Source organism: Geodermatophilus bullaregiensis, from assembly GCF_016907675.1.
In the GTDB taxonomy this organism is placed as follows: domain Bacteria; phylum Actinomycetota; class Actinomycetes; order Mycobacteriales; family Geodermatophilaceae; genus Geodermatophilus; species Geodermatophilus bullaregiensis.
This window is the reverse complement of sequence record NZ_JAFBCJ010000001.1, coordinates 1,089,269-1,146,224: the sequence shown is the minus strand read 5'-3', so window position 1 is coordinate 1,146,224 and position 56,956 is coordinate 1,089,269. Positions and strand designations below refer to the sequence as shown.

50 protein-coding genes and 2 pseudogenes (2 of these 52 cut by a window edge) are annotated in these 56,956 nt (G+C 74.8%); 28 read left to right on the top strand and 24 right to left on the bottom strand.

Features of this window, described 5'->3' with window-relative positions:
- The 3 genes from JOD57_RS05285 to JOD57_RS05275 form a co-directional block, all read left to right on the top strand.
- Positions 1 to 541: the 3' portion of a carbon-nitrogen hydrolase family protein gene (locus JOD57_RS05285; protein WP_204690932.1), read on the top strand. 257 nt of this gene lie to the left of the window's left edge; only the last 541 of its 798 coding nucleotides appear in the window; its start codon lies beyond the left edge, outside the window; the stop codon is at positions 539 to 541.
- Complete coding sequence (locus tag JOD57_RS05280) at positions 538 to 2,238, top strand: flavin monoamine oxidase family protein (protein ID WP_204690931.1); 1,701 nt, start codon at positions 538 to 540, stop codon at positions 2,236 to 2,238. The genes JOD57_RS05285 and JOD57_RS05280 overlap by 4 nt, the downstream gene beginning before the upstream one ends.
- A 616-nt stretch (positions 2,239 to 2,854) precedes the next feature.
- On the top strand, positions 2,855 to 3,469 hold the full coding sequence (locus JOD57_RS05275) for an MBL fold metallo-hydrolase (RefSeq protein ID WP_204690930.1): 615 nt from the start codon (positions 2,855 to 2,857) through the stop codon (positions 3,467 to 3,469).
- A gap of 18 nt (positions 3,470 to 3,487) precedes the next feature.
- Here JOD57_RS05275 and JOD57_RS05270 read toward each other — a convergent pair.
- A pseudogene (locus JOD57_RS05270) lies at positions 3,488 to 3,595 on the bottom strand (IS5/IS1182 family transposase); the annotation flags it as partial.
- 1,096 nt (positions 3,596 to 4,691) lie between these two features.
- Complete coding sequence (locus tag JOD57_RS05265; protein ID WP_239568175.1) at positions 4,692 to 5,063, bottom strand: VOC family protein; 372 nt, start codon at positions 5,061 to 5,063, stop codon at positions 4,692 to 4,694.
- 288 nt (positions 5,064 to 5,351) lie between these two features.
- On the opposite strand from JOD57_RS05265, the gene JOD57_RS05260 reads away from it, so the two are divergent.
- On the top strand, positions 5,352 to 5,873 hold the full coding sequence (locus JOD57_RS05260; protein WP_204690928.1) for a pyridoxamine 5'-phosphate oxidase family protein: 522 nt from the start codon (positions 5,352 to 5,354) through the stop codon (positions 5,871 to 5,873).
- Between the two features lie 131 nt (positions 5,874 to 6,004).
- On the opposite strand, the gene JOD57_RS05255 is transcribed toward JOD57_RS05260, so the two are convergent.
- Entirely contained in the window at positions 6,005 to 6,877 is an 873-nt protein-coding gene (locus JOD57_RS05255; RefSeq protein WP_239568172.1) for a phosphotransferase, read from the bottom strand.
- A gap of 370 nt (positions 6,878 to 7,247) precedes the next feature.
- Here JOD57_RS05255 and JOD57_RS05250 point away from each other — a divergent pair, with 370 nt between their 5' ends.
- The gene (locus JOD57_RS05250; protein WP_204690927.1) at positions 7,248 to 7,478 is read left to right on the top strand and encodes a hypothetical protein; all 231 of its coding nucleotides are present in this window, start codon (positions 7,248 to 7,250) and stop codon (positions 7,476 to 7,478) included.
- Between the two features lie 515 nt (positions 7,479 to 7,993).
- Here JOD57_RS05250 and JOD57_RS05245 read toward each other — a convergent pair.
- Together JOD57_RS05245 and JOD57_RS05240 are read right to left on the bottom strand one after the other, a co-directional pair.
- The gene (locus JOD57_RS05245) at positions 7,994 to 8,686 is read right to left on the bottom strand and encodes an NADPH-dependent F420 reductase (RefSeq protein WP_204690926.1); all 693 of its coding nucleotides are present in this window, start codon (positions 8,684 to 8,686) and stop codon (positions 7,994 to 7,996) included.
- A 217-nt stretch (positions 8,687 to 8,903) separates the two neighbouring features.
- The gene (locus JOD57_RS05240) at positions 8,904 to 9,317 is read right to left on the bottom strand and encodes a hypothetical protein (RefSeq protein ID WP_204690925.1); all 414 of its coding nucleotides are present in this window, start codon (positions 9,315 to 9,317) and stop codon (positions 8,904 to 8,906) included.
- A 327-nt stretch (positions 9,318 to 9,644) separates the two neighbouring features.
- Between JOD57_RS05240 and JOD57_RS05235 the strand changes: the two genes are divergently transcribed.
- Entirely contained in the window at positions 9,645 to 9,884 is a 240-nt protein-coding gene (locus JOD57_RS05235; RefSeq protein ID WP_204690924.1) for a hypothetical protein, read from the top strand.
- Positions 9,885 to 9,963: 79 nt separating this feature from the next.
- Here JOD57_RS05235 and JOD57_RS05230 read toward each other — a convergent pair whose 3' ends face one another.
- From JOD57_RS05230 to speB, 3 genes are read right to left on the bottom strand one after another with little or no spacing between them, the layout of a single operon-like run.
- A complete protein-coding gene (locus tag JOD57_RS05230; RefSeq protein WP_204690923.1) occupies positions 9,964 to 10,359 on the bottom strand; it encodes a hypothetical protein in 396 nt (131 codons plus the stop codon).
- Positions 10,356 to 12,302, bottom strand: coding sequence for a primary-amine oxidase (locus JOD57_RS05225; RefSeq protein ID WP_204690922.1), 1,947 nt, complete (start codon positions 12,300 to 12,302; stop codon positions 10,356 to 10,358). Before JOD57_RS05225 ends, JOD57_RS05230 begins: the two co-directional genes overlap by 4 nt.
- Positions 12,299 to 13,339 (bottom strand): agmatinase, encoded by a 1,041-nt coding sequence (gene speB / locus JOD57_RS05220; protein WP_204690921.1) that lies wholly within the window; start codon positions 13,337 to 13,339, stop codon positions 12,299 to 12,301. Before speB ends, JOD57_RS05225 begins: the two co-directional genes overlap by 4 nt.
- Before the next feature lie 459 nt (positions 13,340 to 13,798).
- Between speB and JOD57_RS05215 the strand changes: the two genes are divergently transcribed.
- From JOD57_RS05215 to JOD57_RS05185, 7 genes are all read left to right on the top strand, one after another.
- Positions 13,799 to 15,331, top strand: a complete 1,533-nt coding sequence (locus JOD57_RS05215) for an APC family permease (protein ID WP_204690920.1) — start codon at positions 13,799 to 13,801, stop codon at positions 15,329 to 15,331.
- A 327-nt stretch (positions 15,332 to 15,658) separates the two neighbouring features.
- Positions 15,659 to 16,987, top strand: a complete 1,329-nt coding sequence (gene glyA / locus JOD57_RS05210; RefSeq protein WP_204690919.1) for a serine hydroxymethyltransferase — start codon at positions 15,659 to 15,661, stop codon at positions 16,985 to 16,987.
- The gene (locus JOD57_RS05205; RefSeq protein WP_204690918.1) at positions 16,984 to 18,216 is read left to right on the top strand and encodes a sarcosine oxidase subunit beta family protein; all 1,233 of its coding nucleotides are present in this window, start codon (positions 16,984 to 16,986) and stop codon (positions 18,214 to 18,216) included. The genes glyA and JOD57_RS05205 overlap by 4 nt, the downstream gene beginning before the upstream one ends.
- 13 nt (positions 18,217 to 18,229) lie before the next feature.
- Positions 18,230 to 18,508 carry a sarcosine oxidase subunit delta gene (locus tag JOD57_RS05200; RefSeq protein WP_204690917.1) on the top strand — a complete coding sequence of 93 codons (279 nt, stop codon included), beginning with the start codon at positions 18,230 to 18,232 and terminating at the stop codon, positions 18,506 to 18,508.
- Positions 18,505 to 21,366: a 2Fe-2S iron-sulfur cluster-binding protein gene (locus tag JOD57_RS05195; protein WP_204690916.1), complete on the top strand. Its 2,862-nt coding sequence runs from the start codon at positions 18,505 to 18,507 to the stop codon at positions 21,364 to 21,366. The genes JOD57_RS05200 and JOD57_RS05195 overlap by 4 nt, the downstream gene beginning before the upstream one ends.
- Complete coding sequence (locus JOD57_RS05190; RefSeq protein WP_204690915.1) at positions 21,359 to 21,937, top strand: sarcosine oxidase subunit gamma; 579 nt, start codon at positions 21,359 to 21,361, stop codon at positions 21,935 to 21,937. The genes JOD57_RS05195 and JOD57_RS05190 overlap by 8 nt, the downstream gene beginning before the upstream one ends.
- An 11-nt stretch (positions 21,938 to 21,948) precedes the next feature.
- Positions 21,949 to 24,408, top strand: coding sequence for a GcvT family protein (locus JOD57_RS05185; protein WP_204690914.1), 2,460 nt, complete (start codon positions 21,949 to 21,951; stop codon positions 24,406 to 24,408).
- Between the two features lie 48 nt (positions 24,409 to 24,456).
- Here the strand turns inward: JOD57_RS05185 and JOD57_RS05180 are convergent, their stop codons facing one another.
- Positions 24,457 to 25,131, bottom strand: coding sequence for a GntR family transcriptional regulator (locus JOD57_RS05180; protein ID WP_204690913.1), 675 nt, complete (start codon positions 25,129 to 25,131; stop codon positions 24,457 to 24,459).
- Positions 25,132 to 25,268: 137 nt separating this feature from the next.
- Here JOD57_RS05180 and JOD57_RS05175 point away from each other — a divergent pair, with 137 nt between their 5' ends.
- The 6 genes from JOD57_RS05175 (at position 25,269) to JOD57_RS05150 (ending at position 33,371) form a co-directional block, all read left to right on the top strand.
- Positions 25,269 to 26,696, top strand: coding sequence for an L-serine ammonia-lyase (locus JOD57_RS05175; RefSeq protein ID WP_204690912.1), 1,428 nt, complete (start codon positions 25,269 to 25,271; stop codon positions 26,694 to 26,696).
- A gap of 10 nt (positions 26,697 to 26,706) precedes the next feature.
- Positions 26,707 to 27,555 carry a formyltetrahydrofolate deformylase gene (gene purU, locus JOD57_RS05170; protein WP_204690911.1) on the top strand — a complete coding sequence of 283 codons (849 nt, stop codon included), beginning with the start codon at positions 26,707 to 26,709 and terminating at the stop codon, positions 27,553 to 27,555.
- Between the two features lie 106 nt (positions 27,556 to 27,661).
- Positions 27,662 to 29,134, top strand: a complete 1,473-nt coding sequence (locus JOD57_RS05165) for an aldehyde dehydrogenase family protein (RefSeq protein ID WP_204690910.1) — start codon at positions 27,662 to 27,664, stop codon at positions 29,132 to 29,134.
- A 34-nt stretch (positions 29,135 to 29,168) separates the two neighbouring features.
- Complete coding sequence (locus JOD57_RS05160) at positions 29,169 to 30,794, top strand: APC family permease (protein WP_204690909.1); 1,626 nt, start codon at positions 29,169 to 29,171, stop codon at positions 30,792 to 30,794.
- Positions 30,795 to 30,864: 70 nt separating this feature from the next.
- Entirely contained in the window at positions 30,865 to 32,700 is a 1,836-nt protein-coding gene (locus tag JOD57_RS05155; RefSeq protein WP_204690908.1) for a putative nucleotidyltransferase substrate binding domain-containing protein, read from the top strand.
- Positions 32,697 to 33,371 carry a 3'-5' exonuclease gene (locus tag JOD57_RS05150; RefSeq protein WP_204690907.1) on the top strand — a complete coding sequence of 225 codons (675 nt, stop codon included), beginning with the start codon at positions 32,697 to 32,699 and terminating at the stop codon, positions 33,369 to 33,371. The genes JOD57_RS05155 and JOD57_RS05150 overlap by 4 nt, the downstream gene beginning before the upstream one ends.
- Before the next feature lie 17 nt (positions 33,372 to 33,388).
- Here the strand turns inward: JOD57_RS05150 and betA are convergent, their stop codons facing one another.
- From betA to JOD57_RS05135, 3 genes are all read right to left on the bottom strand, one after another.
- Entirely contained in the window at positions 33,389 to 35,092 is a 1,704-nt protein-coding gene (betA, locus tag JOD57_RS05145; RefSeq protein ID WP_204690906.1) for a choline dehydrogenase, read from the bottom strand.
- A gap of 74 nt (positions 35,093 to 35,166) precedes the next feature.
- Positions 35,167 to 36,339 carry an NAD(P)/FAD-dependent oxidoreductase gene (locus tag JOD57_RS05140; protein WP_204690905.1) on the bottom strand — a complete coding sequence of 391 codons (1,173 nt, stop codon included), beginning with the start codon at positions 36,337 to 36,339 and terminating at the stop codon, positions 35,167 to 35,169.
- Complete coding sequence (locus tag JOD57_RS05135) at positions 36,336 to 36,668, bottom strand: bifunctional 3-phenylpropionate/cinnamic acid dioxygenase ferredoxin subunit (RefSeq protein ID WP_204690904.1); 333 nt, start codon at positions 36,666 to 36,668, stop codon at positions 36,336 to 36,338. The genes JOD57_RS05140 and JOD57_RS05135 overlap by 4 nt, the downstream gene beginning before the upstream one ends.
- Positions 36,669 to 36,781: 113 nt before the next feature.
- On the opposite strand from JOD57_RS05135, the gene JOD57_RS05130 reads away from it, so the two are divergent.
- A complete protein-coding gene (locus JOD57_RS05130) occupies positions 36,782 to 37,570 on the top strand; it encodes an IclR family transcriptional regulator (protein WP_204690903.1) in 789 nt (262 codons plus the stop codon).
- Positions 37,571 to 37,738: 168 nt separating this feature from the next.
- Entirely contained in the window at positions 37,739 to 38,860 is a 1,122-nt protein-coding gene (locus JOD57_RS05125) for an aromatic ring-hydroxylating oxygenase subunit alpha (RefSeq protein WP_204690902.1), read from the top strand.
- Positions 38,861 to 38,931: 71 nt separating this feature from the next.
- On the opposite strand, the gene JOD57_RS05120 is transcribed toward JOD57_RS05125, so the two are convergent.
- The 3 genes from JOD57_RS05120 to JOD57_RS05110 all read right to left on the bottom strand — a co-directional run bounded on the left by JOD57_RS05120 (position 38,932) and on the right by JOD57_RS05110 (position 41,413).
- A complete protein-coding gene (locus JOD57_RS05120) occupies positions 38,932 to 39,327 on the bottom strand; it encodes a hypothetical protein (protein ID WP_204690901.1) in 396 nt (131 codons plus the stop codon).
- A 155-nt stretch (positions 39,328 to 39,482) separates the two neighbouring features.
- Positions 39,483 to 40,364 carry a polysaccharide deacetylase family protein gene (locus JOD57_RS05115; RefSeq protein ID WP_204690900.1) on the bottom strand — a complete coding sequence of 294 codons (882 nt, stop codon included), beginning with the start codon at positions 40,362 to 40,364 and terminating at the stop codon, positions 39,483 to 39,485.
- Between the two features lie 68 nt (positions 40,365 to 40,432).
- Entirely contained in the window at positions 40,433 to 41,413 is a 981-nt protein-coding gene (locus tag JOD57_RS05110) for an asparaginase (protein ID WP_204690899.1), read from the bottom strand.
- A gap of 165 nt (positions 41,414 to 41,578) precedes the next feature.
- Here JOD57_RS05110 and JOD57_RS05105 point away from each other — a divergent pair, with 165 nt between their 5' ends.
- Positions 41,579 to 42,412, top strand: a complete 834-nt coding sequence (locus JOD57_RS05105) for an HpcH/HpaI aldolase/citrate lyase family protein (protein ID WP_204690898.1) — start codon at positions 41,579 to 41,581, stop codon at positions 42,410 to 42,412.
- A 70-nt stretch (positions 42,413 to 42,482) separates the two neighbouring features.
- A pseudogene (locus JOD57_RS26705) lies at positions 42,483 to 43,502 on the top strand (GGDEF domain-containing protein); the annotation flags it as partial.
- Positions 43,503 to 43,532: 30 nt separating this feature from the next.
- Here JOD57_RS26705 and JOD57_RS05095 read toward each other — a convergent pair.
- Entirely contained in the window at positions 43,533 to 44,240 is a 708-nt protein-coding gene (locus JOD57_RS05095; RefSeq protein WP_204690897.1) for a class I SAM-dependent methyltransferase, read from the bottom strand.
- Positions 44,241 to 44,465: 225 nt separating this feature from the next.
- Between JOD57_RS05095 and JOD57_RS05090 the strand changes: the two genes are divergently transcribed.
- The gene (locus JOD57_RS05090) at positions 44,466 to 45,407 is read left to right on the top strand and encodes an AAA family ATPase (RefSeq protein WP_204690896.1); all 942 of its coding nucleotides are present in this window, start codon (positions 44,466 to 44,468) and stop codon (positions 45,405 to 45,407) included.
- Between the two features lie 228 nt (positions 45,408 to 45,635).
- Positions 45,636 to 46,394, top strand: coding sequence for a vWA domain-containing protein (locus JOD57_RS05085; RefSeq protein WP_307824477.1), 759 nt, complete (start codon positions 45,636 to 45,638; stop codon positions 46,392 to 46,394).
- A gap of 60 nt (positions 46,395 to 46,454) precedes the next feature.
- On the opposite strand, the gene JOD57_RS05080 is transcribed toward JOD57_RS05085, so the two are convergent.
- From JOD57_RS05080 to JOD57_RS05070, 3 genes are all read right to left on the bottom strand, one after another.
- Positions 46,455 to 47,441, bottom strand: coding sequence for an alpha/beta hydrolase (locus tag JOD57_RS05080; RefSeq protein WP_204690895.1), 987 nt, complete (start codon positions 47,439 to 47,441; stop codon positions 46,455 to 46,457).
- Between the two features lie 82 nt (positions 47,442 to 47,523).
- Positions 47,524 to 49,527 (bottom strand): alpha-amylase family protein, encoded by a 2,004-nt coding sequence (locus tag JOD57_RS05075; protein WP_204690894.1) that lies wholly within the window; start codon positions 49,525 to 49,527, stop codon positions 47,524 to 47,526.
- A 76-nt stretch (positions 49,528 to 49,603) separates the two neighbouring features.
- Positions 49,604 to 50,179, bottom strand: a complete 576-nt coding sequence (locus JOD57_RS05070) for a TetR family transcriptional regulator (protein WP_204690893.1) — start codon at positions 50,177 to 50,179, stop codon at positions 49,604 to 49,606.
- A gap of 82 nt (positions 50,180 to 50,261) precedes the next feature.
- Here JOD57_RS05070 and JOD57_RS05065 point away from each other — a divergent pair, with 82 nt between their 5' ends.
- Positions 50,262 to 51,077 carry a mycofactocin-coupled SDR family oxidoreductase gene (locus JOD57_RS05065; RefSeq protein ID WP_204690892.1) on the top strand — a complete coding sequence of 272 codons (816 nt, stop codon included), beginning with the start codon at positions 50,262 to 50,264 and terminating at the stop codon, positions 51,075 to 51,077.
- Positions 51,078 to 51,126: 49 nt separating this feature from the next.
- Here JOD57_RS05065 and JOD57_RS05060 read toward each other — a convergent pair whose 3' ends face one another.
- Positions 51,127 to 52,431 carry a PP2C family protein-serine/threonine phosphatase gene (locus JOD57_RS05060; protein WP_307824476.1) on the bottom strand — a complete coding sequence of 435 codons (1,305 nt, stop codon included), beginning with the start codon at positions 52,429 to 52,431 and terminating at the stop codon, positions 51,127 to 51,129.
- Between the two features lie 249 nt (positions 52,432 to 52,680).
- Here JOD57_RS05060 and JOD57_RS05055 point away from each other — a divergent pair, with 249 nt between their 5' ends.
- Positions 52,681 to 53,001: an ArsR/SmtB family transcription factor gene (locus tag JOD57_RS05055; protein ID WP_204690891.1), complete on the top strand. Its 321-nt coding sequence runs from the start codon at positions 52,681 to 52,683 to the stop codon at positions 52,999 to 53,001.
- Positions 52,998 to 53,489, top strand: a complete 492-nt coding sequence (locus tag JOD57_RS05050) for an SRPBCC family protein (RefSeq protein ID WP_204690890.1) — start codon at positions 52,998 to 53,000, stop codon at positions 53,487 to 53,489. The genes JOD57_RS05055 and JOD57_RS05050 overlap by 4 nt, the downstream gene beginning before the upstream one ends.
- Before the next feature lie 9 nt (positions 53,490 to 53,498).
- On the opposite strand, the gene JOD57_RS05045 is transcribed toward JOD57_RS05050, so the two are convergent.
- The 4 genes from JOD57_RS05045 to JOD57_RS05030 all read right to left on the bottom strand — a co-directional run.
- Positions 53,499 to 53,951: a DUF5313 family protein gene (locus tag JOD57_RS05045; RefSeq protein ID WP_307824474.1), complete on the bottom strand. Its 453-nt coding sequence runs from the start codon at positions 53,949 to 53,951 to the stop codon at positions 53,499 to 53,501.
- A 51-nt stretch (positions 53,952 to 54,002) separates the two neighbouring features.
- Positions 54,003 to 54,494, bottom strand: coding sequence for a MarR family winged helix-turn-helix transcriptional regulator (locus JOD57_RS05040; protein ID WP_204690889.1), 492 nt, complete (start codon positions 54,492 to 54,494; stop codon positions 54,003 to 54,005).
- A gap of 68 nt (positions 54,495 to 54,562) precedes the next feature.
- Positions 54,563 to 55,357 (bottom strand): hypothetical protein, encoded by a 795-nt coding sequence (locus JOD57_RS05035; protein WP_204690888.1) that lies wholly within the window; start codon positions 55,355 to 55,357, stop codon positions 54,563 to 54,565.
- Between the two features lie 3 nt (positions 55,358 to 55,360).
- Positions 55,361 to 56,956, bottom strand: the 3' portion of a protein-coding gene (locus tag JOD57_RS05030; RefSeq protein WP_307824472.1) for a bifunctional sugar phosphate isomerase/epimerase/4-hydroxyphenylpyruvate dioxygenase family protein. 345 nt of this gene lie beyond the right edge of the window; 1,596 of the gene's 1,941 nt are visible here — the last part of the coding sequence; the start codon falls outside the window, past its right edge; it ends in the stop codon at positions 55,361 to 55,363.

The following is a 56,956-nucleotide window of genomic DNA, read 5'->3' as shown; positions in this document are numbered from 1 at the left end:
GCGCACCCCGGCCGGCGTGGCCAACACCGTCGTGGTCGTCGACCGGGACGGCGCCTTGCTGGCCGGCTACGCCAAGACCCACCTCTACGGCGACGTCGACCGCGACGCCTTCGTGCCCGGCGACGTCGGCGTCGTGCAGTTCCGGCTCGACGACCTGCAGGTGGGCCTGCTGGTCTGCTACGACGTCGAGTTCCCCGAGGCGGTGCGCGCGCACGCCCTGGCCGGCACCGAGCTGCTCGTCGTCCCCACCGGGCTGATGGACCCCTACGGCCACGTCGGCACGGTGCTCGTGCCGGCCCGCGCCTACGAGAGCCAGCTGTTCGTCGCCTACGCCAACCGCACCGGTGAGGAGGGGGAGTTCGTGTACTGCGGCGCCAGCTGCGTCATCGCCCCCGACGGCACCGAGCTGGCCCGGGCCGGCCGCGGCGAGGAGCTCCTGCTCGCCGACGTCGACCCCGCCGTCCTCACCGCCTCCCGCCGGGTGAACACCCACCTGACCGACCGCCGCCCCGAGCTCTACCCCACGGAGAACCGCGCATGACCTCCGCCATCCCCGTCGCCGCCCACGAGCCGGGCGAGGAGCGGCCGGCCCGGCCGCTGACGATGTTCGGCCCGGACTTCCCCTTCGCCTACGACGACTGGCTGGCCCACCCGGCCGGGCTCGGCGAGGTCCCCGAGGCCGCGCGCGGGACCGAGGTGGCCGTCATCGGCGGCGGCCTGTCGGGCATCGTCACCGCCTACGAGCTGATGCGGCTCGGGCTCAGGCCGGTCGTCTACGAGGCGCACGAGATCGGTGGCCGGCTGCGCTCGGTCGGCTTCGAGGGACACCCCGGCGTGGTGGCCGAGATGGGCGCGATGCGCTTCCCGCCGTCGTCGACGTCCTTCTTCTCCTACGTGCGGCGCCTGGGCCTGCGGACGCAGCGCTTCCCGAACCCGCTCGACGTCGCCACGCCCAGCACCGTGGTCGACCTCAAGGGCGAGACGCACTACGCGCGCACCCTCGACGACCTGCCGCCGCTCTACCGCGAGGTCGCCGACGCCTGGCACGAGACGCTGGCCGGCCGCGCGCACCTGCAGGCCATGCAGGCGGCGATCCGCGACCGCGACGTCAAGGCGATCAAGGTGCTGTGGGACGAGCTGGTCGAGCAGCTCGACGACACGACGTTCTACGGGTTCCTCGCCGCCTCGCCGGCGTTCCGCTCCTTCCGGCACCGGGAGGTGTTCGGGCAGGTCGGGTTCGGCACCGGCGGCTGGGACACCGACTACCCGAACTCGATGCTGGAGATCCTGCGGGTGGTCTACACCGCCGCCGACGACGACCACCTGTCGATCGTGGGCGGCTCCCAGCAGGTGCCGGTCGGGCTGTGGCGCGCCGCGGTGGAGGCGCCGGTGCACTGGCCGGCCGGCACCAGCGTGGCCTCGCTGCACCCCGGCGGGCGGCCGCTGTCCGCCGTCACCCGGCTGCACCGCACCGCGCCGAACTGCCTCACCGTGACCGACGCCGCGGGTGGTATCCGCACGTACCGGGCGGCGGTGTTCACCGCGCAGAGCTGGAACCTGCTCTCGCGGATCGTCTGCGACGAGTCGCTGTTCCCGATCGACCACTGGACGGCGATCGAGCGCACCCACTACATGGGCTCGACCAAGCTGTTCTGCCTGGTCGACCGGCCGTTCTGGAAGGACGTCGACCCGCAGACCGGCCGGCACCGGATGAGCATGACGCTGTCGGACCGGATGACCCGCGGCACCTACCTGCTCGACCAGGGGGAGGGGCAGCCGGGACTGATCTGCCTGAGCTACACCTGGGCCGACGACTCGCTGAAGTGGCTGCCGCTGTCGGCGACCGAGCGCATGGAGGTCATGCTGGCCTCGCTGCGCGAGATCTACCCCGACGTGGACCTGCGCCGGCACGTGATCGCCTCGCCGGTGACGGTGTCGTGGGAGTCCGAGCGCGACTACATGGGCGCGTTCAAGGCCAACCTGCCCGGCCACTACCGCTACCAGCGGCGGCTGTTCACGCACTTCAAGCAGGACGACCTGCCCGAGGAGTACCGCGGCCTGTTCCTCGCCGGCGACGACGTCTCCTGGACCGCCGGCTGGGCCGAGGGCGCGGTGCAGACGGCGCTCAACGCGGTGTGGGGCGTCGTCCACCACCTCGGCGGGCGCACCCACCCGGACAACCCGGGCCCCGGTGACCTGTTCGACGAGCTCGCGCCGGTGCGGCTGCCCGAGGACTGATCCCTCGGCGCCGCCCCGGGTGCGGCCCCGTCCCGTCGTCGCCGAGGTGCCGCGGACACGGCGGGACCGGTCCGGTGGGGACCTCGACGGGCCGCACCTGCTCGGTGCTGACGTCTGCGACGGCCGGGGCTGTCGGCAGTGACCCCGGCTCGCCGCACGAGTCGGGCGGCGACGGGTGGCTCGAGATCCCGGACGGGCGAGGCGGCTGCGGCACCCGCTGATCCGCGGGCGCTCACCCGGCCCGCGAGCGCCTTGGAGGCGGCTGCAGGGACACGGAGGTCCGGCCGTCGCCGGCCTCTGACCGCGGTGGCGGTCCGGCTCGGCCGCACTCCTCGCGCGGGCCGAGCAGATCCCACAGTCGTTGACTGCTGAAGTGGTCAGGCGCCGTCAAGGGGCCGGCCCGGCCGGGCCCGGGAACTGGTCCACTCGTCGCGAGAGTCCTCATCGGGCGCACCGATGAGTCACGACAGCTCGCACCGTCTACGCATGAGCGTGACCCCAGCAGCCATCGGCTGGTCGACTACCGACCTCTCCAGTGGGCTGCGCGCCAGCCAGGAGAGGTGAAGGAGCTCGTCATGACTCTCATCTCGACCACCACCGCGGCGGTCGCCGCACGATGAACGCCCCCACCATCACGCCGGTCTGCGTTGCCGACCTGCTCGCCGAGGGCGAGCGGATCCCGGTCTCCGTGCACGTCATCGACCATCCCGAGGGGCGGGTGCTGGTCGACACCGGCCTGACGGAGCTCCACCCAGCGGTGGCCGACATGGATCCCCGGCTTCGGCCACTGAGCGAGCAGGACTTCGATCTGGCCGCCATCGACATCGTCGTCAACACCCATCTGCACTTCGACCACTGCGGCGGCAACCACCTCTTCGCCGGCAGGCCGACCTACGTCCAGCGTCGGGAGCTCGACGACGCGCGCAGCCAGGACGACTACACCATCCGCGAGTGGGTCGACGCGCCCGGCGTGCGGTACGTGCCGGTCGACGGCGAGCTCGAGCTGCTCCCCGGGCTCCGACTCGTCCCGGCACCGGGCCACACACGCGGAACGCAGGTGGTCGTCGTCGAGAACGGTGGGCGTCCGGTCGTCGTCGCAGGCGACGTGGCGGTTTGGTCCGGCGAGCTCGACGAGCCGAGCACCGACGGCCAGTTGCTGGTGCGTGCGCTCGACCCCGAGCTGGTGTGGCTCGCGCACGAGCACGAGCCATGGCGACCGCGCACCGTCTGAGAAGACGTTGCACCAGATGCTCGGTGGGCGGCGGGCACAGATGAGGGTGGCGGCCAGGCGGGCCAGCGCAGTGGTCGTTGTGGCGGTGCGGTCATGGCGCAGGGCGAGGCGTGTGTAGGACAGCAGCCCGCTCGGGGCCACCGCCGACCGCTCGCCCCAACAGCGGCCCCAGGGACGTCGCCGCTGGTCGGGACCGATGGAGACAGCACGAGGCTCAGCCGGTGCCCGGCGGCGACGAAACGGCGGTAGGCCGGCGCACGTGGCCGTCGGCTGACCAAGTCGTGGCCCTCGTGGTGACCGCCATCGCCATCGTCTCGGCCAGTCGGGGACTCTGGATCGCCGCTGTGGTGACGTGGCTCGTTGGCGTGATCGTCGCGGCCGTTGTCCTGACGCGACGCGAGAGAACCAGCCGAGAGGGATGCCCCCGGAATGTCTGAGGTGTCCTTTGGTGGGCGGCGCGCTCAGGCGGTCGTCGCACCGGGGGCGTCACCGGAGGTCTTCGCGGATTGCTGGGAGATCTTTCGCACGATGACGAACCGCCCCGGACCGGAGGTCGCGGGCGGTTCGTTGTCGAGCGGGATCAGTCCGCCGGACGTCGCCGGGTCGAAGAGGACACGCGACGCTCGAGCTCCGCACGCCGGGCCGGTCGCGAAGTCGCATCCGGCGGTGAGGCGACCTCGGCGTCAGAGGTCGTATCAGAAGCCACTGACGCCTCCACCGCACTACCGAGAACGTCACCCGGGGAAGACCCACGGCGCGTTCCCGAACGGGGCGCCCGTGCGCTTCCCGCACCGCCGGCAGATCTTGTCGTCCGGACTCGAGGGCTGCTCGCCGTCAGGGTGTCGCTGGACGTAGGAGTGGAACCCGAACCGGCACCGCAGTGGCTTCCGAGTCATGGGCCGACGCTAGGAGTCGCCGATCCCGCCGGGAAGGGGAGTACCGCCCGGCCCGCCAGGTCCTCCTCTCCCGAATCCCTGGAGTGGCCCGCTCTGGGACACCCACGCCGGCGGCCGTGACGGCGGCTCGGAGGACAGGTCTTGAAGGGAAGACCTCCTTGTCGGGCGCCGTCCAGTCGGAGTCGCCGTCCGGCCCGACGGTGTGGCCGTCGAGTGAGACGCCCATCGAGCAGGTCACGCGGCGCACCGGGAGTCTCCCTCGGAGACGGGTCCGACTCGAGCCGAGGAGCACGTGCCCGCGTCGGCAGGGGCGCTCTCGGCGCGACTCAGTCGGCGGCGATCACCGAGAGGACGTTGCCCGAGGGGTCGGTGAACCAGGCGATGTCCGGGCCCTCCCCACGCATGACCCCGTGCTCGTCCTGGGGGATCCCGTCGTAGCGCTGGAAGCGCACGCCACGCGCGGTCAGCTCGCCGACGACGGTTCCGACGTCGTCCACCTCGAAGTTCAGGACGGTGTAGCTGGCCGGAGTGGCGGTGGGCTGCTCGTAGACGAAGGTGTCCCGGCCGCCGGCCAGGTGCAGCCACAGGTTGCCGTGGTCCTCGGACGTGCGCAGCCCCAGCACCTCGCCGTAGAACTGCCGAGCCGCCGCCAGGTCGCGGACGGCGATGCCGCTGTAGGCCCTCGTGTCGGTCAACATCGGTGTGGTCTCCTCTCCTCGGCGCTCACGGGGTGGACGGCGTGAGCCGCGTGAACTCATCGCTCCGGCGCGACTCGCGACCCTCCGCGCCGACCGCCTCGTCCGGGCGGTCCGTGCCGGACGCCTCCGGACCAGGCGGTCGCGACGCCGACGCGCGTCTTCGCGGCCGGTCCCGGAGGGTGGATCCACGGGCAGTCGCGGGCCCTCGTCGCCGCTGTCGCCGTCGTCCCGCCGGCACCGTCTCGGCACCGGCGATGAGTCGCCGTCGTCGATCGAGTCGTATGGGGCATGGCGACTGGAGTCATCGATCCCAGGTACGGCGACCCGTCGGCGACCCCACCACCGTGGGCTGCCATCGAGCGCTTCCTGACGGAGGCGCAGCTCTACTGGATCATCACCGTCCGTGCGGACGGTCGTCCGCACGCGGTGCCGCTGGTGGGTGTCTGGCAGGACGGCGCCTTCGCGTTCTGCACGGGCCCCGACGAGCAGAAGCAGCGCAACCTCGACGTCAACGCGCACGTCGCGGTGACGACCGGGAGCACCGGGGCGAACGGCTGGAACAGCGGGAAGGACGTCGTGGTCGAGGGCACGGCGGTGCGCGTGACGGATGCCGAGGCGCTGCGGGCGCTGGCAACGGCGTGGTTCGCCAAGTACGGCGACGACTGGAGGTTCGACGTCCGCGGCCAGGAGTTCGTGGAGCTGAGCGACTCCGGCGCGGGCACCGCGGGCGGCGCATGGGTGTACCGGGTCGCCCCGGACAAGGTCATCGCCTTCGGTGACGGGCACGGCCAGACGACGTACCGCTTCTGAGTCCGCGGCGGGCGGACCGGTTGCGGCGGCTCCGGGAGTCGGGTGTCCCGACGTGGGCCGCTGAGGGACCGAGACAGCCAAGGCAGCCGCGACTGCAGACTCGGCGCAGCAGGAGCCTCGGGCAGGGGCGGTCACTCACCCGGTCCCCCTGCTCCTCCCCGAGCTGACGCCTGCTGGCGAGGTCCGGGGTCCGCCGCGGGTCGCCGCCAGAAGGACCCAGGGAGCTCGTCGACCTGCTGCGCGGATCGGTCCAGGTCGGCGGCCTGGCCCCGGAGCGCCTGGAACACCGGGTCGCCGCCGTCGGCCAGCCGACGGGTCACCTCGGCGTTCCTCCTGGCGCGCGCGGGCACGGCCTCCTGCAGCGCGGAGCGGTCGTCGCCGTACCCGTACGCGTCCAGCAGCAGGTGCAGACGCCGGTACCGCTCCTCCAGGGGGCGGGACGCCATCGGCCACGCCGACCCGGGGGCGAGCAGGGGCACCCACATCAGAGCCGAGTACGCCAGGTCGAACTCCCGCGAGGACGGCCCCGCGACGTCCCAGTCCACGAACCCGACCAGCCGTCCCTGCCGCCAGACCGCGTTGTACGGCGCCGCGTCGTGGTGCCCGATGACCAGACCCGGTCGCCAGTGCTGGCCGGCGAACCACACCGCGTCCTCCGGCGGCACGAAGTCGACCGTCGCATCGTGCAGCCGCCGCAACCAGGAGCCGACCTGCGTCAGGGCCTCGTCCGAGGACACCCAGGCCGGCCAGGGCGCCTCACCGGCCGTCTCCCCCGCCAGGTAGGTGAGCACCTCCCGTCCCGCGTCGTCGAACCCCAGCACCCGGGGCGCCTCCGCGAAGCCCGCCTGTTCCAGGTGCCGCAGCACCGCGTGCACCGTCGTCGTCCACCGGCGGACCGGGCGGTGCACCGCCTCCCCGATGCGGACGACCCCGGGCGAGGTCCTGCCCCCGGCGAGCGGTTCCTCGGCCGTACCAGCGACGATCGGCGCAGCGTCCTCGACCATGACCAGCCTCGTCCCTCGGTGGTGTCCCGGGCGGCCAGACTGTCGGGATCGCGGCCCCGGTGGCTACGGCTTTTCGGCGAAGCGCCCGCCGACGAGGACCGGGACCCCGCGGTCGCTGCCCCGGACCGGCGGTGGGCGTGCTGCTCGCTGCGGCGCCGCCTCGACGTGGGGACCTCGCGCCGCCCGGGAAGCCCGGCCGGCCCGAAGGCGCAGAGGTGGCACCTGATCCCGACCCCCATGGTTTCGTCCTATGCCGTTCCGCTGACACACAGCGATGACGCGCCCAGGGACGGTTGCCACCTCCCTCCCGGCCCCGTTGTCTGCTGGGATCGGTGCCGAGAGGCGGTGCCGGGAACAGGGGGAGCGCGGGATGCCGATCTGGACGGTGCAGAGCACTGACGGCGGGGACGAGAAGATCGAGGCCGGGCTGCTCGCGACGGAGAGCGGAGCCCTGGTCGCGCTGTCGGAGGACGGTCTGCTGACGCGTGCCTGGGCACCGGGCCAGTGGCGGACGGTCCGGCAGGTCACCGGCGTGGACACCCACCCGGCGCGCCAGACGAACGAAGCGGACGAGCTCCTGATCGGGCTGCCTCGCCGCTGACGCGCCCCCCGGGCGACCCCGGGGACACCTCGGACGTCGGCGCACGGTCGCCGGGGTCGACACGGGGACCTCGTCCCGTGTCCACCGGCGCGTGCCCGAGCAGGGCTCCACGCCCTGACAGCGAGCCCGTTCCCGGATCCCTCGACCTCTGCCATCCCGTCTCCCGGCGAGCCCCCTCGACCGGATCAGCCGTCCTGGCAGCAGGCACCACCCCCTGCCGTGGCGCGTCGGGTTCGTCGCCCTGGCGGTGACGGGCGCCGGCATCCTCGTGTACCGGCTGCTGTGGCTGCTCGTGCCGGCCGCGCCCAGTCTCACAGCGGTGTGCCGATCGGTTGGCGGCCGTGGCCTCCGACGCCGGCGGCGATGTGCGCTGAGGGCTCATCCTGCAGACCGACGTGCGCCGTAGGCGCACACTGCTGCAGGTCAGGCCTCGCACCGTGGTCAGCCGACCGGCACCAGCTCCCGCCGGCGTGCGAGCCGGGGTCAGCACCTGGCAACCAACGCGCACACCGCTGTCACACGTCCCGGTAGCGCACGGCTGCGTCCAGCTGCTCCTCCAGCACCTCCGCCGTGACCTGACGTCCGGGCCACGAGGGGTACTCGGTCCCAGGGACCGCGTAGGGCCGGACGTAGGCGGCGGTGTCACGCTGGAAGCGCCAGCCCTCGGCGAGCGGGCCGACGTCGTAGGCGTCGTACCCGATCGAGTCGAGGAACTCGGTCACCGTCTGCTTGGCCGCCGCGTCGTCGCCGGCGATCGCGAGCACGGAGCGCTCGGGGTGCCCCGCCGGACGCTGCAGGCTGCCGAGGTGGCTGACGTAGACGTTGTTGAACGCCTTCACGACGCGCGACTCCGGGAGGTGCGCCTGCAGCAGCTCGCTGGTCGTCGTGGACTCGTCGTCGAGCTCGGCGATGTGCCCGTCGCGCTCGGGGTAGTAGTTGTTGGTGTCGATGACCACCGTGCCGCGCAGCGGCTCCACCGGCACCTCGCGGTAGGCCTTCAGCGGGACGGTCACCACGACGATGTCGCCGGCCGCGGCGGCCTCGGCCGCGGTGGCCGCTCGTGCCCGCGGACCGAGCTGGTCCACGAGGTCGGTGAGGGTCTCGGGTCCACGACTGTTGCTGAGCACCACGTCGTGGCCGGCGTCGACCGCCAGGCGGGCGACGGTGCTGCCGATGTTCCCGCTGCCGATGAGTCCGATGGTCGTCACGTACGCGGGAAGCCGAGCACCGGCCGAGCCATTCCCGGTACGGCGCCGTCGTCACGGCCCTCGGATCAGCGACGACGGCGGCCGGCTCGGTGAGCGGCCGGCGTCCGGGTCGGCGCGCCGCGGACGCGGCCGCCCGACCAGCCGCGGACCGGACGGTGACGTGCCCGTCGCAGGGGTGCGGAGGTGGTCCCGTTCGCCTGCCGGGGAGGACCTCGGGTCAGCCCCCGGCGTGGGCATCGGCGGCCGGTCGCGCGCGGACGCGCCCGGCTGCGGCAAGCGCCACGAGGACGAGCGCCAGGGTGAGGAGGGCCGCTCCCACCGCCCACCACCAGAAGAACGGGAACACGGACGCGAACAGCAGTCCCAGGCCCGTTCCCGCGCCGAAGAGCACCGTCGCCGCCGCCCAGGGCCGCAGACGGATCGTGCGCTCGAGGCCCGCACGTCTCCGCACGAGGAACACCCCGAGGGCGGACAGTCCCGCGATCAGCGGGACGACCGCCGCGAGGTCCACGAGGGACAGCCCGTGGCCGGGGCTGATGGGGACGAGGACGGGGCCCTCGAACCGGGACGGGACCGCGAACAGGACGAGTGCGATCACCGGCAACGACGCGAGGAGGACGGGCTTCCTCATCGGGCTCTTCCCCGTCAGTCGGGTGGGGTGCCACGGCGGAGCCCGGCGACGGTAGCAGTGCGCCGCCACGGGGGCACAGGGCTCGTGGCACGAGGTCGACGTGAGGATGCCGACCGTCCCCGAGGCGGCGCCCAGGTGGCCCGCGGACTCGTCGTGGGGGCCTGCCCGACGTCGCCGTCCCGGCCGGGGACGGGCGGATCGGCCGACGGCGTGCAGCGTCGTCCGAGCGATCGCGGACGCCGACGTGGAGCACCAGGCACGTACCGGTGGACGCGGCCGTCCGTCGGCGAGTAGACCGGACGCTTCACTCGAGCGAAGGAGCGGGACATGACCAGTGGTGGCGGCCAGGAGGCCGGACAGGTCACCGGCACCCGGGACAAGGACTACAACCTCATCTGGTTCACCGAGCAGTGCCTGAGCAACGCGCTCCGGCTGGAGACCTACGTCCAGGACGCCGACCGCGACGGCGACGGCGAACTCGCCGATCTCTTCCGCAAGGCGCAGGCCGACAGCCGCAAGGGCGCCGAGCAGGGGAAGAAGTTGCTCAAGTCCCGGCTCAGCGGCTGATCGGCGAGCCACACGAACGATCCCGGGGAGGGCACGCCGGTTCTCACGAGGGCGGGCCTCGCGCCCGGGTGCAGAGGTCTCAGCGGGCCCGGCGCACGGCGCCGTACCCGCGGGCCGCGGCCAGCAGCAGCGCCACGACCGCGAGCAGCCCCGCCACCGGCCCGGCCCACGCGGCCGGGCCGGTGGCGGCGTGGTGCGTGTGCGTGCCGAGCACCGGCGGGTGGGCGACGAGCATCGCCGTCGTCAGGACGACGTGCGCCGCCCACGCCGCCCGGCCCGGCCGGCGCCACAGGTGCACCGCGCAGACCAGGCAGGCCGCGGCGAGCAGCGCGGTGCCGGCCGCGCGCGGGTGTGACGAGAGAGCCAGCCCGAGCCCGTGCGCCGCGGCGCACCCCGCCGCGGCCCCCGCCGCGCTGTGCGCGAGGAACCGCGGCAGGGCACCCGCGCCGAGGGGCTGGAGGGCGACGTCGGTCATCCCGGGTGGCACTTCCCCGGGGCCGGGGGCACGTCGAGCGCGGGGTTGCGGTCGAAGAAGCCGACCGGCTTGAGCTCGAAGGAGACGACGTCGACCGGCATGACCGGCCAGTCCTCGGGCCGCGGGACGTGGTGGATGCCGAACACGTGCCACAGCACGAGGTCGGTGTCGACGAGCGGCCGGTCGGCCTCCTGCCAGGCGGGCAGTCCCGCGTCGCGGCGGCTCTGGTTGCAGAACTCCCCGGAGGGCCAGCGCTCCTCCTCGTCGAAGCGGCTGACCCACACCGGGTGGTCGATCACCTGCGCCCGCTGCCGGAACGGCGCGTCCGCGTGCGCCATCGAGGGCAGCGCCGAGTTCGGGTACAGCTTGTAGCCGGGTGCGGTCCCGAGCCGGTTGGGCTTCGTCCGGTTGACCACCTTGAAGCTGCGCTGGGTGGCGAAGTCGACGTCCAGGCGCCCCTGCGACTCGGTCTCCACCGGCCGGCTGCGGGCGACGACGGCGAGCCCGTACGGGTTGTCCTCCGACACCGGCAGCGCCTCGCTCTCGGTGACGACGACGGTGTTCTCCGGGCCGTCGACCTCCATGTCCAGCCGCGCCACGACGAAGTGCTGGTGGATCGGTGCGTAGGTGCGCTCGTCGACGACGGTGCCGTAGGCCGGCGGGGAGCCCTCGTAGGCGCTGGTCACCATGATCCCGGTGGCGCGGACCTCGCACTGGATCGTGCCGTCCTGGTAGAAGCGCCAGTAGGTCAGGTACTCGTAGTTGGCCACCGTGGCGTGGAACGACACGACCATCCGCCGCGAGCGCCGCACCTCCGACCCGGCCTGCTCGTCGACGTGCTTCCACAGCACGCCGTCGTCCTCCTCGTGCAGGCAGATCGCGTTCTCGATCGTGTACGGCTCACCGCGGGTGTCGTGCAGGACGGCGTCGACGTAGGTGATGTCGCCGAGGCAGTCGCACCCGAGCTTCAGCGACGTCGTCATGAAGCCCAGGCCCCACTCGCCGATGTCGAAGGCGGTGCGCCGGTGGTGGTCGGGGCTGGGGTCGCGGTAGGGCACGACCATCTCGGCGAACGACATCCGGTGCGCGACCGGGCGCCCGTCGTAGGCGACCCGGTGGACGACCAGGCCCTCGCGGTGGTTGAAGCCCAGCCGCATCGTCCAGTTCTGCCAGCGCAGCTCGTGGCCGTCGAGGGCGAAGGAGACGCCCTCGGGCTGGGTGATCTCCAGCGGCTTGACGTCGGTGCGCTGCTGCAGGCCCGGCACGAGGGAGGGCAGGTACTCGCCCATGACGGCGGGCTGCGCCGGTGGCGGGGTGTCCTCGACCTGCAGCAGCTCCATCGTGTTCAGGTCGACGACGAAGTGCAGGCCCATGACCGGGTTGGCGTAGGGGTTGCCGTTCGGCACCGACCGGCGCCACACGTCGGTCCAGCCGACCCGGCGGTCCTGCAGGCCCTGCGGGATCAGCGAGTGGCCGTAGGCCCAGGTGTCGATGAGGACGAGGTCGAGGTCGGTGATGCCGCGCCCGGCCAGCGCCGCGATCACGTCGGGGTGCCGGATGAGCACCTCGTGCGCCTCGTGCCACTCGTCGAGGGTCATGTTGGCCTGCTCGCCGGGCACCGCCTCCCACGAGACGACGGCGTCGTCGGTCAGGGAGACCACCGCCTTGTACGGCGTCCCCTCGTCGCGGCTCCAGACGGTCACCCGCGCCTCGCGGCGGATCGGGTCGCCGGGGGAGAACGCGCGGACGACGTCCTTGGCCGGCTCGCGCAGCTCGATGGAGGCGAACCGCCAGCGCTCGTCCACCCCGCGGTCGCGGCGCAGGATGCCGGCGGCGGCGCGGAACTCCTCGGCGCTCAACGGGTCGAGGGGGTGCGGGGTGCCGGCGGCCGCGGGCCCGGCGGTCGCGCCGGGGCTGTGGCACGACGTCGCGAGCTCGGTCATGACGGGTTCTCCTGGGTGGTGTCGGGACGGTTCGCGAGCAGGGGGAGGGCCGGGTCCCAGCGGGTGCCGTCGCGGGCGTCGCGCCGGCGGCGGGCGATGGCCGAGAGCGCCTCGAGGACGACCCGGTTGGCCAGGGCCGCGGTGATGTCGGCGTGGTCGTAGGGCGGGCTGACCTCGACGACGTCCACGCCGACCACCGGCAGCTCCAGGCACAGCCGGCGGACGGCGTCCAGCAGCTGGCGGGCGGTCAGCCCACCCGGCTCCGGGGTCCCGGTGCCGGGGGCGTGCCCGGGGTCGCAGACGTCGATGTCGACGGAGAGGAAGACGCCGTCGCACTCGTCGGTGGCGATGGCCGACGCCTCGGTGAGGCAGGCGTCCAGCCCGCGGGAGCCGATCTCGGTCATCTCGTAGGAGCGCATCCGCTGCGCCGCCATCCAGTCCAGCGTCTCCGGCGGCGGCCAGTAGCCGCGCAGGCCGACCTGCAGGAACCGGTCGCCGCGCAGCGCCCCGGACTCGATGAGCCGCCGCATCGGCTGGCCGTGGCCCCACAGCGAGCCGAACTCGATGTCGCCGGTGTCGGCGTGCGCGTCGAAGTGGACCATCGAGACGCGGCCGTGCCCGAGGACGTTGGCCACGCCCTTGGCGTCGGCGAAGGCGATCGAGTGGTCGCCCCCGAGGACGACCGGGATGGCGCCGGCGCGGGCGACGGTCTCCACCGCGGCCTCCAGCGCGCCCAGCGCGGTCTCGATGTCGCCGGAGTACATCTCGACGTCCCCGGCGTCGAGCACGCGCAGGTCGCGCAGCCCGTCGGTGCGCAGCGCCAGGCTCGGCCGCGACCCGTCGTGCGCCAGGTAGTCGGTCATCCGGATCGCCTGCGGGCCGAAGCGGGTGCCCGGGCGGTGCGAGGTGCCGCCGTCGAACGGGGCGCCGAGGACGACGACGTCGGCGTCCGCGAACGACGCCGGGTCGCCGAGGTCGCAGCGGTCGACGCCGAGGTAGGTGATGTCCGGGCCGTACTGGGCGCCGTATCGCGTCATCGGGTCGGTTCCGATCCCTCGTTCGGGTGCGTCGGTGGGTGGTCGGTGCCGGCGTCGGTCGGGGGCGGTGGTGCGCTGCCCTCACTCCGACGGACAACCGATTCCGTATATTCGGCCACGGTAGACGACGGATTCACCTGGGTCCAGTACCCGGAGCCACCGTTCCTGTCGTCGGCACGGCCCGGCGGCCGGATGGCGCCGTCCCCTGTCGCCGTCCGCGGAACGCCACGGAATCAGGCTGGACGGCGTCGTTATCCGCGCGAAACAGTCGTGCGGCATGCTCACCGCGCTCGGATCCGTGGACGACGGTCATGTCGGACTGTCGACGGGGCCCGCGCAGGGTGTACACCGTGTCCACTTCCGCCGGGAGCCCGATCCTGGCTGGCTGTCGGCCTGTGAGGCGCGGCACACCCGCCGGCTGACGCGAGCCGCTCCGGCGGCACGACGAGGGAGGACCGCATGGCGGTGGAGCAGGGGCCGGTGACCGGCCGGCAGGCCGATCTCCGGGCGAAGGGGCTGTCCACCAACTCGGTGGGCCTGCTGGCCAGCGTGGTGCTCGGTGTCTCGAGCATCGCCCCGGTGTACGCGCTGACCGCGACGCTGGGCCCGACCGTGACCGAGGTCGGCCTGCAGATGCCGGCGGTGTTCCTGGCCGGCTTCCTGCCGATGCTGCTGGTCGCGTACGCGTACCGGGAGCTCAACCGGGTCGCCCCGGACTGCGGGACGTCGTTCACCTGGACGACCAAGGCGTTCAACCCCTACGTCGGGTGGCTCTGCGGCTGGGGCGCGCTGCTGGCGACGATCATCGTGCTGTCCAACCTGGCCGGCGTCGCCGTCTCGTTCTTCTACCTGCTGCTCGGCGAGATCACCGGCTCGGAGAGCGTCGGCGCGCTGGGTGACGACACCCTGGTCAACGTCCTCACCTGCGTCGCCTTCGTGGCGCTGGCCACGTGGGTCACCTACCGCGGCGTCGAGGCCACCAAGCGGGTGCAGTACGTGCTCGTCGGCTTCCAGATGGTCGTGCTGGCGGTGTTCGCCGTCCTGGCCCTGGTCAAGGCCGGCTCCGCGCCGGGCGGGATCGCCTTCGAGCTCTCCTGGCTCGACCCGACCGCCATCACCTCCTTCAGCGCCTTCACCGCCGGCCTGTCGCTGTCGCTGTTCATCTACTGGGGCTGGGACACCTGCCTGACGGTCAACGAGGAGACCGCCGGGAGCTCGCGCACCCCGGGCCGGGCGGCGCTGCTGACCATGCTGGTGATCATCGTGACCTACGTCGGCGTCGCGATCGCCGTCCAGATGTACGCGGGCATCGGCGCCGAGGGCACCGGGCTGGGCAACCCCGACACCGGGGACAACGTGTTCGCCGCGCTGGCCGGGCCGGTGCTCGGACCGGGGCTGGCCTTCCTGCTGTTCCTCGCCGTGGTCGCCAGCTCCGCGTCCTCGCTGCAGACCACCTTCCTGCCGACGACCCGCACCATGCTGGCGATGGGCACCTACGGTGCGCTGCCCAAGCGCCTGGCCGAGGTGCACCCCCGCTTCCTGGCGCCCTCGACGGCCACCCTGGTCGCCGGTGTCGGCACGGCGGCGTTCTACGTCGGGATCACGCTGATCAGCGAGAACGTCCTCATCGACACCATCTACGCGCTCGGCCTGATGATCTGCTTCTACTACGGCCTGACCGCCTACGCCTGCGTCTGGTACTTCCGGCACGAGCTGCGCCGCAGTGCCCGCGACCTGGTGTTCAAGGGCGTCCTGCCGCTGCTGGGCGCGCTCATGCTCACCGCGGTGTTCCTGCAGACGGCGGTCGACACCCTCGACCCCGCCTACGGCAGCGGGTCCTCGGTGTTCGGCGTCGGCAGCGTCTTCGTCATCGGGATCGGCCTGCTCCTGGCCGGCGTGGTGCTCATGCTCGCCTGGCGGGCGCGGCACCCGGAGTTCTTCCGCGGGGAGACGCTGAGGGTGGACACCCCGTCGCTGGTCTTCGACGACTGAGACGGCGGCCGCCCCGCCACGCGACGATCAGGTGACCTGATCGTCGAGCGTCCTCCCTCACGTCCCACGGTGAGGGAGGACGCTCCATGATCAGGGACCCTGGTCGTCGCGCGCCCGCAGCGGGGGCTCCGTGGGCGCACCCCGGCGCGGGGGCCCGTTCGTCGACGGACGGGCGAGTGCGTCGCCCGACCACCACGGCGCGACCGCGCTGGAGCCCACCGGCGACCGGCCGGGGGACACCCGGGGTCCTTGACCGCCGATCGATGGCCGCCTAGTGTGCTGGTAACTGATATACCAGTGTGGCGATCAAGCTCCGCGGAGGAATGCATGACCGTGCTCGCCGACCGGACCGCGGAGGCGCCGGCCGTCCCCGACCCGGTGCTGGGCCGCCCGCTCGCCGACGCCGACCCCGAGGTGGCCGCGGCCGTCGCCGCCGAGCTGCACCGCCAGCAGACGACGCTGGAGATGATCGCCAGCGAGAACTCCGCGCCCGTCGCCGTCATGCAGGCCCAGGGCTCGGTGCTGACGAACAAGTACGCCGAGGGCTACCCGGGCCGGCGGTACTACGGCGGCTGCGAGCACGTCGACGTGATCGAGCAGCTGGCGATCGACCGGTTGAGGGCGCTGTTCGGTGCCGAGTACGCCAACGTGCAGCCGCACTCGGGTGCCCAGGCCAACGCCGCGGTCATGTCCGCGCTGCTGCAGCCCGGCGACACCATCCTGGGTCTGGACCTGGCGCACGGCGGGCACCTGACCCACGGCATGCGGCTGAACTTCTCCGGCAAGCTCTACGACGTCGCCGCCTACCACGTGCGGGCCGACGACCACCTCGTGGACATGGCCGAGGTCGAGCGGCTGGCGCACGAGCGGCGACCGAAGCTGGTCATCGCCGGCTGGTCGGCCTACCCCCGCCACCTGGACTTCGCCGCGTTCCGCCGCATCGCCGACGAGGTCGGCGCCTACCTCGTGGTCGACATGGCGCACTTCGCCGGGCTGGTCGCCGCCGGGCTGCACCCCTCCCCGGTGCCGCACGCACACGTGGTCACCTCGACCACCCACAAGACCCTCGGCGGCCCCCGCGGCGGGGTCGTCCTCGCCACCGCCGACCTGGGCAAGAAGCTCAACTCCTCGGTGTTCCCGGGTCAGCAGGGCGGCCCGCTCGAGCACGTCATCGCGGCCAAGGCGGTGGCGTTCAAGCTGGCCGGTGAGCCGGCCTTCCGCGAGCGCCAGGAGCGCACCCTCGCCGGCGCCCGGATCCTGGCCGACCGGCTGCTGCAGGCCGACTGCCGCGAGGCCGGGGTCGGCGTGGTGAGCGGCGGCACCGACGTCCACCTGGTCCTGGCCGACCTGCGCGACTCGCCGCTGGACGGCCGGCAGGCCGAGGACCGGCTGCACGCCGTCGGCATCACGGTCAACCGCAACGCGGTGCCCTTCGACCCCCGGCCGCCGATGGTCAGCTCCGGCGTCCGCATCGGCACCCCCGCCCTGGCCGCCCGCGGCTTCGACGTCGAGGACTTCACCGAGGTCGCCGACGTCGTCGCGCAGGCGCTGCGGCCGACCGTGGGGGAGAGCCGCCTCGCCCGGCTGCGCGAGCGGGTCACCCGCCTCGCCGGCCGCCACCCCCTCTACCCCGAGCTGACGGAGACCGGCCGATGAGCCCGCGACCCCCCGGCGCCGACCTGCCGGAGCACCCCGACCTCCTCTGGCGCGACGTCGAGCCGAAGGCCTCCTACGACGTGGTGGTCGTCGGCGGCGGCGGGCACGGCCTGGCCACCGCGCACTACCTGGCGAAGAACCACGGCATCACGAACGTCGCGGTGCTGGAGAAGGGCTGGCTGGGCGGCGGGAACATGGCCCGCAACACCACGCTGATCCGCTCGAACTACCTGTGGGACGAGAGCGCGGCCATCTACGAGCACGCGCTCACGCTGTGGGAGGGGCTCGAGGAGGACCTGGGGTACCCGATCCTGTTCAGCCAGCGCGGCGTGCTCAACCTGGCGCACACGCTGCAGGACGTCCGCGACAGCGTGCGGCGGGTGGAGGCCAACAAGCTCAACGGCATCGACGCCGAGTGGCTCGAGCCCGACGAGGTGGCCAAGGTCTGCCCGATCGTCAACACCTCGGCCGACATCCGCTACCCGGTGATGGGCGCCACCTACCAGCCGCGCGCCGGCATCGCCAAGCACGACTACGTGGCCTGGGGCCTCGCCCGCCGCGCCGACCAGGCCGGCATCGACCTGATCCAGGACTGCGAGGTCACCGGCTTCACCACCTCCGGCGACCGGGTCACCGGGGTGCGGACGACGCGGGGCACCATCGCCACCGGGAAGGTCGCCCTGTGCGCCGCCGGCCACACCTCGGTGCTCACCGACATGCTCGGCTTCCGCGTGCCACTGCAGAGCCACCCGCTGCAGGCGCTGGTCTCCGAGCTGCTCGAGCCGGTGCACCCGACGATCGTCATGTCCAACGCCGTGCACGTGTACGTCTCCCAGGCGCACAAGGGCGAGCTGGTCATGGGGGCCGGGGTCGACTCCTACAACGGCTACGGCCAGCGCGGCGCGTTCCACGTCATCGAGCGGCAGATGGCCGCCGCCGTCGAGCTGTTCCCCGTCTTCGCCCGCGCCCACCTGCTGCGCACCTGGGGCGGGATCGTCGACGTCAGCCCCGACGCCTCGCCGGTCGTCGGCCGCACGCCGTACGAGAACGTCTACCTCAACTGCGGCTGGGGGACCGGTGGCTTCAAGGCCACCCCCGGCATCGGCTGGTGCCTCGCGGACACCATCGCGAACGACGAGCCCCACCCCTACGTCGCGCCGTTCGCCCTCGACCGCTTCGTCACCGGCGCGCTCGTCGACGAGCACGGCGCGGCCGCCGTCGCCCACTGACCGGGAGAGAACCGTGCAACTGATCAGCTGCCCGTGGTGCGGCCCGCGCGAGGAGGTCGAGTTCTCCTACGGCGGCCAGGCCCACGTCCCCTACCCCGAGGACCCCGCCGCCCTCGACGACGAGCAGTGGGCGCACTACGTGTTCTTCCGCGACAACACCAAGGGCCGCTTCGCCGAGCGCTGGTGCCACAGCGCCGGGTGCCGCCGCTGGTTCAACGCCGTCCGCGACACCGCCACGTACCGCTTCGAGGCCGTCTACCGCCCCGACGAGCCCCGGCCGGTGACGACGTGAGCGCTCCCTTCCGCACCGCCGCGGGCGGGCGCGTCGACCGCGGCACCGACCTGGCGTTCACCTTCGACGGGCGGTCCTACACCGGGCACCCCGGCGACACCCTCGCCTCGGCGCTGCTGGCCGCCGGCCGGCACGCGGTCGCCACCAGCGTCAAGCTCGGCCGCCCGCGCGGCATCGCCGCGGCCTGGGCCGAGGACCCCTGCGGCCTCGTGCAGGTCGAGGAGCCCTTCCCCGAGCCGATGCTGCTGGCCACCACCGTCGAGCTGTACGACGGCCTGGTCGCCTCCGGGCTGCCCGGCCAGGGCCGGCTGGCGCAGGTGCCCGACTCCGCCCGCTACGACGCGGTCCACCACCACGTCGACGTGCTCGTCGTCGGCGCCGGCCCGGCCGGCCTGGTCGCCGCGCTGACCGCTGCCCGCGCCGGCGCCCGGGTCGCGCTGGTCGACGAGCAGGCCGAGGCCGGCGGCGCGCTGCTCGGCACCGACGACGAGCTCGACGGCGCCCCCGCCCTGGAGTGGGTGGCGGCCGCGGTCGCCGAGCTGGCCGCGTCCCCCGAGGTGCTGCACCTGCAGCGGACGACGGCCTTCGGGCTCTACGACGACGGATTCGTCCTGGCGCTGGAGCGGCGCACCGACCACCTCGGCGGCGCCGCGCCCCGCCACCTGTCCCGGCAGCGGGTGTGGCGCCTCCGCGCCGGCTCGGTGGTCGTGGCCACCGGCGCGCACGAGCGCCCGGTCGTCTTCACCGACAACGACCGGCCCGGGACCATGCTGGCCGGCGCGGCGCGCACGTTCCTGCACCGCTACGGCGTGCGGGCCGGCTCGGAGGCCGTCGTCTTCACCACCGACGACAGCGCCTACGCCGCCGCGGTCGACCTGGCCGACGCCGGGACCCGGGTCGCGGCCGTCGTCGACGCCCGGCCGGCCGCCCCGGACCACTGGCGGGCCGAGTGCGAGCGGCGCGGCATCCCGGTGCGCACCGGATCGGCCGTCACCCGCACCGACGGCACCGACCGCGTCACCGCCGCGCACGTCGCGCCGCTGTCCGGCGGCCGGCTCGGTGCGGTGGAGCCGGTCGCCTGCGACCTGCTGCTCGTCAGCGGCGGCTGGAACCCCGCGGTGCACCTGTACAGCCAGGCCCGCGGCCGGCTGCGCTTCGACGACACCCTGGGCGCCTTCCTCCCGGCCGAGCAGCTCGACGGCGTGACCGTGGCCGGCGCCGCGGCCGGCGTGCTCGACCTGGCCGGCTGCCTGGCCGAGGGGCAGCGGGCCGGTGCCGCCGCACTGGCCACGCCGCCGTCCCCGGCCGTCGCCCTGCCGACGGTCGCGCCGGCACCGGAGCCGATGGCGCCGCTGACGCTGTGGCGGGTGCCCGACGCCTCCGGCGAGGACGGGCGCACCCAGTTCGTCGACCTGCAGCGCGACGCCACGGTCGCCGACGTCGCCCGCGCGGTCGGCGCCGGGCTGCGCTCGATGGAGCACGTCAAGCGGTACACGACCATCGGCACCGCGCACGACCAGGGCAAGACCTCCGGCGTGCTGACCTCGGGGATCACCGCCGAGCTGCTCGGCGTCGCGGTGCAGGACACCGGCACCACCACCTTCCGGCCGCCGTACACGCCGGTCGCCTTCGCCGCGCTGGCCGGCCGCGACCGCGGGCGGCTGTTCGACCCCGAGCGGGTCACCCCGGTGCACGACTGGCACGTCGCCGAGGGCGCGGTGTTCGAGGACGTCGGCCAGTGGAAGCGGCCGCGCTACTACCCGCGGCCCGGGGAGGACATGGAGGCCGCGGTCCTGCGCGAGTGCGCGGCCGTCCGCGGCGGCGTCGGCATCCTCGACGGCTCCACACTCGGCAAGATCGACGTCTCCGGCCCGGACGCGGCCGTGCTGCTCGACCGGCTCTACACGAACCTGATGAGCAGCCTGAAGGTCGGCTCGGTGCGCTACGGGGTCATGTGCGGCGTCGACGGCATGGTCGTCGACGACGGCACCGTGCTGCGGCTGGCCGAGGACCGCTTCCTCGTGCTCACCACGACCGGCGGTGCGGCGAAGGTCCTCGACTGGATGGAGGAGTGGCTGCAGACCGAGTGGCCCGACCTGCGGGTCCGGCTGACCTCGGTCACCGAGCAGTGGGCGACCTTCCCGGTCGTCGGCCCGCGCTCCCGCGACGTCGTCGGGGCGGTCTTCCCCGGCGTCGACGTCGGCGCCGAGGCGTTCCCGTTCATGACCTGGCGGGACACCACGCTCGGCGGCGTGCCCGTCCGGCTGGCCCGGATCAGCTTCTCCGGCGAACTGGCCTACGAGGTCTACGTCGACGGCTGGCACGCCCGCGCGGTGTGGGAGCGGCTGGTCGAGGCCGGCCGCGCCCACGGCATCACGCCCTACGGCACCGAGACGATGCACGTGCTCCGCGCGGAGAAGGGGTACCCGATCATCGGGCAGGACACCGACGGCACCGTCACCCCCCACGACCTCGGGATGGCGTGGGCGGTGTCCAAGAAGAAGAAGGACTTCGTCGGCAAGCGCTCCTTCGCCCGCGCCGAGAACCAGAACCCGATGCGCAAGCAGCTCGTCGGGCTGCTGCCGCTCGACCGCGACACCGTGCTGCCCGAGGGGTCGCAGGTCGTGGAGTTCGCCGCCGGCGGGCAGCTGCCGCCGCCCCCGGTGCCGATGCTCGGCCACGTCACCTCCAGCTACCGCAGCGCCGAGCTCGGCCGCCCGTTCGCCCTCGCCCTGGTCAAGGGCGGCCGGGAGCGGATCGGGCAGACCGTGCACGTGCCCGTGGGCGGCGCGCTGGTCCCCGTCGAGGTCACCGGCTCGGTCCTGGTCGACCCGGAAGGAGCCCGCCGCGATGGCTGACCAGCTCACCCGCACGCACCCCCTGGAGGCGTGGGTGCCCGCGTTCGGGGCGCTGCCCGGCGCCGTGTCGGTCACCGCCGAGCCGTACGTCGCCATGGCCGACGTCCGGGTCGACCCGGCCGCGGCGCCGCCCGTGCGCGGCGCGGCCCTGCCCACCACCGCCGGCACCTGGACGCCGACCGACGACGGCCTCGTGGTCTGGCTCGGCCCCGACGAGTGGCTGGTGACCAGCACGGGCACCGCGCCGCACCGGCTCGAGGCCGAGCTGCGGGAGGTGCTGGCGCCGGCCGGCGGCGTGGCCGTCGACGTCTCCGCCCAGCGGACCGTCCTGCGGGTCACCGGGCCGCGCGCCCGCGAGGTGCTGGCCAAGGGCTGCAGCATCGACCTGCACCCGCGGGTGTCGCGCCGGGGCCGCAGCGCGCAGACCACGCTCGCGCACGCCGCCGTCGTCCTGCTGGTCCTCGGCGACGACGCCGAGGACTTCGCCCTGCTCGTCCGGTCCTCCTTCGCCGGCCACCTCGCCACCTGGCTGCTCGACGCGGCCCTCGAGTACACGACCCCCGCGCAGTAGGGAGAACAGACATGACCGCCAGCCCTCGCGTGGTGATCATCGGTGCCGGCATCGTCGGCGCCAACCTGGCCGACGAGCTCACCGCCCGCGGATGGGACCGGGTCACCGTGCTCGACCAGGGACCGCTCCCGCTCACCGGCGGCTCCTCGTCGCACGCCCCCGGCCTGGTCTTCCAGACCAACGCGTCGAAGACGATGACCGAGTTCGCCCGCTACACCGTCGAGAAGCTGCTCGCCCTCGACGTCGACGGCGCGTGGTGCTTCAACCAGGTGGGCGGGCTGGAGGTCGCCACCACCCCCGAGCGGCTGGCCGACCTGCACCGCCGGCAGGGCTGGGCCACCTCCTGGGGCGTCGAGGGCCGGGTGGTCGACCCCGACGAGTGCGTCGCGCTGCACCCGCTGCTCGACCGCGACCAGGTGCTCGGCGGCTTCTCCACCCCCACCGACGGGCTGGCCAAGGCCTCCCGCGCGGTGGTCGCGCTGGCCCGCCGGGCGCAGACCCGCGGCGCCCGCTTCCAGGGCTCGACGCGGGTCACCGGCATCGAGTCCTCGGGCGGGCGGGTGACCGGCGTCCGCACCGACGGCGGGGTGGTCCCGGCCGACGTCGTGGTGTCCTGCGCCGGCTTCTGGGGGCCCGCGGTCGGCGACATGGTCGGCATGGCCGTGCCGCTGCTGCCGCTGGCCCACCAGTTCGTCTGGACCGGCCAGGTGGCCGAGCTGGCCGGCCGCAACGACGAGCTGACCGAGGCCGGCCTGCCGATCCTGCGCCACCAGGACCGCGACCTGTACTACCGGGAGAAGGGCGACCGGCTCGGCATCGGCTCCTACGCCCACCGCCCGATGCCGGTGGAGCTCGGCGACCTGCCCGAGGGCGACGTCACCGACGCGGCCATGCCGTCGATGCTCCCGTTCACCGAGGAGGACTTCGCCGAGCCGTGGGAGCACAGCCGTCAGCTGCTGCCCTCCCTGCGCGGGACGAAGGTCGACTCCGGCTTCAACGGCGTCTTCTCCTTCACCCCCGACGGCGGACCGCTGATCGGGGAGTCACCCGACGTGGCCGGCTTCTGGATCGCCGAGGCGGTCTGGGTCACCCACTCCGCCGGCGTCGCGCGGGCGGTGGCCCAGCTGCTGGTCGAGGGCCGCAGCGAGGTGGACCTGCACGGCTGCGACGTCGCCCGCTTCGAGGAGGTCCAGCTCGGCGCGGAGTACGTGCGCGAGACGGCGCAGCAGAACTTCGTCGAGGTCTACGACGTCCTGCACCCGCTGGACCCCCGGCAGTCCCCCCGCGACCTGCGGGTCAGCCCGTTCCACGCGCGGCAGCGCGAGCTCGGCGCGGTGTTCCTCGAGGCCGCCGGGTGGGAGCGGCCGCACTGGTACGAGGCCAACGCCGGCCTGCTCGACGAGCTGCCCGCCGAGTGGGTGCCGCCGGAGCGCGACGACTGGGCGGCGCGGCACTGGTCGCCGATCGCCGCCGCCGAGGCGTGGCGGACCCGCACCGCCGTCGCGCTGTACGACATGACGCCGCTCAAGCGGCTGGAGGTCAGCGGCGCCGGCGCGCTGGACCTGCTGCAGCGACTGACCACCGGCCAGATGGACAAGTCGGTCGGCTCGGTCACCTACACGCTGGCCCTCGACGAGGCCGCCGGAGTGCGCAGCGACCTCACCGTCGCCCGGCTGAGGGAGCAGCTGTTCCAGGTCGGCGCCAACGGCAACCTCGACCTCGACCACCTGCGCCGGCAGGCTCCCGCCGACGGCAGCGTCTCGGTGCGCGACGTCACCGGGGGGACCTGCTGCATCGGCCTGTGGGGCCCCCGCGCCCGCGACCTGGTGCAGCGGGTGACCTCCGACGACCTCAGCAACGCCAGGCTGAAGTACTTCCGGGCGAAGCGGGTGCGCATCGGCGGGGTGCCGGTGACGGCCATGCGGCTGTCCTACGTCGGCGAGCTGGGCTGGGAGCTCTACACGAGCGCCGAGCACGGCCTGCGGCTGTGGGACGCGCTGTGGGACGCCGGGCAGGACCTCGGGGTGGTCGCCGCCGGGCGGGCGGCCTTCAACAGCCTGCGGCTGGAGAAGGGCTACCGCTCCTGGGGTCACGACGTGACCACCGAGCACGACCCGTACGAGGCGGGCCTGGGCTTCGCCGTCCGCAAGCAGGAGGGGTTCGTCGGCGCGGCGGCCCTCGCCGGGCGCGGCGAGGACACCGTCCGCCGGCGGCTGTGCTGCCTGACCGTCGACGACGGCCGCAGCGTCGTCCTCGGGCACGAGCCGGTGTACCTCGACGGCCGCCCGGCCGGCTACGTCACCAGCGCCGCGTTCGGGCACACCGTGGGCCGGCCGGTCGCCTACGCGTGGCTGCCCGCCTCGGCCGGCGTCGGGACGGCGGTGGAGATCCAGTACTTCGACCGCCGGGTCCGCGCGACCGTCTCCGCCGAGCCGCTCGTCGACCCGGAGATGACCCGCATCCGCGGCTGAGGGAGTCCGCAGTCCGGCCCGTGGCGCCGCCACGGGCCGGACGGGCGTTCACACGACCGCGCGGATGGCCTGCTCGAAGCCGGTGACGTGCACGCGGGCGAGGTGCTCGGCGCGGTCGGCGTCGCCGGCGGCGATCGACCGCAGCAGCTCGACGTGCTCCCCGACGTGCTCGTCGACCGACGCCAGCCGGTCGAGGAACAGGCAGAAGATCCGCGTCGCGAGGTTGTCGTAGCGGACGAGCACGTCCTCCAGGTGCGGGTTGCCCGCCGCCCGGTAGATCGAGCGGTGGACGGCGAGGTCCCAGCGCATCAGGCCGGTGCGGTCGACCTGCCCGACGTCGAGGTGCTCGATCTGCCCGGCGAGCGCGTCGAGCTCCTCGCGCACCGCCCGCGGCGCGCGCTCGGCGGCGCGGCGGGCGGCCAGTGGCTCGAGCTGCACGCGGATCTCGGAGATGTGCGCCAGGTCGGTGATGTCCATGCCGGTCGCGAAGGTCCCGCGGCGGGGGAAGGTCACCACCAGCCGGTCGCCCTCGAGCCGCTTGAGCGCCTCCCGGACCGGCGTGCGTCCCACGCCCAGGGCCTGGGCCAGCGCGTCGTCGTCGATCGGCTCGCTGGGGCGGATCTCCAGCATGATCAGCTGGTCGCGGATCGCCACGTAGGCCCGGTCGGCCAGTGACGTCCCGACGGGTTCGACGTCCGACGGCAGCGCGGTCACGCACCGCATCGTAGGGGCTGGCGTCCCGAGGGTCTTGCTACTGCCGGGTGAGATGCATATCGTCCTGACTTGACTGATATACCAGGACGGCGGACGGAGGCGGGGATGACCGTGCAACCCTGCCGGTCCGCTCGGGTGGACCCCGCGTGACGATCAGCGTCTTCGACCTGTTCCGCGTCGGCGTCGGGCCGTCGAGCTCGCACACCGTGGGGCCGATGCGGGCCGCCGGCGCCTTCGCCGCGCGGCTGCGCGACGAGGGGCTGCTGGCGCGCACCGCCGGTGTGCGCTGCGAGCTGTTCGGGTCCCTCGGTGCCACCGGGCACGGCCACGGCAGCGTCGGGGCCGTCGTGCTGGGCCTGGAGGGGGAGCGGCCCGACCGGGTCGACCCCGTCGTCGCCGGACCGCGGGTGGACGCCGTCCGCGCCGGGGACCCGCTCCGCCTGGCGGGCGCGCACCCGGTCGCCTTCGCCGTCGACCGGGACGTGGTGCTGCACCGCCGCCGCCGGCTGGACTTCCACAGCAACGGCATGGTGTTCCGCGCCCTGGACGGCGCCGGTGCCGAGCTGCTGTGCCGCACCTACTACTCGGTGGGCGGCGGGTTCGTCCTCGACGAGGACGAGGCGGCCGCCCCCGCGCCCGACGAGGACCGTGCGCCGGTCCGCTACCCGTTCACCACCGCCGCGCAGCTGCTCGGCCACACCCGCGCGACCGGGCTGCGGATCAGCGACGTCGTGCTGGCCAACGAGCTCTCCTGGCGCAGCGAGGCCGAGGTGCGCGACGGGCTGCTGGCCGTCTGGGCGGTCATGCAGCAGTGCGTCGACCGTGGCACCCGGACCGCGGGTGTCCTGCCGGGCGGGCTGCAGGTGCGCCGCCGCGCGCCGGCGCTGCGGGCCCGGCTGGAGGCCGACCAGGACGACACCGACGCCCTGCGCGCGATGGAGTGGGTGACCCTCTACGCCCTCGCCGTCAACGAGGAGAACGCCGCCGGCGGCCGGGTGGTCACCGCCCCGACCAACGGCGCTGCCGGGATCGTGCCGGCCGTCCTGCACTACCACCGCGACTTCGTCGACGCCGCCGACGAGGACGCCGTCGTCCGCTTCCTGCTCACCGCCGGGGCGATCGGCTCGCTGTTCAAGGAGAACGCGTCGATCTCCGGCGCCGAGGTCGGCTGCCAGGGCGAGGTGGGCTCGGCCTGCTCCATGGCCGCCGCCGGGCTGGCCGAGCTCCTCGGCGGGACGCCGGAGCAGGTGGAGAACGCCGCGGAGATCGGCATCGAGCACAACCTCGGGCTGACCTGCGACCCCATCGGCGGCCTCGTGCAGATCCCCTGCATCGAGCGCAACGCCGTCGCGTCGGTCAAGGCCGTCACCGCCGCCCGCATGGCCGTGCGCGGCGACGGCGTGCACCGCGTCTCCCTCGACGAGGCGATCGCCACCATGCGCGCCACCGGTGCCGACATGAAGGACGCCTACAAGGAGACCGCGCGGGGTGGGCTGGCCCGCGCCGTGTCGACCGGCTCCCCCCTCGACGTCGTCCCCGCCGGCGTCGTCCCCGTCAGTGTCGTCGAGTGCTGAGGAGGCACCCGTGTCCCACGCCCTCACCCTCACGCTCAGCTGTCCCGAGCGTCCCGGCATCGTGCGCGCGGTGAGCTCGTTCCTGTTCGCGCACGGCTGCGACATCGTCGAGCACCAGCAGTTCGACGACGCCGTCCGCGGGCAGCTGTTCCTCCGGACGGCGTTCGCCTGCCTCGACGGCACCGACGCCGGCCGGATGGCCGAGGCGTTCCGCCCGGTCGCCGAGGAGTTCGGGATGGACTACCGGGTCGCCGGCGACCGTCCGCAGCGGCTGCTGGTCATGGTGTCGAAGCTCGGCCACTGCCTGAACGACCTGGTCTTCCGCTGGCGCGCGGGCAGCCTGGGCGGCGAGCTGGTCGCGGTGGTCTCCAACCACGAGGACCTGCGCCCGATGGCCGAGGCGGCCGGGCTGCCCTTCGTGCACGTGCCGGTCACGCCGGGCGGCAAGCAGGCGGCCGAGGCGCGGCTGCTGGAGCTGGTCGAGGAGCATCGGGTGGACCTGGTCGTGCTGGCCCGCTACATGCAGGTCCTCTCCGACGAGACGTGCGCCGCCCTGCGCGGCCGGGCGATCAACATCCACCACTCGTTCCTGCCGGGCTTCAAGGGCGCCAAGCCCTACCACCAGGCCTTCGACCGGGGCGTCAAGCTGGTCGGCGCGACGGCGCACTACGTGACGCCCGACCTCGACGAGGGGCCGATCATCGAGCAGGAGGTGATCCGCATCGACCACACCCACGACCCGCGCGCGCTGGCGACGGTGGGCCGGGACGCGGAGGCCCTCGCGCTGTCCCGCGCGGTGCGCTGGCACTGTGAGCAGCGGGTGCTGCTCAACGGGAGCAGCACGGTGGTCTTCCGGTGACCGTGTGCGGGCGGCCCGGGGGCGCGCTTGACGTGCCCCCGGGCACCCGCCAGGCTGCCTCGCCGGCCGGAACGGTCCCGGATGACGCGACTCGCATCGGAGTGTCATGGCCAACCTGCTGATCGGGAGCGACTGGCGCGCGGGGTCCTCGGGGGCCCAGCGCGAGGTGGTCAACCCCTTCGACCAGAGCGTCGTCGCCAAGGTCGACGAGGCGACCGCGGACGACGTCGACGCGGCCGTGCGCGCCGCGACGGCGGCGTTCGCGGACGGCGCGGGGGAGTGGCCGCGCACCCCGGCGGGCGAGCGCGGTGCCCTGCTGCGCCGGGTCGCCGACCTGCTGCTGCGCGACGAGGACGACCTCGCCCGGCTGGAGACCCTCGACACCGGCAAGACCGTCGGCGAGAGCCGGCAGGACGTGCAGGACGTCGCCGCCGTCTTCCGCTACTACGCCGACCTCGCCGACAAGGACCCCGGCCGGCTGGTCGACGCCGGACGCCGCGACGTCGTCAGCCGCGTCGTCTACGAGCCGGTGGGCGTGTGCGCGCTCATCACGCCGTGGAACTACCCGCTGCTGCAGGTGTGCTGGAAGGTGGCCCCGGCACTGGCCGCCGGCAACACCATCGTCGTCAAGCCCAGCGAGGTCACCCCGCTGACGACGATCCGGCTGGCCGAGCTCCTGCAGGAGGCCGGTGCCCCCGCGGGGGTGGTCAACCTCGTCCTCGGCGGCCGCGAGGTGGGCGCCGCGATGGTCGAGCACCCCGACGTCGACCTGGTCTCCTTCACCGGCGGCCTGGCCACGGGGCAGTGGATCCTGCGTGCCGCCGCGGAGACGGTGAAGAAGGTGACCGTCGAGCTCGGCGGCAAGAACCCCAACATCGTCTTCGCCGACGTCGACCTCGACACCGCCGTCGACAACGCCCTGACGGCGGTCTTCCTGCACTCCGGTCAGGTGTGCTCGGCCGGGACCCGGCTGATCGTTCAGGACGAGATCCACGACGAGTTCGTCGCGGCCGTGGCCGAGCGCGCCGGGCGCATCCGCCTCGGCAACGGGTTCGACCCGGCGACCGAGAGCGGACCCCTGGTGTCCGCGGAGCACCGGGCGAGCGTGGAGGAGTACGTCGCCACGGGACTGCGCGAGGGCGCCCGGCTGGTCGCCGGCGGCCGCCGTCCCGAGGAGCCGGCGCTGGCCGGTGGCTTCTTCTACCTGCCGACGGTCTTCGCCGACTGCCGGCGGGACATGCACGTCGTGCAGGAGGAGTCCTTCGGGCCGGTCCTCACCGTGGAGCGGTTCGCCACGGAGCAGGAGGCGATCGCGCTCGGCAACGACACCGACTACGGTCTGGCCGGCGCGGTGTGGACCGCCGACACCGCGCGCGCCGAGCGGGTCGCCCGGGCACTGCGGCACGGGACGGTGTGGATCAACGACTTCGGCCCCTACCTGCCGCAGGCGGAGTGGGGCGGGTTCGGACGGTCCGGCAACGGGCGCGAGCTCGGCCCGTCGGGTCTGGCCGAGTACCGCGAGGCCAAGCACATCTGGCACAACACCGCCCCTCAGCCGGCCCGCTGGTTCACCGGCTGACCGCGCACCTCGACCCCCGACGGACGGACGCCCCGTGACCGCGCACCCCACGCAGGACGGCGACTCGCACCTCGCCGAGTTCGGCTACAAGCAGGAGCTGGACCGCAGCATCGGGAAGTTCTCCAGCTTCGCCGCCGGGGTCAGCTACATCTCGATCCTGACCGGGACCTTCCAGCTGTTCTACTTCGGCTTCGGGGCCGGCGGGCCGGCCTACCTCTGGTCCTGGCCGATGGTGTTCGTCGGCCAGCTGATGGTGGCGCTGTGCTTCGCCGAGCTGGCGGCGCGGTTCCCCGTCGCCGGGTCGCTGTACAACTGGACCAAGCGCCTGGGCAGCCGGACGACCGCGTGGATGACCGGCTGGATGATGCTGACGGCGTCGATCGTGACGCTGTCGGCGACGGTGCTCGCCTACCAGATCACGCTGCCCCAGCTGTGGTCGGGCTTCCAGCTCGTCGGTGACGGGACCGGCACCTACGACTTCGCCGTCAACGCCGTCATCCTCGGCAGCCTCCTCATCCTGTTCACCACGGTGGTGAACGCCTACGGCGTCAAGCTCATGTCCCGGATCAACAGCGCCGGTGTCTTCATCGAGCTGGTCGCGGCCGTGCTGATCATCGTGATCCTGGCCGTGTCGATGACCCGCAGCCCGGTCGACGTCCTCACCGACACCGGCGGCCGCGGCGAGGGCGTCACCGGTGGCTACCTGGGTGCCTTCCTGGTCGCGGCCCTGGCCTCGGCCTACGTCATGTACGGCTTCGACACCGCCAGTTCGCTCGGCGAGGAGACCATCGACCCGCGGCGCACCGCGCCCAAGGCGATCGTCCGTGCCGTCACCGCGTCCTTCCTGCTCGGCGGGCTGATCCTGCTCTTCGGCCTCATGGCGGTGCGCGACCTCGACGACCCGAACCTGTCCTCGAGCACCGGCGGCCTGCAGTACGTGCTGCTGCAGGTGGCGGGCTCGGGCCTGGGCAAGGTCTTCCTCGCCTGCATCGTCGTCGCCATCACCGTCTGCTGCCTGGCGGTGCACACCGCGACGATCCGGATGATGTTCGCGATGGCCCGGGACAACAACCTGCCCTTCAGCTCGCGGCTGTCCAAGGTCGACCCCAAGCGCAAGACCCCGGTCGTCCCGGCCGTCGTCATCGGCGTCCTGTCGGCGTCGATCCTGCTGATCAACATCCGTCAGCCGCAGATCTTCACGGTGATCACCAGCATCGCGATCATCATGATCTACCTGGCCTACCTGCTGGTCACCGTGCCGATGCTGCTCGCCCGGCTGCGTGGGACCTGGCCGGGGCCGGGTGCCCGCAGCGACCGGAAGTACTTCTCGCTCGGCCGCTGGGGACTGCTGGTGAACGTCCTCGCCGTCCTCTGGGGCGCGGGCATGGCGCTGAATCTCGCCTGGCCGCGCCGGGCGATCTACAACGCCACCGAGCCGTACCACTGGTACCTGCAGTGGGGCGCCTTCGTCTTCATCGGCGCCATCGCCCTGGTCGGGCTGGCCTACTACCTGCTCTCGGCGCGGCACCGCACCGGCGTGCTGCCCGAGCACGCGGCGGAGGCGGCATCACCGGTCGAGGCCGGGCCGGCGCAGCAGCGCCTGGGCGACCCCGACGAGGACCCGGGACGCACCGACGTCCCCGTCGGCGGCCTCCGCTGAGGACGGACCCCCCTGCCCGCCGCCACGCACGAGCTCGCGGCGGGACCCTGGAGGGGAGCCGGGTCGGGCAGTGAGGGACGTCGCCGACTTCCTGCGCGCCCGGCCGCCGTTCGACGCCCTCGCCGCCGAGGACCTCGACCGGGTCGCCGCCGCCGCCGAGGTGGAGTTCCTGCGCGCCGGGGCCGTGGCCGTCGAGCAGGGGGAGGCGCCGCTGGAGCACCTGTACGTGGTCCGGCGCGGGGCGCTGGACGTCGTGCACGACGGCCGGGTCCTCGACGAGCTCGGTCCCGGGGAGCTGGTCGGCCAGGCCTCGATGCTCGCCGGCCTGCCCGCCCGCTTCAGCGTCGTGGCCGCCGAGGACACGCTCTGCTACCGGATCCCGGCCGCCGTCGCCCGGCCGGTGCTCGCCCGGCCGGAGGGGCTGCGGTTCCTCACCCGCTCCCTGCTGGCCGACCCCGTGCCGCGGCGGCTGGAGGTGGAGCCGGTCGTCGACGCCGCCCGCCGGCCGGTCACCGACCTGCTGCGTGCCCGGCCGGTCGTCTGCCTCCCCGGGACGACGGTGCGGGAGGCGGCCCGCCGGATGACCGAGGCCGGGGCGACGGCGGCGGTGGTGGCCGTGCGCGGCAGCGAGCTCGGCATCGTCACCGACCGGGACCTGCGCAGCCGGATCCTGGCCAGCGGCGCGAGCACCGACACCCCCGTCGAGGAGGTGATGACCTTCCCCGCGTACACGGTCGCCGCCGACCGGATGAGCGGGGAGGTCCTGCTGGACATGCTGGAGCGGGGGATCCGGCACCTGCCGGTCGTCAGCCCCGGCGGCCGGGTGCTCGGCGTCCTCGAGGACGCCGACCTGCTGGCCGCCGCCCCGCGCAGCAGCTTCCACCTCCGCTCGGCCATCGCCCGGGCCCGCACGGTGCAGGAGCTGGTCGAGGCCTCCGCCGGGCTCCGGCCGGCGGTGCTCGCCCTGCACGACGCGCGCGTGGCCGCCGCCGACGTCACCGGCGTCTACTCGGTGGTCTCCGACGCGCTGACGCGGCGGCTGGTGCAGCTGACCGTCGCCGGGCTCGGCACGCCGGCGGTGCCCTTCACCTGGCTGGCGCTGGGCAGTCTCGCGCGGCGGGAGGCCGTGCCCTCCTCGGACGTCGACAGCGCGCTGGTCTGGTACGGGTCGGCCGACGAGGACATGCAGGCCGAGCTCCGCCGGGTCGCCCGCGCCGTCGTCGACGGGCTGGAGGCGTGCGGGTTCCCGGCCGACACCCAGGGCGCGGTCGCCGCCCAGCCGCTGTTCATGCGCTCCTACGCGGGGTGGCGGCAGGCGGCCGCGAGCTGGCTGGCCGACCCGACGCAGGAGAAGGCGCTGGTGCTCGTCTCGCTCGTCGTCGACGGCCGCCCGGTCTGGGGCATCCGCAGCGGGCCGGCGCTGCCCGAGGTCTTCCGCGACGCCCGCCGGCACCCGCTGTTCCTCTCCCTGCTGGCCCGCTTCGCGCTCGGCCGCCGGCCGCCCACCGGCTTCCTCCGCGACTTCGTCGTCGAGCACGGGGGAGCGCACGCCGGCCGCCTCGACCTCAAGCGCGGCGGACTGCAGCCGATCGTCGACCTAGCGCGGTGGGCAGGCATGGCCGCGGGGGTGGCCAGCGCGTCGACCCCCGCGCGGCTGCGGGCCGCCGCGGACGCGGGCACCCTGCCGGCCGACGACGCCCGGAGCCTCCGGGAGGCCTTCGACCTGGTGCTGGAGCTCCGCCTGGACCACCAGGTCGAGCAGCTGCGCGCCGGTGGACAGCCCGACGACCACCTCGACCCCGCGGTCCTGGACCCGGTGACCCGGGGCGCGCTGCGCGAGGCGTTCCGCGCCGTGGCCGCCGTCCAGCGGCGGGTGGCCGGTCAGCTGCGGCAGGGCGTGCTGTGAGGCGGCCGCTGGCACGGCGGCCGGCCGGCGCGGCGGCCCGGGCCTACCGGGACGCGGCCCGGGTGCCGGCCGGAACGCCGTGGCGGGAGGCGTCGTTCTGCGTCGTCGACCTCGAGCTGACCGGCCTGGACCCCCGCCGGCACGAGATCGTGTCCTGGGGCGCGGTGTGCGTCGAGGGCGGCCGGGTGGTCTGCGGGACCGCCGCCGAGGGCCTGGTCCGCCCCGAGCGCGGCGTTCCGGAGGAGTCGGTGCGGGTGCACGGGCTGCGCCCGGCCGACCTGGCCGGCGCGCCGTCGCTCCCGGAGGCCGTCGACGGCCTGCTCGAGGTCATGACCGGGCGGGTCCTGGTCGCGCACGCCGCCTGGGTGGAGCGGGGCTTCCTCGGCCGGGCGCTGGCGGCCCGCGGCATGCGGCTGCGGACCCCGGTGCTCGACACCTGCGCGCTCGGCCGGCTGTGGCTCGCCGGCACCGGGACGACGCCGCCGGCCGTGGTGTCCCTGGCCGGCCTCGCCGAGGCGCTCGGGCTGCCCAGCCACCGCCCGCACGAGGCCAGCGGGGACGCGCTGACCACCGCACAGGTGTTCGTCGCGCTGGCCACCCTCCTCGAGGACGGCGGTGCCGAGACGGTCGGCACGCTGGCCGGTGCCGAGGCGCGGCTGCGCGTGCACTAGGGCAGGAGGGCCCTTCCTCAGGCCTGGCCGGCGGGCTGGACGGACTCGGCGGTCCCGGTGACCGGGCTGGGCCGGTGGCGGTGGAACTCGACGTGCTCGGGCGCCAGCGGGGTGTTGCCGAGGATCAGGTCGGCGGCCTTCTCGGCCATCATCATCACCGGCGCGTAGATGTTGCCGTTGGTGACGTAGGGCATCGCCGAGGCGTCGACCACCCGCAGGCCCTCCAGGCCGTGCACCCGCATGCTCAGCGGGTCCACCACCGACAGCGGGTCGGTGCCCATCCGGGCGGTGCAGGAGGGGTGCAGCGCGGTCTCGGCGTCCTTGGCCACCCAGCTGAGGATCTGCTCGGGGGTCTCGATCTCCGGCCCGGGGGAGATCTCGCCGGAGCTGAACTCGGCGAAGGCCGACTGCGCGAGGATCTCCCGGGCCACCTGGACGGCCTCGACCCACTCGCGGCGGTCCTGCTCGGTGGACAGGTAGTTGAACCGCATCGCCGGCTTCACCCGCGGGTCGGCCGAGCGGATCTTCAGGGTGCCGCGGGCGTCGGAGTACATCGGCCCGACGTGCACCTGGTAACCGTGGTCGCCGGCGGGCATCGTCCCGTCGTAGCGGACCGCGATCGGCAGGAAGTGGAACATCAGGTTCGGGTAGGCGACGTCGTCGTTGCTGCGGACGAAGCCGCCGGCCTCGAAGTGGTTGGTCGCGCCCAGCCCGCTGCGGAGGAAGAGCCACTCGGCGCCGATCCCGGGCTTGCGCCACCACTTCATGCCCGGCGCGATCGAGACCGGCTGCTTGCACGCGTGCTGGATGTAGACCTCGAGGTGGTCCTGCAGGTTCTCGCCGACGCCGGGCAGGTCGGCGACGACGTCGACCCCGAGCGCCCGCAGCTCCGAGCCGTTGCCGACACCGGACAGCTGCAGCAGCTGCGGGGTGTTGACGGCCCCCCCGCTGAGCACGACCTCCGCGGCGCGCACCGTGCGCACCGCACCCCGACCGGAGCGGTACTGCACGCCCACGGCCCGCTCGCCCTCGAAGAGGACCTTCGTGACGAAGGCCCGGGTCTCGACGGTCAGGTTGGGGCGGGACCGCACCGGCTGCAGGTAGGCGCGGGACGCGCTGAGCCGGCGGCCCCGGTGCACGTTGCGGTCGAAGGCCGCGAACCCCTCCTGTCGGTAGCCGTTGACGTCGTCGGTCAGCGGGTGCCCGGCCTCCTGCACGGCGGCGAAGAAGGCCTGGAACAGCGGGCTGGTCGCCGGGCCGCGCTCGAGGACCAGCGGGCCGTCGTGCCCGCGGAACGGGTCGTCGGCCGCGGCGGCCAGGCAGTTCTCCATGCGCTTGAAGTACGGCAGGCAGTGGGCGTGGTCCCAAGTCTGCATGCCGTCGTCGGCGGCCCAGCGCTCGTAGTCCAGCGGGTTGCCGCGCTGGAAGATCATCCCGTTGATGCTGCTGGAGCCGCCGAGCAGCTTGCCGCGGGCGTGGTGGACCCGGCGCCCGCCCATCCAGGGCTCGGGCTCGCTCTCGTACTTCCAGTCGTAGAGCCGGTTGCCGATCGGGATGGTCAGCGCCGCCGGCATGTGCACGAAGACGTCCCACAGCGAGTCCCGGCGGCCGGCCTCCAGCACCAGCACCCGGTTACCGGGGTCGGCGCTGAGCCGGTTGCCCAGGGCACTGCCCGCCGATCCGCCGCCCACGACGACGAAGTCGTACTGCCGGTCGGACACGGGTGCTCCTTCGTGGTCGCGGTCGCGCGCGGGGCGGAGGTGGTCGCTGGGGAGGGCAGTGGGCGGCCCCGGGGTCAGGGGACGGCGGGCTCGGCGGCGCGCAGCTGCCGCCGCCACCGGGTGAACAGGCGGGGCTGGTCCATCCCGAGCACGGCGACCGGGCGGCCGTCGCGCTCGTAGACGGCCAGGAAGCTGCGCTCCCCGGGATCGCCCTCGATCACCCGGACGGCGTCGCCGTCCCGGCGGTGGCCCGCGAACTGGATCCGGGAGCCGTACTGCTCGGACCAGAAGTAGGGTACCGGCGCCCGCGCGGCGGGCTCCTCGCCGAGCAGCGTGGCGACCGCGCCCACCGGCTGCTCGAGGGCGGCCGTCCAGTGCTCGCTGCGCAGCGGGCGGCCGGCCTCGGCCGACCAGGTCGCCGCGCAGTCGCCGACGGCGACGATCCCCGGCACGTTCGTGGCCCCGTGGGCGTCGGTGACGACGCCGTCGGCCAGCGCGAGGCCGGACCCGGCCAGCCACTCGACGTTCGGCACGGCGCCGATGCCCACGACGACGACGTCGGCGGGCAGCCGGCGCCCGTCGGCCAGCTCGACGGCCTCCACGCGGGGGGAGCCGACCAGGCGGGCCACGCCGGTCCCGGTCAGCAGCCGGGTGCCGTGGTCGGCGTGCAGCCCCGCGCAGACCGCGCCCATCTCCGGCCCCAGCGGGCCGGCCAGGGGGACCGGCAGGGCCTCGACGACGGTGACCTCGAGCCCCAGGCCGCGGGCGGTGGAGGCCACCTCGGCGCCGATGAAGCCCGCGCCGATGACGACCAGGGACCGGCCGGCGAGCAGGTCCGCGCGCAGCGCCACCGCGTCGTCCAGGGTGCGCAGGACGTGCACGCCGGCCAGCCCGCCGGTGCCGGGCAGCCGCCGGGCCCGGGCGCCGGTGGCGAGGACGACGCCGTCGGCCCGGACCTCGCTGCCGTCGGCCAGCCGCACCGTGCGCGTCGGGGCGTCGAGGCCGACCGCCGCGGTGCCCAGCCGCCACTCCAGGTCGAGTGCCTCGTCGGCGGCGGTGCCCAGGGCGACGTCGTCCGGCGTGCTCGTGCCGGCGAGCAGGTCCTTGGACAGCGGCGGGCGGTCGTAGGGGGCGTGCGGCTCGTCGCCGACGACCACGAGCCGGCCGTCGAAGGAGCGGGCGCGCAGCGCGCGGGCGGCCGACAGCCCGGCCAGGGACGCCCCGACGACCGCGACGGTCGCGGTCACGCCGCGCCCTCCTCGGACGAGGCGACGCGCACGTGGACCACGCCGTCGAGGACCGCCACCGCGTGCGTGCGCACGGGCGTCTTGGCCGGGGGACCCGAGGGCTCACCGGTCCGGAGGTCGAAGCAGGAGGCGTGCAGCGGGCACTCGACGGTGCAGCCCTCGAGCCAGCCGTCGGCCAGGGAGGCGTCCTGGTGCGTGCACGTGTCGTCGATCGCGTAGAACTCGCCGTCGACGTTGAACACGGCGATCGCCACGTCGCCCGTGACGTCGGCGGCCACGCGGGTCGCCTCCCCGGGAGGGAGGGCGCTCGTGGGACAGACCGGGATCATCGGACCTCCGTGGTTGCGGAAGACGCAACGTCGTGCTTCTGGCGGAACAGCCTGACAAGGAAGCGGAGTGGCGTCAAGGGACCCGCTGTGAGCGCGGTCTCTACGCTGGGGGAGTGAGCGTCGAGGTCCCCACCGGGGAGCGCGGGCCGGCGGCCCTGGTCCAGTCGGTCGACCGTGCGCTGGAGATCCTGGAGTTCCTGGCCGGGCGCGGCGAGGCCGGGGTCACCGAGATCGCCGCCGAGCTCGGGGTGCACAAGTCCACCGCCTTCCGGCTGGTCGCGGTGCTCGAGGGCCGGGGGTTCGTCGAGCAGCTGGCCGACCGCGGCAAGTACCGGCTGGGGTTCGGCATCGTCCGGCTGGCCGGCGCCGCGGTCGCCCAGCTCGACCTCGCCCAGGAGGGGCGACGAGTCTGCGAGGAGCTGGCCGCCGACGTCGGCGAGACGGTGAACGTCGCCATCCTCGACAGCGGGCGCGCCGTCAACGTCACCCAGGTGCGCGGCAGCGCCACGATCAGCACGCACAACTGGGTGGGGCACGGGACGCCGCTGCACGCCACCTCCAGCGGCAAGGTGCTCCTCGCGTACGCGGCCGTGCCGGTGCGCAAGGAGGTGCTCTCCGATCCGCTGGAGCGCTTCACCGAGGCGACGGTCACCGACCCCGACGTCCTGGAGCGGCAGCTGTCGGAGATCGCGGTGCGCGGGTGGGGCGCCACCGTGGAGGAGCTCGAGATCGGCCTCAACGCGGTCGCCGCCCCGGTGCGCGACCCCGACGGGCAGGTCATCGCGGCGGTCAGCGTGTCCGGCCCGTCGTTCCGGCTCTCGCCGGAGTCCCTCGACGGGCTCGGGTCGCGGGTCGTCGCGGCGGCCGACGAGCTCAGCCGTCGCCTGGGCTACTTCGGCTGACCCGACACCCGCGCCGGGTGTTGTGCAAGACGCAACGCTCGGCGTAATCTGCAACAGCGTTCCCGACCGGTTGGCCGCGAGGGACGACGGGTCCACCGTGCTCGCAGTGCTCAGTCCGACCGCCGGCGTCCTCCCGCGGGGCGCCCGACGCCACCCCGAGGTGCCCGCATGACCGCGACCGACCTGCCCGCCAGCCTCATCCGCACGCTGCCCGGTCAGTACTACACCGACCCGGCCCTCTTCTCCCTCGAGCAGACGCGGGTCCTCGAGACGATGTGGACCTGCGCCGTGCGCTCGGCCGACCTCCCGGCCCCCGGCGCCTTCCGCAAGGTCCAGGTCGGCCGCGAGAGCGTCCTGGTGGTGCGCGGCCGCGACGGGCAGCTGCGGGCGTTCCTCAACATCTGCCGGCACCGCGGCGCGCAGATCTGCACCGAGGACGCCGGCCAGGTCAAGCGGTCCCTGCAGTGCCCGTACCACGCCTGGACCTACGACCTGTCGGGCAAGCTCGTCGCGGCGCCCAACCTCACCAAGATGCCCGACGTCGACCGGGACCGGTACGGCCTGGTGCCGGTGCACCTGCGCGAGTGGCTGGGCTACGCGTGGGTGTGCCCGGCCGACGAGCCGCCGTCGTTCGAGGACGACGTGCAGGGCGCGATCGCCGAGCGGCTCGGCGACCTGGCCGCCATCGAGCGCTACGACCTCGACACGCTGTCGGTGGGCCGGCGGATCACCTACGACGTCGCCGCCAACTGGAAGCTCATCGTCGAGAACTTCATGGAGTGCTACCACTGCGCGACGATCCACCCGGAGCTCACCGAGGTGCTCCCGGAGTTCGCCGACGGCTACGCCGCGCAGTACTTCGTGGGGCACGGCGCCGAGTTCGGCGAGGACGTGCAGGGCTTCACCGTCGACGGCAGCGAGGGCTTCGGCAAGCTCCCCGGCGTCGAGGACGACCAGGACCGCCGCTACTACGCCATCACGGTCAAGCCGACGGTCTTCGTCAACCTGGTGCCCGACCACGTGATCTTCCACCGCATGTACCCGCTGTCGGTCGACCGCACGGTCGTCGAGTGCGACTGGCTCTACTCCCGCGAGGTCGTGGAGTCGGGCCGGGACGTGTCGCGGTCGGTCGAGCTGTTCCACCGGGTCAACGAGCAGGACTTCGCCGCCTGCGAGCGCACGCAGCCGGCCATGTCCTCGCGCGCCTACGCCGACGGCGGGGTCCTCGTCCCCTCCGAGCACCACATCGGGGCCTTCCATGACTGGCTGACCCAGCGCCTGGCCGGCTGACACCCGCACGGCACCACGGAGCCGGCGGGCCGCGGTCCTCCCGGCTCCGCTGCGTCCCGGGCCGCGTCGGCTCAGCGGCCGTCCGCGCAGGAGGTGAGGACGCGCCCGCCCAGGGCCTCGAGCAGCACCGTCGTGCCCTCGACGTCGGCGAGCGTCCGGCTCCGCCCGGACGACGGGGGACCGGCCAGCCGGAGGGCGAGCAGGGCGCCGAGAGCCGGCACCCGGTCCCGGGGGACGGCGCGGGGGACGCCGGGCAGGCGCACCGGTGCGTCGCCCCGTCCGGGCAGCGTCCCGCCGACGAGGTCCGTGACGCGCACCGAGCGGCGCAGGGGGTCGGCGAGCAGGCGGTCGAGCACCCTGCCGGGTGCGCCGGGTGCGGCCACCACCAGCGGCGGTCCGGCCCGCGCGACGTGCTCGGCCCAGGCGTCGCCGCCGGTGTCCAGCCCGCCGGCCGCGGTCCCGTGCACCAGCGTCACGGGACGGCGGCGGTCCGGCGGCGGCAGGTCCGCGCCCGGTGCCGGTGGCAGGGGCCGTGCGGGACCCGAGGACGGGCGAGGCCCGGTCCGCGGCCGAGGGGGCACCGCACGCACCGCACACGCCGGACCTCCGGTGGGTCCGGGTGTCAGGCCCGGCGGGGGGAGCGGGCGGCGAAGTCGTCGGCGATCTGCTCGAACGTCGTCCAGCGGACGCCGGCGTGGGCGTTCACGTGGGCGATGAGCCGCTCGAGCATCAGCAGCACCTGCGGGCGGCCGGAGACGTCGGGGTGCACGGTGAAGGTGACCACCGCGTAGTCCATCTCCCGGTACACCCAGTCGAACTGGTCCTGCCACATCTCCCCGAGGTGGCGGGGGCTGACGAAGCCGTGGCTGTTCGGGCTGGCCTTGACGAACATCATCGGCGGCAGGTCGTCGAGGTACCAGTTCGCCGGGATCTCGATGAGGTCGGTCTCCTCGCCGCGGACCAGGGGGTGCATCCAGGTGTCGGCCGGCTGCGAGTAGTCGATCTTCGTCCAGCTGTCGCCCACCCGGACGTAGTACGGCTCGAAGTCCCGGTGCATGAGCGAGTGGTCGTAGGTGATGCCGCGCTCGAGCAGCAGCTCGTTGGTGACCGGGGAGAACTCCCACCAGGGCGCGACGTAGCCCCTGGGACGGCGTCCGGCCCGCTTCTCGATGAGGTCGATGCAGCGGTCGAGCACCGCCGACTCCTGCTCCCGGCTCATCGCGATGGGGTTCTCGTGGCTGTAGCCGTGGACGCCGATCTCGTGCCCGGCCGCCACGCAGGCGTCGAACTGCTCCGGGAACGTCTCGATCGAGTGGCCCGGCCAGAACCAGGTCGAGGGCAGGCCCTGGCGGCGGAACAGCTCGAGCACCCGGGGGACGCCGACCTCGCCGGCGAAGACGCCGCGGGAGATGTCGTCGGGCGAGTCCTCCCCGCCGTAGGACCCCAGCCAGCCACCCACCGCGTCGACGTCGACGCCGAAGGCGCACAGGATCTCCTTGGGCATGCGCTTCTCCTCTCGTGGTGCCCCGGTCGCGATCTGCGGCCGGGTCGGTGCGGAGCCGGGCGTGGCGGTCAGGCGGCGGCGGTCCAGCCGGCGCGGACCGCGTCGGGGTCGGCGTACAGCCCGAGGAGGACGGCCAGCAGCACCCGCGCCTGGGAGGGGCGCAGCAGGCCGGCCGGCAGCGCCCCCGCCGCCAGCAGGTCGGTGCCGCCGCCGTCGCCGTAGAGGGCCGCGACCGGGCCGGCCGGCACCCGGGTGGAGGTGACGACCACGACGCCGGCGGCGGTGAGCTCGCCCACCGCCCGGCAGATCGCCGGGTTGGCGTTGCCCGCCCCGGTGGCCTCCAGGACGATCCCGCGGGCGCCGGCCGCGGCGAAGGCGTGCAGGCCGGTGGCGTCGGCGTCGGGGTGGCAGGCGACGACGTCGACCCGGACGCCGGCCGGGTCGAAGCGGGCCAGGTCGAACGGCGGGCGGCGCACCGGCAGCCGCTCGACGCGCAACGCGTCGCCGTCCACCCGTCCCAGCGGGCCGGCGTCGGGGGCGCCGAAGGTGTCGGCTGCCAGGGTGTGGCCCTTGCGCGTGCCGCGGGCCGGGAACACCCGCCCGCCGAAGGACACCAGGACACCGAGGTCCCGGGCGGCCGGGCTGGCGGCGACGACGATCGCGTCGGCGAGGTTGCGGGGCCCGTCGCCGTCGGGCGCGTCGGCGGGGCGCTGGGCGCCGGTGAGCACGACCGGGCGGGGGTCGGCGTGGAAGAGGTCGAGGAGGAACGCCGTCTCCTCGGTCGTGTCCGTCCCGTGGGTGACGACGACGCCGGTGACCTCCGGGTCGGCCAGCTCCCCGGCGACCGCGCGCGCGACCTCGGTGCCGAGCGCCAGCGTCATCCGGTAGCTGCCGACGCGCACGACGTCGCGCACCCGGACCTGCGCAGCGGTGCGGTGGCCGAGCCGGGTGAGCAGGTCGGCTCCGCTGTCCTGCGCCGTGGACGCACCGCGGTCGTCGGTGCGGGTGGCGATCGTGCCGCCGGTCGCGAGCACCGTGACGAGGGGCAAGGGAGGGCCTCCGGAGGCGGGGGTGTGACCCGGCTCACGCTAACGCCTGCGCCGGCCGGCGGCCCCGGCCCGCCGGCCGGGGCGGGCACGGTGGGCCTCCCCACACGCCGGCCTCGCGCGTCGGGCGGCGGGGGCGGCCGGGCTGCCGACGAGGATGGACGCGTGATGGCGCGCAGCAGAGTCGGTCCCGACGACGCCCGGTCGTGGTTGCTGGTCGACGGCGCCCGCCCCGAGCTGTTCGACGCCGCCCACGGGTCGCGCGCCGACCAGGTCGTGCTCGACATCGAGGACGCCGTCGACCCCGCGCGCAAGGACGAGGCCCGGACCGGGGTCGTGCAGTGGCTGTCGGACGGCGACCGGTCGGCGTGGGTGCGCATCAACGACCACGAGACGCCGTTCTGGGAGGACGACGTCGCCGCCCTGTCCGGCGTGCCCGGGCTGCTCGGCGTCGTGCTGGCCAAGGCGGAGGCCGCCGAGCACGTCACCGAGACCTTCGACCGCCTCGGCGGGTCGACGCCGGTCCTGGCGCTGGTCGAGTCGGCGCTGGGCATCGAGGAGTCGGTCGGCATCGCCCGCGCCCGCGGCACCTTCCGGCTCGCCTTCGGCAGCGGCGACTACCGCCGCGACACCGGCACCGGCGCCGACGATCTCGCCATGGCCTACCCCCGCTCCCGCCTGGTCGTGGCCAGCCGCATCGGCGGGCTGCCCGGCCCCATCGACGGACCGACGGTGAGCGCGAGCCTGCCGGTGCTGCGCGAGCAGAGCGCGGTCACCGTCTCCCTCGGCCTCACCGGCAAGCTCTGCCTCGACCCCGACGAGGCGCCGGTGGTCAACGAGGTCATCAGCCCCGCGCCGTCCGACGTCGCCTGGGCGCAGGACTTCCTCGCCGACTTCGAGGCCCGCGGCCAGGTCATCCGCGACGGCAGCGACAGGCCCCGCCTGGCGCGCGCCCGCCGGATCGAGCGGCTGGCCCGGACGTTCGGCGTCCGGCCCGCCTGAGCCCGCCCTGCCCCACCCGATCGGGTGGGGCGGGGGTCGTCTGCGCAGGTCAGCGCGCCGATGGCAGGGCATGGACCTGCACCGGCTGTGCGAGCCCCGGGACGAGACGTTCGCCGCGCGTGCCTCGAGCGCGCTGTTCCTCGTCGGCGCGGTCCTGCTCGCCGTCCACGTGCTGGTGGAGCCGGTGCCGATGCCGGACTTCGCCCACCCGCTGTCGTGGGCGATGTTCGTCGTGCTGCTGACCTGCTCGGCCCTGCCGTCCGTGGTCCCACCGGCGGCGATGACCCGCGCCGGGGTGTGGCTGGTCCTGCCGGTGGCCGCAGTCGCCACGATCGGGGTGCTCGCGGACGTCTTCCCCGACCAGCTCGACGTCGCCCACCTGCTGCTGGGGCTGCCGGTCCTCTTCGCCGCCTCGCAGATGCACGCCGCGGCGGCCGGGTCGGTCACCACCCTGGCGATCGGCTCCGACGTCTCCGCCCTGCTGGCCGCGCAGCCGGTGGCCGAGGCGCTCGTCGACGGCCTGTTCGTCGCCGCCGTCCTGGTGCTCACCACCGTGCTGCTGGTCCTGGTGATGGAGCGCATCGACCGGCTGGTCGCCGAGCTGCGGCGCCAGGCCGCCGTCGACGGCCTCACCGGGCTGGTGACCCGCCCGGTGCTCGACGAGGCGCTGACCAGCGCGCTGTCGGCCGCGGTGGCCCACGAGGGCTCGGCGCTGGTGCTCGTCGACGTCGACTCGTTCAAGTCGGTCAACGACTCCCACGGCCACCCGGTCGGCGACGACGCGCTGCTGCACATCGCCGGGATCCTGGGCGGTCACGTCCGGGCCGCCGACGCCGTCGTCAGCCGGCTCGGCGGTGACGAGCTGGCCGTGCTCCTGCCGGGGTGCTCCGCCGAGGTGGCCGCGGCCCGGGCGCACGAGCTGGTGGACGCCGTCGCCGCCGCGCCGCTGCGGCTGGCCGACGGCACCCTGCTCGCCCTGTCGATCAGCGTCGGCGTCGCGCACGCCCCGAGCCACGCCACCGAGCTGCGGGCGCTCTACGCCGCGGCGGACGCCGCGCTGTACGCCGCCGAGCGGGGCGGCCGGGGTCGCGCCCGCGTGGCGGCCGGCCGCGCCGCCGGCTCAGACGGCGGTGGCGGTCAGGAAGGTGCAGATGCCGTCGCCGTACTGCGACCGCTGGCGGATCCCGGCCAGCCACAGCAGCGCCATCTCCAGCCGGTAGGCCACGCGCACCGGGCCCCGGTAGAACGTGTCGCCGCCGGCGGTCACCTCCACGTCGTCGAACCCGGCCAGCCGGACGTGCTCGCTGAGCATCCAGTCGGGGAGGATCGTGATGTGCCCGGGCTGGTGGTAGTGCCGCGGGCCGAAGATGTACGGCGCACCGCGGAGCAGCATCTTCAGCCGTGAGTGCGGGTGCGTGATGTTCGGCGTGCTGACCAGGAGCTTGTCGCCCGGGCGCAGCAGGGAGCGGATCGAGCGCAGCACCTGCCGCGGGTTCTCCACGTGCTCGAGGGTCTCGACGCACACGACCATGTCGAACGGGCCGCGGGTGTCGTCGGTCCAGTCGGGCGCGTCGAGGTCCAGCCGGTGGATCCAGTCGTGCGGCGGGTCGAGGTCGGTGGGGACGACGTCGAAGCCGGCGTCGCGCAGCCGCAGCGCCAGGGCGCCGCAGCCGGAGCCGACCTCCAGCACCCGCCCGCCGTGGGGCAGGGCGGCCCGCACCAGCTCCAGCGCGTACTCGTGCACGCCCGGCGCGGCGTGGATGCCGTGCCCCTGGTAGTCGTTGACGGCGGGGGTCCGGCGCCCGGAGGCCTGCTCGACGTCTGTCACCTCCCCACCCTGTCAGCCGTGCCGGCCGGCCGGCGACCGCGCCCCGGACGGCGCGTCCAGGGAGCGCGGTTGCAGAACCATGCGCAGGGTCTTAGCGTCCCGACCGGGCGGGGTGACCCGGCCCGGACCGCGACCGAGGAGCCGACCACGTCACCGCAGCCGCAGCCCCCGTCCGGCCCGCCCGCGCCGGAGCCCGTCGACGACACCGTCGTCACCGGCTCGCGGGTGACCTCCGCCGAGGGCGCCTCGGTCCGCGAGGTCCGCCGCCGGGTCGCCCGGCACCTGGTCGGCCGCGAGCACGAGCTGGACCTGCTGCTCGCGGCCGTGGCCGCCGGCCGCGACGTGCTGCTGGAGGGTCCGCCGGGGACGTCGAAGTCGACACTGCTGCGGGCGATCACCACCGAGTGGGGCGTGCCCCTGGTCTTCGTCGAGGGCAACGCCGACCTGACCCCGACCCGGCTGGTGGGCCACCACGACCCGGCGCGGGTGCTGCGGGAGGACTACACGCCGGAGAACTTCGTGCCCGGCCCGCTGGTGGAGGCCATGCGCGCCGGCGGCTTCCTCTACGTCGAGGAGTTCAACCGGGCGCCGGAGGACGCGCTCAACACGCTGCTCACCGCGATGGCCGAGCGCCGGATCGCCGTCCCCCGGGTGGGCAGCGTGGCGGCGCTGCCGACCTTCCGCGTCGTCGCCTCGATGAACCCCTACGACAACGTGGGCACCACCCGGCTGTCGAGCTCGGTGACCGACCGGCTGGTGCGGCTGGCGGTCGGCTACCAGGACGCCGCCGCCGAGCGTGGCATCGTCGGCCGGCGCACCGGCGTGGAGTCGCCGCGGCTGGTGGCCGACGCCGTGGCGCTGACCCGCGCCACCCGGGGGCGCGACGACGTCCGGCAGGGCAGCAGCGTGCGCGGCGCGATCGACCTGGCGCTGGTGGCCGCCCAGCTGGCCGCCATGCGCGAGGTGCCGCTGCCCGACGAGCCCGCCCTCGAGCCGCCCCGCGGCCTGCCCGAGGACTACACGGCTGCCGTGCTCGACGCGCTGCTGCTGGCGCTGTCGGGGCGCATCGCGCTCGACGAGACCGTGGAGGTCCCGCCCGAGGCGGTGCTCCGCGAGATCTGGGAGGACCACTTCCTGCTGCGCCCGGCGGCCGCCGGGCCCGGTTGAAGAGAGGTCGCGGCCGACTCGCCGCTGACCCGCCGCCGGGAGGGCGCGCCGCGCGGCGCGCGGCCGCTGCGCCGGCGGCCCAAGCAGCTCACCGCGGAGCCCGCGCTGTACCGGCCCGCGCCGGGCGGCGGCGGGCTGGCGCTCAGCTCGGGGGACCGGCGGCGCACCGCGGCCGCCGGGCCGCCAGGGGGCAGCGCGCCGGGCACGACCGACGAGCCGGCCGAGCTGGTGCCGCTGGCCGACCTCGACCGGGCGGGTGCCGCCGACGCCGAGACCCGCCGCCGGGCGCAGGCCATCGCGCGGCGGCTGTCCGTACCGCGCCCGCCGCAGGACCGGCGGCCCCGCCGCGGGGTGGGCGAGCTGCGCAGCCTGCCGTGGAGCGGCGGCTCCGACGAGCTGGACCTGGAGCGCACGCTCGACGCCCTGGCCGGGAAGCCCTTCCCCGAGGACCGCGACGTCGTCGTCCGGGAGCGGGTGCGCCAGCGCCGGTCGGTGGTGCTCGTCGTCGACGTGTCGGGGTCGATGAGGGGCGAGCGGGTGCGCACCGCGGCCGCCGCGGTCGGCGCGCTGGCCGGGGAGCTCGCCCGTGACCGGGTCGGCGTCGTCGCCTTCTGGTCCGACGCCGCGGTGCTCGTCCGCCCCGGCGAGCAGGTGGGCCCGCTCGCCGTCCTGGACCTGCTGCTGCGGGTCCCCACCCAGGGCCTGACCAACGTCACCTTCGCGCTCGAGACCGCCGGCCGGCTGCTGGCCGGTGTCCCGGCCCGCGACGCGCGGGTGCTGCTGCTCAGCGACTGCGTGCACAACGCCGGCCCCGACCCCCGGCCGACCGCCGGCCGGCTGCCGCGGCTGGACGTGCTGCTCGACGTGTCGGGGGAGCGGGACGTCGACCTCGGCCGCGACCTCGCCCGTCTCGGCCGCGGCCGGCTGCGGCTGGTCCGCGGGCACCCCGACGTCGCCGCGGCCCTGGGCGCCGTCTTCACCGACTGAGGAAGGACCTCTCTGCCCCCACCGCTCGCAGGCTCGCGGCGGGCCCCTGCAGGGGGGCCGTCATGGCTCGGCGACGAGGGCCTGACCGGTGCCGCTGCCCTGGGGGGCCAGGGCGGCGGTCTGCTCCGCGCACAGCTCGGCCAGCGCCTGGGACGCCGAGCGGCACAGCCGCGGGAAGGCCAGGAACCCGTGCGGCATGCCGACGTACTGCGTGAGCCGCACCGGGACCCCGGCCGCCCGGAGCGCCTCGGCGTAGCGGTACCCGTCGTCGCGGATCGGGTCGTGCTCGGCCACCTGGACCAGCGCCGGCGGCAGCCCGGAGTGGTCGGGAGCGAACAGCGGCGAGGCGTAGGGCGCCCGCGGGTCCTGCCCGCCGAGGTAGTGGTCGCGGAAGGCGAGGCAGTCGGCCCTGGTCAGGATCGGCGCGGAGGCGTTCTCGTCGATCGACGGGCTGCTCATCGTGAGGTCGACCGAGGGGTAGACCAGCCCCTGGTGGGCGATCGGCGGCCCGGACCGGTCGCGGGCCATCAGGCTGACGACGGCGGCCAGGTTGCCGCCGGCGCTGTCGCCCATCACCGCCACCCGCGCGGGGTCGGCACCGAGCCCGGCCGCCCGCTCCACGACGTCGACCAGGGCCGCGTAGCAGTCCTCGGCCGCGGCCGGCCAGCGGTGCCCCGGCGCCAGCCGGTAGTCCACCGAGACCACGACGGCGCCGACGGTCGCCGCGACGTTGCTGCACAGCCAGTCGGCGGCGTCCAGGCTGCCGAGCGTCCAGCCGCCGCCGTGGAAGTTCACGACCAGCGGCAGCGTGCCCGCCGCCTGCTCCGGGCGGTAGGTCCGGATCGCCACCGGCCCGGCCTCACCGCGCGCCGCGCCGTCGGTCAGCCGCACGCCGGGCGCGACGCCGCCGAGGAGCAGGTCGGTCACCGGGTTGTGGCCGATGCGCCGGGTCTGCGCACGGCGCAGTCGCTCGTCGTCCATGGTCGCGACCGACAGCCGGCCGAGCGCCCGGCCCAGCAGCCGCACCCGCAGGTCCATCCGTGCCATGTCGTCCCTCTTCTCGGGTGGGGTGTCTCGGGTGGGGGTGTCCCGGGTGGGGGTGTCCCGGGTGGCGCTGTGGCGGGTCGGGTCAGGGCTCGGCGAACCAGGCCCAGCCGAGGCCGGGGACGGTCAGCCGGCCGTCCCGGACGCCCAGCGGGCCGTCGCTGGCGTGCACCTGGGCGAAGGTGCCGAAGCCGGTGACGGTGTCGGCGTCCACCTGCTGCGGGTGCGGGGAGACGTTGGCGACCCCGACGAAGGTGCCGCTGCGCGGGTGCCGGCGGCGCCAGACGAGGACGGCGTCGCTGCCGGCGTCGAGCACCTCGGGCTCGGTGCCGCCGCGCAGCGCCAGGAGCGAGCGGCGGACCTCCCCGAGCCGGCGCACCGCGGCGAAGACCCGCCCCTCCAGCGTGGCCGGGTCGGTGCGGCGGGCCGCGGCGCCCCAGTCCATGGGCGGGCGGTGCATCCAGCGGTTGTCCGGCGCCCGCTCGGGGTCGTCGAGGTACCCGGTGTCGTTGCGCAGCGCCAGCTCGTCGCCCATGTAGAGCAGCGGGATGCCGCCGAAGGCGTAGGCGACGGAGTACAGCAGCAGCAGCCGCCGGACGCCGGCGTCGAGCGCGGCGGGGTCGTCCCGCTCCAGCGCGTCCTCGATGCCGCACAGCGACGCCGCCGAGCCGGAGACCCGCGCGTCCCCGGTCGCCTCGTTCTCCTGGAACAGCGCGCCCCGGGCGAAGGAGCCCGGGAACCGGCCGGAGTAGAAGTCGTTGAGGAAGCGCCGGTGGGCGAAGCCGTCGAGGCCGACCGCGCCGGCGTCGGCGTCGGTGATCGCCCAGCCGATGTCGTCGTGGCCGCGCACGTAGGTGACCCAGGTGGTCGTCGGCGGGATCGGCCGCATCCGCCGCAGCGCCTGCCGGGCCAGCCGGACGTCGCCGGTGGCCAGGCTGCTCCACAGCAGCACCATGAGCGAGTTGTGGTACGCCAGCTCGCACTCGGGCCGGAAGCGCTCGTGCGCGCCGAGGTAGGCCACCAGGTCGTCGGGGGCGACGATCGCCTCGGCCTTGAAGACGACGCCGGGCGCGGCCAGCCGGGTCAGCGCGTGCAGCAGCTGCAGCAGCGTGTGCCCCTCGGGCTGGTTCTGGCAGCTGGTGCCCATCCGCTTCCACATGAACGGCACGGCGTCCATGCGGAAGACGTCGACACCGCGGTTGGCCAGCCAGGTGATCTCGCCGAGCATCGCCAGCGTGACCTCGGGGTTGGTGTAGTCGAGGTCCCACTGGTAGGGCCAGAACGTCGTCCACACCCAGCCGCCGGCGCCCCCGCACGCCTCCGGGACCCAGCTGAACGAGCCCGGCGCCCGGTCGGGGAAGACCTCGGGGATCGTCGCGTCGTAGGCGTCGGGCAGGGTGCGGTCGGGGAAGGCGCTGTAGAAGCCGGCGTAGGCGGGGTCGCCGGCCAGCCAGCCCTGCGCCCAGGGGTGCTCGCGGGCGGTGTGGTTGAGCACCAGGTCGATGCACAGGCTCATGTCCCACGCGTGCAGCGCCGCGGCGGCCGCCTCGAGGTCGGCCATGGTGCCCAGCCGCGGGTCGACGGCGCGGTAGTCGGCCACCGCGTAGCCGCCGTCGTTCTCGCCCTCGCGCGGCTCGAGCAGCGGCATGAGGTGCAGGTACGTGGTGCCGAGCTCCTCCAGGTGGTCGAGGTGCTCGGGCAGCCGGTCGAGGGTGCCGCAGAACCGGTCGACGTAGCAGACGTAGCCCTGCACCCGCGCCCGCAGGAACCAGCCCGGGTCGATCTCCCGGCGCCGGTCGAGCCGCCGCAGGGCCGCCGGGCGCTCGGCCGCCGCGGCCAGGGCGGTCCGCAGCGCCCTCTCGAACAGTGCGTCGGCGCGGTCGCCGTAGAGGAGGCCCAGCGGCACGTGCACGTCGAACAGCGCCAGCTCGGCGCGGGTGACGAAGGCGTCGGCCTCGGCCTCACCCAGGGCGGCGGTGGCGTCGGCGGCCAGCCGCGGCCGCAGCGCCGTCCACGCCCGGACGGCGGCGTCCCGCCGCGCTGCCGCGGAGCCGGCCGCGCCCGCCCCCGGTGTGTCCCCGCTCACCACGGCTCGACCCTAGAAGGACCCCCTGCCCCCCGCCCCTCGCAGGCTCGCGGCGGGACCCTGCCGGGGCCGCCCGGCGCTACGTGCCGGTCGGATGCACCTCGACCGCGGCGAGCGCCCGGTCGGCCAGCCGGGCGAACTCCTCCGGCGGCGTGGCCGGGTCCCAGGTGCGGAACGCCGACGTCAGGGCCGCGCCGGCCGTCGCGGCCACCAGACGGGCGGCCAGGGCGTCGCCCGCGAGGCGGCCCGAGGCCCAGGACTCGAGGGCCGCCTCGACGTGGCGGTGCACCTCCACGGGGTAGTCGCGAAGCTCGCCGGAACCGGCCACGCGCCGGTAGACCACGAGCAGGTCACCGGGACCCTCCCGGACGACGGCACGGCAGATGGCGCACGCGTCGGCCCACACGTCGTCGGTCCGCGGCGCCTCCTCGGTCAGACGCTGCAGCAGGCCGGTCAGCTCGGGATCGGGGTCGAAGAGGGCCGCGGCCTTGGTGGGGAAGTAGTTGAAGAACGTCCGGCGCGAGGTCCCGGCCGCCGCCACGACGTCGTCCACGGTCACCGCGGCGAGACCGCGCTCGGCGACCAGGCGCACGGTGGCCTCCCGCAGGGCCCGCCACGTCGCCAGCCGGTGTGCCTGCCGGGGCGTCTGCGTCACGCCCGCGACCCTAGGACCTTGCACTCAGTGCAACCCGTGCCTAGCGTGACCTGCGGCACACCACCGGACGAGGGAGACGCACGTGGCCGGACGGGTCGAGGGCAAGGTCGCGCTGGTGACCGGCGCGGCGCGCGGGCAGGGCCGGGCGCACGCCGTCCGGCTGGCGGCGGAGGGAGCCGACGTGGTGGTCGTCGACGTCTGCGGGGAGCTGCCCGACGTCGCCTACCCCTCGGCGACCGAGGAGGACCTCGCCGAGACCGTCCGGCAGGTGGAGGCGCACGACCGGCGCGCGGTGTCCGCCGTCGTCGACGTCCGCGACCTCGCCGGCCTGCAGGCGGCCGCCGACCGTGGCGTCGCCGAACTCGGCCGGCTCGACGTCGTCGTCGCCAACGCCGGCATCTGCAGCCCGCGGCCCTGGGACCAGGTGGCACCCCAGGTCTTCCAGAACACGATGGACGTCAACGTGACCGGCGTCTGGAACACCGTCATGGCCACCGCGCCGCACCTGGTGCAGGCCGGCGGCGGCTCGATCGTGCTGGTCAGCTCCGCGGCGGGCCTCAAGGTGCAGCCGTTCATGGTCCACTACACCACCAGCAAGTGGGCGGTGCGCGGGATGGCCAAGGCCTTCGCGGCCGAGCTCGCGAGGCACTCGATCCGGGTCAACAGCCTGCACCCGACCGGCGTGGCCACGGGCATGGGCGGCGGTGACATGCAGGCGGTCCTCGGCGCCGCCATCGGCGGGGACCCCAGGCTGGCGCCGATGTTCAGCAACCTGCTGCCGGTCGACATCACCCAGCCCGAGGACGTCGCCGACGTCGTGCTGTTCCTCGCCTCCGACGAGTCCCGCTACGTCACAGCCCACGAGATGGCCGTCGACGCCGGCGTCTCGGAGTTCTGACGGTCGCCGCTGTCCGCCACCGGGCGCCGAGGAGCGGCGGACCGGCCGGTCAGCCCCGGGTGGGCAGGACGCGGACGGCGAGCACCGCGAGGTCGTCGTCGGTGCGGTCGGGGACCACGCGGGTCAGCAGCCGGTCGCACAGCGCGTCGGCCGGCAACCCGCCGAGGCCGCGCAGCGCACCGGTGAGGCGGACCAGCCCCGAGTCGATGTCCAGCCGTCCCGCCTCGACCAGCCCGTCGGTCACCAGCAGCACCGTCTCCCCGGGCCGGACGGCGACCTCGTGGTCGGTGCGGGGCGAGCGCTCCTGGATGCCGAGCAGCCGCTCGGCGCGGGAGGTGAGCAGCCGCACCTCGCGGTCGGGGGACACCAGCAGCGGCGGCAGGTGCCCGGCCGACGACCAGCGCAGCGACCGCGTGCCGTCGCCGTCCGGGAGCTCGAGGCGGGCGACCAGCGCGGTGGCCAGGGTGCCCCGGTGCAGGCCGGTGAGCACCCGGTCGACCCGGTCCAGCGTCCGCGCCGGGCTGTCGGGGGAGTCGTAGGCCAGCGTGCGGACGGCGCTGCGCAGCTGGGCCATCGCCGCGGCGGCCTCGACGCCGTGGCCGGTGACGTCGCCGATGACCAGCAGCGTCGCGCCGTCGGGCTGGAGGACGGCGTCGTACCAGTCGCCGCCGACCAGGGCCTGCGACCCGGCCGGCCGGTAGCGGACGGCGATCTCGAGCCCCTCCGGCTGCGGCGGCGGGGTGAGCAGGCTGTGCTGCAGCGTCTCGGCCACGCGGAGCTGGCGGCCGTAGAGCCGGGTGTTGTCCAGCGCGAGGGCGCCCCGGCGGGCCACCTCCAAGGCCAGCGCGACGTCGGCCTCGCCGTGCGGCGGCCGGTCGCCGCTGCGCACCAGCGACAGCACCCCGAACGCCGAGCCGCGGGCCTGCAGCGGCACGAGCAGGCTCGACGTGGGGTCCAGCTGCTGCCAGGCGGCGCGCACCGGCCCCTCCGGCAGCGACTCCGGGCCGACGTCGGGGTCGAGCTCCGTCAGGTGCACCGGCCGACCCGACCGCATCGCGGCCGTCAGCGCCGACTGGTCGCGCGGGGCGCTCACCCGCCCGGCGAGGTAGGTGTCGACGTCGGCCAGGCGTGCGGGGTCCCGGTGCGCGCGAGCCGTGCGGCCCGGGGCGCCGTCGCCGGCGAGCACGGTGACCGTGGCCCAGTCGGCCAGCCGCGGCACCACCAGGCGGGCCAGCCGGTCGGCGGCCTCGCCGGTGTCGAGCAGCTCCGCCAGGGAGTCGGTGACCCCGGCGAGGAAGCGCACCCGGTCGTGCTCGCTGCCGGCCACGGGGGCGAGGGCCGGCAGTCGCGACACGGCGTCCCCCGGGCCGCCGGGACGCAGCGGAGCGGGTTCGCCGACGGAGTGTCCAGTCACCTCGGCTCCAGGTCGGGGCGCCGGTCGTCGATCGGCATTCGGGAGGCAGCGTACGTCAGCGGGGGTCCCGGACCCCGGTGCGCGCGACCCGCGTCCCGTCGCTCCGGCGCGCAGCCGGGCCTTGCCGGGGTGCACCGACCGGGCGTAACGTACAACCTCGTGGTTGTAGATCAGCCCGATCCGGACGCCGTGGACCGCGTCTTCGCCGCTCTCGCCGACGCCACCCGCCGCGACATCGTCGCCCGGGTGCTGCGGGAGCAGGCGTCGGTCTCGGCGCTCGCGCGCAACTACGCCATGAGCTTCGCGGCGGTGCAGAAGCACGTCGCGGTGCTCGAGCGGGCCGGGCTGGTCACGAAGGAGCGTCGCGGCCGCGAGCAGCTCGTGCGGGGCGACGTCGGCTCCATCCGTGCGGCCGCCCGGCTGCTCGGCGCGTACGAGGAGCTCTGGCGCGCCCGGATCGGCCGCCTCGAGGGCGTCCTCGCCGAACCTCCCGGAGGAGGACCGTCATGACCGTCGTCGACACCACCCAGGACCTCGACGCCCTGACCCTGACCATCGTCGCCGAGCTCGCCGCCCCGCCGGAGCGCGTCTGGCAGGTGTGGGTGGACCCGCGCCAGCTGGAGCGCTGGTGGGGCCCGCCGACCTGGCCGGCCACATTCACCGAGCACGACGTCGCCGTCGGCGGCCGGTCCGCGTACCACATGACCGGTCCGGACGGCGAGCGAGCACACGGCTGGTGGCGGATCACCGCCCTCGACGAGCCGCGGTCGCTGGAGTTCGAGGACGGGTTCGCCGATGCCACCGGCCGGCCCGACGACGGCCTGCCCGTGATCCGGGCCCGGGTGGACCTGGAGCCGACCCCGGCGGGGACGCGCATGACCGTGCGCTCGCGGTTCGCCGACCGGGCGCAGATGGAGCAGGTCCTGGCGATGGGCGTCGTCGAGGGCATGACCGGCGCGATGGGCCAGATCGACGACGTCCTGCTCACCGCGGTGTGACCGCAGTCGTCAGCGGGCGCGGCGGTCCCGGTAGCGGGCCGCCCGCTTCGCGGCGGCGGCGCGCCGGCGCTCGGAGTCGCGCGCGTCGCGGCCGGCGGACGCCCGGTCCCGCAGGGCCTGGGCGGTGCCGGCCGGGTACCCGGCCTTCTTCACCCGGTTCTCGGTGGCCTCGGGCATGTAGGCGATCGAGAAGGCCAGGCCGAGGATGAGGCCGCCGAGGGCGGCCAGCCCGCGGATCCAGAAGGGGCCGGGGACCAGCAGCAGCACCAGGGCGACGGGAACGGCCAGCTGCACCAGCGTGCGGGCCACGTGCCGCAGCACCCAGGTGCGCGTCGTCGTGTCGAACAGCACCCACGTGTGGTGGCGGGCGGGCAGTCCCGCGCCCATCGCGTACCCCAGCCAGCGCAGGACGCTCGGCCGCTGCCGGGGGATCGGAGGGGCGGTGTCCTGGTCGGGGTGCACGGGTCCCTGTCTACGCCTCGATCATGGGTACGCCAACCATTGGTGCACCAATCATGCTGTCGGATCGGTCACTGCGCCGTCGTCCATCGCCTGCTGCGAGGCGTCGATGACCCGGGTGAGGGCGGAGTGCAGCGCCTGCAGCTCGTCGACCGGCATGCCGAGGTTCTCGACGATGCCGGCGGGGATGGCCTCGGCCTCGGCTCGCAGCGCCCGGCCGCGCTCGGTGAGCGCGATGGCCAGGGCCCGCTCGTCCCGGGGGTCGCGGTCGCGCCGGACCAGGTCGGCCGCCGCCAGCCGCTTGACGAGGGGGGAGAGCGTCCCGGGGTCGAGCTGCAGGAGCCGGCTGAGCTCCTTGATCGACAGCGGGCCGTGCTGCCAGAGCGCCAGCATGACGAGGTACTGCGGGTGGGTGAGGCCCATCGGCTCGAGGAAGCGCCGGTAGACCGCGACGACGTTGCGGGCCGCCACGGACAGCGCGAAGCAGACCTGCCGCTCGAGGGCGAGGGGATCGGTGGCGGTGGGGGCCGCGTCGACGGACTGCACCCCTGGATGGTAATCCGGTGTTGCCCCAACGATTGGGGCGCCAGGCGCGGGCCTGCGTGCCGTCCCGGTCAGCCGCCGGCCAGGCGGCGGGCGCGGGCCCGCGGGTGCTCGAGCAGGCCGTCGACGAGCTGCTGCAGCCGGGGGAGGCGGCCGGCGGCGTCGTCGCGGAGGACGCCGAGCGAGTCGTCGCCGCCCAGCGCGACCGGGACGTGCGGCGGCAGCGTGGCGAGCAGCCCGGCGGCCCCGTCCCCGGCAGCGGCCACCTGGCGGGCGCTGAGCCGCACGTAGCCGAGCGCGTCACCCAGGGCGTCGACGACGGCCTCGACCTCCTCGGGCGTGCACGCGCTCACCGGCACGTCGAGGACGACGCCGCCGGCGCTGGGCGCGACGACCGCCACCGCGTCGGCGACGAGGTCGGGCCGGTCCGCGGGGACGGGCGCGAGCAGCGGCAGCAGCCGGTAGGGGCGGGCCTGCTCGGCGAGCCGCCCGAAGACGTCGGCGCGCTGGGCCGGGCCCAGGTCGCCGGTCGCGAAGCGGGCGGTCACGTACCGGGCGCCGAAACGGGCGCCCAGGTCGAGCACCCGGCCGTGGCCGGCGTGGACGTCGTCACGCGGCAGCCCGGTGCCCAGCTGCACGCGCCCCACGTCGAGGACGGTCACCCGGGTCTCGAGCAGCAGCGCGACCAGCCGGGCGAGGTTGCGCTCGCCGGCGCCCCCTCGCCACCACGGCTCGACCTCCTCGGTGCCGCCGACGTGCAGGCCGATCGAGTGCCACCCGGTGCCGGGCAGCGCCTCGGTGAGCTCCAGGGCGTCGTGCGGGTGGACGACGGACTGGTGCACCGCCAGGCGGTTCGCAGCACGCACGGCTCACCGCCTCCCGGACGTCGTGGCCTGCCGGCGGCGCCGGTGGGCGGCCATCCGGACCGGCGCGTCGGTCGTGCCGTAGCCGTCGTACCCGCCGAGGCGCTGGACCACCTCGAAGAACACCCGGTCGCCGAGGACGTCGGTGGCCAGGTGCAGGTAGCCGCCGTGCGCGTCCTGCTCGTACATCAGCCCGTGCTCGCGGACCGCGGCCAGCAGCTCCTCCGGCAGGTCGACGCGCGCCTCGAGGTCGTCGGCGTAGTTCGCCGGCACGGGGAGCAGCGGCGCGCCGGCCGCCCGGAGCGCGCGGGCGGTGGCGACGACGTCGTCGGTGGCCAGCGCGATCGACTGCGGCTCGGGGACGCCGGGCGCCCACCCGCCGCGGCGCAGCGCCGACACCGACAGGGCCAGCCGCACCGCGCGGTCCGGCCCGGTCACCGCCCGGGTGCGCACCAGGCCGAAGGGGGCGGCCAGCTCGGTGACCTCCTGCGGCTCCAGCCCCAGCACCGCGCGGTAGAACAGCCCGGCCTCGTCGAAGGCGTCGAAGGGCTGGGCGAGCGAGACGTGGTCCACGCCGGTGATCCCGGCGCCCGGCCCGGGCCGCTCCCCGGTGGGCAGGAAGTCGGCCGGCCAGCCGTCGGGCCCGGTGCGGGTGAAGAAGACCTGCGTGCCGTCGGGCGCGGCGACGGCGGACAGCTCGGCCTCCGCGGCGCCGCGCGTGCGGGGGAGCACCGGTGCGCACATCGCCTCGGCGCGGACGGCCGAGCGGGGCGGGTCGGCGCTCTCCAGGCCGAGGGCGACCACCGAGGCCACGCCCGCGGCCGCCGGCTGCGCCGCGTCGGCTCGCGTGTCGAAGGCGTTGAGCAGCACCCGCGCCGTCCCCTGCTCCCACAGCTGCACCGGCTTGGAGCGGTGCTGCCCGGTGTGCGTGAACCCCAGCGCACCCAGGACGCCGGCCAGCTGCGGCCCGGAGAAGCCGTCGACGGCCAGCTCGGTGAACGACCACCCCGACAGGGCCGGCGCGGCCGGGGGCAGCGGCAGCCCGGCGTCCGGGGAGCGCAGCGCCAGCGCCTCCTCCAGCCACCGCAGCGAGCGCATGGCGTCGACCGCCGTCCGGGCCGGGTCGGCCTGCCGGTAGACGTCGTTGAACACCTCCAGCGACAGCGGTCCGGCGTAGCCGGCGGCCAGCACGGCGGCGAGGAAGCCGGGCAGGTCGAAGGCGCCCTGGCCCGGGAACAGCCGGTGGTGGCGGCTCCACTGGAGCACGTCCATGTCCAGCCGGGGCGCGTCGGCCAGCTGAAGGAAGAACAGCTTCTCGCCGGGGACGGCGGCGAAGCCGGCCGGGTCCCCGCCGCGGGAGAGCACGTGGAAGCTGTCCAGGCACAGCCCGAGCGCTGGGGAGTCGGCCCGGCGGACGGCGTCCCAGGACCGCTCCCAGGTGGAGACGTGCCGGCCCCAGGCCAGCGCCTCGTAGGCGATCCGCAGACCGCGCTCGTGCGCGCGGCCGGCCGCGGTGGCCAGCTGCTCGGCGAGCCGGTCGGCGTCGTCGACGGCGTCGGGGGCGACCGACGAGCAGACCAGCAGCGTGTCGACGCCGAGCGC

Coding starts and splice junctions, on each gene's coding strand:
- JOD57_RS05205 (WP_204690918.1), top strand. CDS start 16,984: ATGAGCCCGCGACCCCCCGGCGCCGACCTGCCGGAGCACCCCGACCTC.
- JOD57_RS05125 (WP_204690902.1), top strand. CDS start 37,739: ATGACCGCGACCGACCTGCCCGCCAGCCTCATCCGCACGCTGCCCGGT.
- JOD57_RS05230 (WP_204690923.1), bottom strand. CDS start 10,359: ATGACCGACGTCGCCCTCCAGCCCCTCGGCGCGGGTGCCCTGCCGCGG.
- JOD57_RS05050 (WP_204690890.1), top strand. CDS start 52,998: ATGACCGTCGTCGACACCACCCAGGACCTCGACGCCCTGACCCTGACC.
- JOD57_RS05225 (WP_204690922.1), bottom strand. CDS start 12,302: ATGACCGAGCTCGCGACGTCGTGCCACAGCCCCGGCGCGACCGCCGGG.
- JOD57_RS05115 (WP_204690900.1), bottom strand. CDS start 40,364: ATGCCCAAGGAGATCCTGTGCGCCTTCGGCGTCGACGTCGACGCGGTG.
- JOD57_RS05265 (WP_239568175.1), bottom strand. CDS start 5,063: ATGTTGACCGACACGAGGGCCTACAGCGGCATCGCCGTCCGCGACCTG.
- JOD57_RS05215 (WP_204690920.1), top strand. CDS start 13,799: ATGGCGGTGGAGCAGGGGCCGGTGACCGGCCGGCAGGCCGATCTCCGG.
- JOD57_RS05180 (WP_204690913.1), bottom strand. CDS start 25,131: ATGCGGTGCGTGACCGCGCTGCCGTCGGACGTCGAACCCGTCGGGACG.
- speB (WP_204690921.1), bottom strand. CDS start 13,339: ATGACGCGATACGGCGCCCAGTACGGCCCGGACATCACCTACCTCGGC.
- JOD57_RS05105 (WP_204690898.1), top strand. CDS start 41,579: ATGGCGCGCAGCAGAGTCGGTCCCGACGACGCCCGGTCGTGGTTGCTG.
- glyA (WP_204690919.1), top strand. CDS start 15,659: ATGACCGTGCTCGCCGACCGGACCGCGGAGGCGCCGGCCGTCCCCGAC.
- JOD57_RS05135 (WP_204690904.1), bottom strand. CDS start 36,668: ATGATCCCGGTCTGTCCCACGAGCGCCCTCCCTCCCGGGGAGGCGACC.
- JOD57_RS05190 (WP_204690915.1), top strand. CDS start 21,359: ATGGCTGACCAGCTCACCCGCACGCACCCCCTGGAGGCGTGGGTGCCC.
- JOD57_RS05185 (WP_204690914.1), top strand. CDS start 21,949: ATGACCGCCAGCCCTCGCGTGGTGATCATCGGTGCCGGCATCGTCGGC.
- JOD57_RS05165 (WP_204690910.1), top strand. CDS start 27,662: ATGGCCAACCTGCTGATCGGGAGCGACTGGCGCGCGGGGTCCTCGGGG.
- JOD57_RS05260 (WP_204690928.1), top strand. CDS start 5,352: ATGGCGACTGGAGTCATCGATCCCAGGTACGGCGACCCGTCGGCGACC.
- JOD57_RS05080 (WP_204690895.1), bottom strand. CDS start 47,441: ATGGCACGGATGGACCTGCGGGTGCGGCTGCTGGGCCGGGCGCTCGGC.
- JOD57_RS05250 (WP_204690927.1), top strand. CDS start 7,248: ATGCCGATCTGGACGGTGCAGAGCACTGACGGCGGGGACGAGAAGATC.
- JOD57_RS05255 (WP_239568172.1), bottom strand. CDS start 6,877: ATGGTCGAGGACGCTGCGCCGATCGTCGCTGGTACGGCCGAGGAACCG.
- JOD57_RS05240 (WP_204690925.1), bottom strand. CDS start 9,317: ATGAGGAAGCCCGTCCTCCTCGCGTCGTTGCCGGTGATCGCACTCGTC.
- JOD57_RS05235 (WP_204690924.1), top strand. CDS start 9,645: ATGACCAGTGGTGGCGGCCAGGAGGCCGGACAGGTCACCGGCACCCGG.
- JOD57_RS05275 (WP_204690930.1), top strand. CDS start 2,855: ATGAACGCCCCCACCATCACGCCGGTCTGCGTTGCCGACCTGCTCGCC.
- JOD57_RS05280 (WP_204690931.1), top strand. CDS start 538: ATGACCTCCGCCATCCCCGTCGCCGCCCACGAGCCGGGCGAGGAGCGG.